Genomic DNA, 57671 nt, shown 5'->3' with positions numbered 1-57671 from the left:
GACGACCGCGGCGAACGGGTCGCTCGGCCCCGTGAACCCGGTGCCGATCGAGTGCCAGCCGTAGCCGACGTTCTGCCAGAGCCGGGCGACGTCGGTGCTCAGCGGCAGGAGCCCGCCGCCGGTCAGCGCCGGCGAGCCGAGCAACGGGTACAGGGTCACGACGCTCAGGACCGCCGCGGCGAGGACGACCCAGATGCCGCCGTCGCCGAGGAACGACGCCCGGGCGATCGGTGCGTCCTCGACCCGGGCGAGCTCGACGTCGCGCGACGTGGTCCGCCGTTCGTGCACCCGGCGCCAGCTGACGCGGAGCGGCTCGACCGCCGCCCACCCGAGCTTCTTGCCGCGTGCGAGGACCCGGCGCGAGCGTCCGGTCCCGCCGCCGAAGGCGACCGAGAACGCCGCGGCGAGCTCGGCCCCGACCGCGGCCGGGTGCTTGGCGACGAGGTGCCCGATCGCGCGGCCGATCGCGAACGGCACGAGCGTGAGCCAGTGGATCCAGAGGACCCCGGCGGACGCGTAGGTCATCCGGCGGTGCAGCTGCGCCTGCCGGTGCATCCGGACGCGCCGCCCCTCGGAGACCCGCTTGCGCCCGAACTCCTCGATGGGCCCGGCACTCGTCACGCGGGCCTCGGGCACGACGGCGACACGGTGTCCGGCGAGGCGCACGCGCACGCAGAAGTCGAGCGCGGCGTCCACGTTCGGCAGGGCGGGGTCGAAGCCGCCGAGTTCGTTCCACACCGAGCGTCGGACGAGCATCCCGCCGGCGGCGACCGCCATCACGTCGGTGTTCCGGTCGTGCTGGCCCTGGTCGAGCTCGTCCTGCACGAGGACGATCGACCGACCGAAGCGGGTCATGCTCTCGCCGAACGCCCGGAGCCGCGACGGGTCGTCGACGTCGACGAGCTTCGGCCCCGCGACGACCACGCTCGGCGCGATCTCGACCGCGGACAGGAGGTCGGCGAGGGCGGTGGGCGCCGGCGCGTTGTCGTGGCCGAGCAGCCAGAGCCACTCGTCGACGGGTTCGTCCGCGACCGCGGGCGGGGCCTCGCGTTCGCCGCGGGCGACCGCCTCGCCGAAGGGGCGACCGGCGGGCAGGCGCAGGAGTTCGGCGGAGCCGCCGAACGAGAGGTCGGTGGTCGAACCGTCGGTCGACCCGAGGTCGACGACGACGAGGTTCTCGGGGTGACGGGTCTGGGCGGCGAGCGCGTCCAGGGTCCGGTCGAGGTGGTCCGCCCCGTTGGCGGCGACGAGGATCGCGGTGACTCTGGGCTGCATGACGGGCGTCACTCTACGGTCTGGAGGCGCGGCTCGGCCTGCGGACGGCGGCGCGCCGTGAACCTGTGGGAGCCATCAACGACCGGTGCGCGTCGGACGCGCACCGTGCCTCCTGGACCGGCCAGGTGCGCGCTCAGGCGCGCTTTCGCAGCTTGCGGCGCTCGCGCTCGGACAGGCCGCCCCAGATGCCGAAGCGCTCGTCGTTCTCGAGCGCGTACTCGAGGCACTGCGCCCGGACCTCGCACGAGGTGCAGATCTTCTTGGCCTCGCGCGTCGAGCCGCCCTTCTCGGGGAAGAACGCCTCGGGGTCGGTCTGCGCGCAGAGCGAGTCCACCTGCCAGGCGAGCGGGTTCTCCTCGTCGTCGGTCTCCGGACGCCGGACACCCGGGACGCCGAGCGACACGGGGTCGACGTGCCAGTCCTCCGGTACTCCGGCGTGGAAGTCGGAACCGTTCACCCTGATCACCCCTGACGTCTCGATAACGGGACCACAACGATCGCTGTCGTTGCCTGTAATTACAGCGGTGTCATTCGCGAGAGTCAAGTCGCGGATCATAGAAGGCACTGACGGTTCCGGCGTGTCATGTCCCCCGTACGGGCGTGTCGCGGCCGGTCTGTCGGGGTTTCGGGGGACAACTGACGCCCCCTCAGCCGGCCGCGACGGCCCGTCAGCCGATGCGGCGCCGGGCTTCCCAGGCGCTCGTGACCATCTCGTCGAGCGTGTGGCGCATCGCCCAGTCGAGGTCACGCGCAGCCGCTTCGCCCGTCGCGACGATCCGCGCGGGGTCACCGGCGCGTCGCGGCGCGATCTCGGGCTCGAACGCGATGCCGGTGCCCTTCGCCATGGCGTCCATGATCTGCCGGACGCTGACCCCGTCGCCGCTGCCGAGGTTGTACGCGCGCTCGAGGGTCTGGCCCGCCTCGAGCTTCTGCGCGGCGACCGCGTGCGAGTGCGCGAGGTCGGCGACGTGGATGTAGTCCCGCACGCAGGTGCCGTCGGGCGTGGCGTAGTCGTCGCCGTTGATCCGCGGCGTGCGACCGGCGAGCAGGGCGTCGAAGACGAGCGGGAAGAGGTTGTGCGGGCTGGCGTCGTACAGGTCCGGCTCCCCCGACCCGACGACGTTGAAGTAGCGCAGCGACGTGGTGGTGAAGCCCGCGGCGACCTCCATGTCGCGCAGCAGCCACTCACCGATGAGCTTCGACTCGCCGTAGGGCGACTCCGGCGCCTTCGGGGTGTCCTCGACCACGGTGTCGACGTCCGGCGTGCCGTAGACGGCGGCGCTCGACGAGAACACCGCCTTGGTGACGCCGTTCTCCGCCATCGCCCGGAGGAGCGTCGCCATGCCGGTGACGTTCTGCTCGTAGGTGTGCAGCGGTCGCTCGACCGACACACCCGCGTACTTGAACCCCGCGACGTGCACCACACCGGTGACGGCGTGCTCGCGCAGCGTCCGGGCCACCAGCTCGCCGTCGAGGATCGTGCCCTCGACGAACGGCACGTCCTCGGGCACGAACGCCCGGAAGCCGCTCGAGAGGTCGTCGAACGCGACGGTGTCGATGCCCGCCGCACGCAGTGCTCGGACGACGTGGGACCCGATGTACCCGGCGCCGCCGGTGACCAGCCAACTCATGCTGGCCACGCTAGCGGAACCGGCGCGGCGTCAGACCGCCACGCGCTGCGGGTTCACGCACCCGTCGCGATGAAGACCGTCGACGCCAGACCGCTGCCGTTGTCGGCCTCGACCGTGGCGTCGCCCTCGTCGGGGGTGATGTAGCAGGACTCCCCCTGGCGCAGCAGCGTCGCGGACTGCGCTCCGACGAGCGTCACCGCGCCCGCCGTGCAGATCGCGATCGAGGGGCCGTGCAGCGGCGCGACCCCGCCGGAGGCCAGGCCGACCGGGCGTCCGTCCCCCGTGACGCGGAGCAGCGCGAACCCGACGCCGTCCGGCGCGAAGCGCTCGACGCCGGCGGCGACCGACTCGGGGGTCAGGACGGGTGCCGGGTACGCGGTGAAGTCGAGGACGTGCAGCAGCTCCGGGACGTCGACGTGCTTCGGCGTGAGCCCGCCGCGCAGGACGTTGTCGGAGGGGGCCATGAGCTCGATGCCGAGCCCGTCGAGGTAGGCGTGGATGTTGCCGGCCGGCAGGTACATCGCCTCACCCGCGGCGAGCGTCACGCGGTGCATGAGCAGGGAGACCACGATGCCGGGGTCGCCCGGGTAGCTCGTGCCGAGGTCACGCACGGTCGCGGTGTTCGGGGTGACGGCGTCGTCGGGGAGCGCAGCGGCGAGGTCGCTCACGGCCTGCACGACGGCCTGCGCCGAGGAGTCGCCGGTCTCGAGCCACCGCACCGTGTCCTCGAGCCCGTGCTGCAGGTGCACGACCAGGGGGCCGAGCCGACCGGACCCGGCGTCGAGCGTCTCGACGTCGGCGAGCGTCTCGGCCACCGGGCGGAAGCCGCTCAGCGCCTCGAAGCGTTCGCTGAGCGCCACGACGAGCTCGGGCTTCGGGAACGGGTCCTTGTAGTTGCGGGCCGGGTCGTCGATCGGGACACCCGCCGCCTCCTCGCGCTCGAATCCCTCGCGCGCCTGCTCGGGTGTCGGGTGGGCCTGCAGCGAGAGCGGAGCGGCGGCCGCGAGGACCTTCAGCAGGAACGGGAGCCCCGTGCGGTCCGGTCCGAGGGCGTCCCGGGGCTCCGCGGTGATCCAGTCGAGGAGCGTGTCCGCGCCGCCGACCATCGCCGGGTTCACGACGACGCTCGGGCTGCCCGGGTGCGCGCCGAGCCAGAGTTCGGCCTGCGGTGCGCCGGTGACGGTCCGGCCGAGGAGCTCGGGGATGGCCGTGACGGATCCCCAGGCGTAGTCGCGGGGCGTGTTCGTGATGCCGAGGAACATGCGCACGAGCCTATCGGCGGTCGACGTGCGCTCCCCGGGTACCCTGGCGTCGTGACGAACACCTGGCCGTTGGCGCGCGGATCCGTGCCCGAGCGCGAGGCGTTCGCATTCGGCGCGACGATCCTGTTCGTGCTCTTCGCCGGCGACGCCGTGCCGAACACGCTCACGTGGGTCGGCGCCGGACTGCTCTGGGCGGCCGCCGGGGTCTGGGCCACGACGATCATCGTCCGGGCCCGCCCGCCGCTCACCCGGACACCGCGTGCGCTCTGGCTCTTCCTCGCCTGGTGCCTGGTGTCCGTCGTGTGGTCGCACTGGCGGTTCGCGACGGTCTCGAGCCTCACGGTCCAGGTGATCTGCGCGGGCGCGGCCTTCGCGATCGCCTCGACCCTCACGTGGCGGCGGATCACCGACGCGCTGAGCCTCGCGCTGCGCTGGGTCCTGATGGGGTCGCTGCTCTTCGAGGCCTTCGTCGCGGTCGTCCTCCGGCACCCGATCGCACCGGCGTGGACGGACTACGGCGACCGGAAGATCCCGGACGCCTTCTACTTCTCACGCGCCGAGCTCTTCACCGGCGGGCGCATCCAGGGTCTCCCCGGCAACGCGAACCTGCTCGCGATGGTCGCGCTCCTCGCCGTGATCGCCGTCGCGGTCCAGTACGCCGAGGGGCGGCTCCGGCGCAACCGCGCGATCGGCTGGACCGTCGTGGCCCTCGTCGTCCTCGCGCTCACCCGCTCCTCGACCGTGCTGGCCGCCGGGCTCGTCGTCCTCGTCGCGCTCGCCGTCGCGCTCTGGATCCGCCGGGTCCCGACCGAACGACGGACCCCGCGCTACCTCGCCGTCGCCGTCGGGGCCGTGGTCGTCGCCGTGCTCGGGTTCCTCGCCCGCGGCCAGGTGTCCGAGCTGCTCGGCAAGGGTTCGGACGCCACCGGCCGCGGCGTGATCTGGGAGCGGGTCATCGGGCTCATCCAGGAGCACACCGTCGTCGGCTGGGGGTGGATCGGCTACTGGTGGCCGGGCATCCCGACCCTCGCGGACCTCGCGCACCGCAAGGGCGTGACCTACCTGCAGGCGCACGACGCCTACCTCGACGTGTGGATGCAGACCGGTGTCATCGGGCTGGCGATCTTCGTGGTCTACGTGGTCACGACCCTCAGCCGGTCGTGGGCCTCGGCCACCCGGATCGGCTACGACGCGTCGCTCTCCCCCCGCCCGTTCGACCCGGTGTCGCTCCTGCCGCTGCTCGTCGTCGTGGCGCTGCTCGTGCAGTCGGTCGCCGAGTCGAGACTGCTCTACCAGGGCAACTGGGTCCTGTTCGCCCTCATCGCGATCAAGACCCGGATCGTGCTCGTCGGCGAGGAGCCCGTGTCCGCCGGTGACGGTCCCCGCACGCCCCCGGCCCGCCGCGAGTTCCGGACGCCCGCGCGCCGCTGACCCGAGCCCGCCCCGGCCCCCGACACCGGTCCCGTCGTCACGGCCGCTCGACCAGGCGGTCGCACGGCACCGCGGCCCGCCACGGCGCGGTCCGGAGCACGACGGACGGCAGCGTCGGGTCGGCGCGACAGGCCTCGGCGGCTGCGGGGACCTGCGCGGACCAGACCGGGCCGGCGCTCCGCCGGGTCGTCCCCGGAGCGGCGTTCCAGACGGCGGCGACGACCACCGCGGCGACCACGCACCACGCGAGCACGACCGCGACCAGCCGGCCCGCGGCCGCCGACCGGCCGACTGTCGGACCGGACCGACCCGCACCGGGCCGACCCGCGCCTCCTGGCAGCCCCACCGGCCCGATGACCACGGACGCCGCCACCACCGCTCCCGACACGAGCAGCAGCCCGGACGCTGCCGCGTACCGCTGCGGCCCCGCCGCCAGCGCGGCCGGCCCGAGGGCCACCCAGTCCTGCACCGCCGACCCGTTCGCCACGAGCGCTGCCCACCACACCACGAGGGAGCCTCCGGCGAGGGCGACCACGACCCACCGCGCACGCCCCCGGCCGAGCACGACGGCCGTCACGAGCACGACCACCAGCAGCACGGTCGGCAGGACGACCACTCCCCACCCGTGCGCGTGCACCGTCTCCGCGACGACACCGGCCCGACGGTCCCACGCGCCCCCGAGCGGCTGGAGCAGGTACCCGGCGAGCACGTCGGAGGCGCCCGGGTCGCCCGGCCGGGACGCTCGCGGATCCGTGAGCGCCGTCGCGACCTGCACCGCGCTGCCCAGCACCGCCGCCAGGGTGACCGGCAGCGGGCGGAGGTCCACCCGTCCGGTCGCCGTGCGTCGCAGCGGGAGCCAGGCGACCAGCAGGAGCGGGAGGAACAGCGTCGCCTGGACCTCGCTGAGCACGCCGAGGGCCGTGACCACGGCGAGCGCCACCGCTCCCCACCACGTCCGGGCACGGTGCGTGTACAGCCACGGCACCAGGACGAGCACGTACCAGTGCAGGTTCGCCGCGGTGCCGCTGATCTCGACGGGGGCGAGCGGCAGGACGACGGGGACCGCGGCGAGCAGGACCCGGAGCGGCCACGGCCGGACGACGTCGCCGGAGAGCAGGAACACGAGCGCGCAGACGACCCCGACGACCAGGCAGGACAGGCCCGACACCGCGACCGCGTACCGCTCGACGGGCAGGAGCCAGGCGAGGTCGACGACGATGCGCGGGACGAGGTGGCGGTACCCGGCGTACGGCTCCAGGACGGCGCCGGGGCCGAGTGCGAGCCGCTCGCGGAGGAACACCCCGCCGTCCTCGGCCCACACCGTCCCGCGGGTCACCGGGCCGAGCCGCCACCAGGCCACGGCCGTGGCGGACCCACCGACGACCGCAGCGACCGTCGGTGCGCCGTACAGCCGCCACCCGCGCGCCATGGTGCGGCGATCGTACCGCCGACATCGCGGATCGTGGATATCCGCGCGGGGGTGCAGCCGTCGTGTCGCGGGCGTCCTCGGCACGCCGATCGAGGTCGCCGCCGGCTCGGTGCAGGGCGCGACGCCGGGGCGTCCACCTGCCGACGAGGCCGGATGGGCCAAGATGGTGAGGTGACGGACGGCCGGGTGACCAGACGCGTGCTCGCGCGACGGTACCTGTCGGCGTGGATCGGGTTCTCCGCGGGCGGCCGGTTCAGCCAGGCACTCGCGACCGTGATCGTGCTCTTCGCGTTCGCGCAGCCGACGGTGACCGCGCTCGTCGGTCGTGCCGGTGTGTGGGCCGTGCTCGTCACGCTGTTCGTCCTCGCCGGGCTGAGCCTGCTCGGGCAGCGCTACCGGATCGAGTGGCACGGGGTGCTCCCCCTCTCGCTCCTGGCGTTCGTCGGGTACTGCGCGTTGAGCGTCCTCTGGAGCGAGTACTCGTGGGTGGCGCTCCGGGGGCTGGTCGGCACCGTCTGCTTCATCGGGCTCGGGCTCTACCTCGCGCTCGGCCGCGACCTGGTGCAGGTCATCCGGGCGTCCGGCGACGCCTTCCGGATCCTGCTGGTGGTCGCGCTCGGCCTCGAGGTCCTGTCCGGCCTCGTCCTCGACACCCCGATCCCGGCGTTCGGCATCCAGGGCAACATCGCGTACGGCGGCCCGATCCAGGGCATCGGCGGGACCCGCAACTTCATGGGCTTCATCGCCGCGATGGCGCTGGTGACGTTCGTGGTGGAGTTCCTCACCCGCTCGGTGACGATGTGGCGTGCGATCGGCTCGACCACCCTCGCCGTCATCGCCCTGATGCTCGTGCAGTCCCCCATCACCGGGCTCGCGATGATCGCCCTGGCCGTGACCGCCCTCGCGCTGTGGTCGCTCCGGCACGCCCGACCGACGACCCGACCGGTGGTGAACGGCGTGCTCGGCGGGGCGGTCCTGCTCATGATCGGCCTCGGCATCGTCGCCCGGCACCGGGTCCTCGCCGAGATCGGTGCGGCCGGGGGCACGGCGACCCGGGTGGACCTCTGGGCGCAGATCCGCGTGTTCGTGAGCCAGTTCCCGATCCAGGGCTGGGGCTGGGTCGGCACGTGGCCGCACGAGGCCGTGGTGCCCTACGTGACGTTCATCGACCCGGCCGGGCAGCGGTTCACGTCCGGCCTCAACGCGTTCGTCGACGCGTGGCTGCAGATCGGGCTCGCGGGCACGATCATCCTCGCGGTGACGGCGCTGCTCGCGTTCGCGCGGGCCTGGGTCACGGCGACGACGTTCCCGGGGGTCGCCTACGTGTGGCCGGCGGCGGTGCTGGTGCTGCTGGGCGTCACGAGCGCGGCGGAGAGCTACCTGCTGCACGGGGCCGGGCTGATGGTGTTCGTCGCCGTGCTCGTGATCGCCGCGCGGCGGCGGTCGTGGCGGCGGCACCTGCCGCGCGGCTGAGCGACTGTGTCGGAGTGCACAGGTGCGCTCCGCGATCCCCGATCCGTTGCATCGTGCACCTAGACTGCCGGAGACCGTCAGGGGGCGGTCCACGAACCTGGGGAAGAACCACATGCGCCTGCACCGACGCCTCGCACTCGCCCTGACCACCGCGCTCGTCGCCACCGCCGTCGCCGTCGTCGCACCGGTCTCGACCGCGCAGGCCGCGGCCCCGACGACCGGCCGGTACACGCCGATCGACACGACCCGCGTCTGGTCCGGCGCCCTGACGACGTCGCCGAAGGTGGTGAAGATCGCCGGGAACGCGGGGGTCCCCGCGAACGCCACGGCCGTCGTCGTCAACGTCGAGGTCGCCAAGCCCACCGCGGCCGGCTACGTCCGCGTCACCCCGGCGGGCAAGGACGCCACCGTCGCGACGCAGGACTTCGCCGCCGGGCAGACGATCGCGAACCTCGTCACCGTGCGGCTCGTGAACGGCTCGATCCAGGCGAAGCTCTCGAAGGGCACGGCGAGCGGGTACTTCGACGTCGCCGGGTACTACGCCGACGGCTCCGGTGCCACCTACACCCCGCTCGACGCCGCGCGGGTGTTCGGCGCCACGGTGGGCACCACGCCGACGCAGGTGCCCCTCGCCGGCCGCGCCGGGATCCCCGCCGACGCGACCGCCGTCGCCGTGAACGTGCAGGTCAGCAACCCGACGGTCGCCGGGTACGTCCGCGTCACCACGGCCGGGCAGGACCCCTCGGTCGTGACACAGCTCTACTCGGCTGGTCAGGCGCTGTCGAACCTCGCGATCGTGAAGCTCTCCGACGACGGTGCCGCCCAGGTGAAGCTCTCGAAGGGCTCGGGCACGGTCTACATGGACGTCGCCGGCTACTACTCGAACTCGTCCACCGGTTCGGTGTTCGTCCCGATCGACACAACCCGTGCGTTCGCCGGCTCGGTGTCCGCCACCGCGGGGACCATCCGACTGTCCGGCGTCGCGGGCGTCCCCGGGACCGCCACGGCCGTCGTCGCGAACGCCGAGACGACGAAGCCCACGGCGGCCGCGTACCTCCGCGTCACGCCCGCGGGCCAGGACCCCCAGGTCGCGACGCAGGTGTTCGACGCCGGCACCTCGGTCGCGAACCTCGTCGTCGCGAAGGTCACCGGGTCGAGCGTCGACCGCCGGGTGCAGGCGAAGGTGTCGAAGGGGTCCGCACAGCTGCACCTCGACGTCGCGGGGTACTTCCTCGACGGGTCGAGCGGCTCGGGCTTCGGGGCCGACGTCTCGTGGCCGCAGGGCGGGTCCTCGTCGAACTACCCGTCGAACCAGGCGTTCGGCGTCGTCGGCGTGAACGGCTCGCTGCCGAACCAGACCAACGAGTCCCTCGCCCCGCAGCTGGCGTGGGCCGCGGGGTCGGCCGGGGGCACGTCGCAGCCGAAGGCGCAGCTCTACGCCCTCGCCGCGAACCCCGGCAAGGCCGCCTCGGTCTGGCCGTCGTCCAACCGGGACCCGTCGGGCACGACCGTGTCGAACCCGTACGGCACGTGCACGGCGAAGGCGTACAACAGTGCCTGCTCGTACATGTACGGCTACACCCGCGCCTACGAGGCCGCGAACACCCGCGGCGTCCCGAACCCCTCGTCGTACCGCTGGTGGATCGACGTCGAGACGGGCCTCTCGTGGCTCGGGGCCTCCGACGCGAAGGACTACCAGACGCAGAACCGCGCCGACATCGAGGGCATGGTCGCCGCGCTCAAGGCCGCGGGCGTCTCGACGATCGGCATCTACTCGACGGGGTACCAGTTCGGGCAGATCGTGGGGACCGTCCCGTCGACCTCGACGCTCCGCGGGCTGCCGAGCTGGATCGCGGTGGGCAACGACGGCGTCGCGGCGGCGCAGAAGGCGTGCTCGGCCGGCGGCCTCACCGCGGGCAGCCAGGTGCGGATGGCCCAGTACGTCGTGGGGAACCAGGACTACAACGTGAGCTGCGTCTGAGACGCATCCCCTTCACGGACGGGAGGCGCGGTGCCAGCTGGCACCGCGCCTCCAGTCCGTTGGTCGGTTCTTCCCAGATCATGTGCGATCCCTTGCAGGAACGGGCGTACCAGGTCGGAACTTTCCGGCAGGTACGCGCGAAAGCACCAGGTGCGAGGCGCGGGGGCGCGGGTCAGGGGGTGCGTCAGCGACGTGCGCCGCGTCGGCGACCGAAGCGCCGCTGCAGGCCCCACTGGGTGGTGCGGAGCATGGCCTCGAGCACGATCGACCGACTCATCTTCGAGACGCCGTGCACACGGTCGCGGAACCGGATCGGGACCTCGACGATGCGCCCGCCGAGGTCGTCCACCCGCAACGTCATGTCGACCTGGAAGCAGTACCCCTTCGAGTCGATCGAGTCGAGGTCCATCCGGGCGATCGCGTCGGCGCGGTAGACCCGGAAGCCCGCGGTGACGTCCCGCACGCCGATGCCGAGCACGAACCGGGCGTAGGTGTTCGCGCCGCGGCTGAGGACCTCGCGGTGGAGCGGCCAGTCGACCACCGATCCCCCGGGGACCCACCGCGACCCGATCGCGAGCAGGACGTCGTCCGCGTCGTCGACCGCGGCCACGAGTGCCGGGAGCCGGTCGGCCGGGTGCGAGCCGTCCGCGTCCATCTCGACGAGCAGCGGGTACCCGCGCTCGAGCCCCCACCGGAAGCCGGCGACGTAGGCCGTCCCGAGGCCGAGCTTGCCGGAGCGTTCGAGCAGGTGCACCCGGTCGTCCGTGGCGGCGAGCTGCCGCACGAGGTCAGCCGTGCCGTCGGGGCTGGCGTCGTCGACGACGAGCAGGTGTGCGTCCGGCAGCGCGCCCAGGACGGCTGCGGCGATCGTGCGGACGTTCTCGGCCTCGTTGTAGGTCGGGACGATGACGAGCGCCGTGGCGCCCGCGGTCACCGGTTCTGCAGCCGACGCTTGATCTTGCCCGCGACGCTCCGCGGGCCCTCGGTCCGGAAGTAGTGCACGGCGCGACCGAGGTCGTGACGGACGCCGTAGAGCTTCTTGCGGTCCGGGACGCGCACGCGCATGGCGTGCGGCTGGATCGTCGACGAGGTGTCGCGGACGCTCTTGTCGGCCGCGCGGATCGGGTTCCGGCAGAACTCGACGAGCGGGGCGAGGACGTTCTCCCACGTGAACTGCTCGCGCACGCGGTCGACGTTGCCGATGAACTCGGCACGGGCCTTCTTGTCGAAGAGCGCCGTCTCGAGCGCTGCGGCCAGGCCGTCGATGTCCTGCTCGTGCACGGCGATGCCGAGCTTCTCCTCGGCGACGAGGTCACCGAAGGAGTCACCGGCGGTCGTGACGATCGGCAGGCGTGCCCACAGGTAGTCGAGGATGCGCGTGCGGAACGAGAACGTGGTCTCGAGGTGCTCGTAGTGCGTCGAGACGCCGGCGTCGGCCTCGAGCAGGTAGGCGCCGCGTTCCTCGTACGGGATCCACGCGTCGTTGAAGAACACGTTCTTGCCGGTCAGCCCGAGCGCGTCGGCCTCGGCGCGCACCTTGGCGACGATGTCCATCTCGGGCACGTCCGGGTTGGGGTGCTGCACGCCCATGAAGAAGAGCTTGACGCTCGGCTTCTTCGCGGCGAGCCGGCCGATGGCGCGGACGAGCGTGATCGGGTCGAACCAGTCGTAGATGCCGCCGCCCCAGACGACGAGCTTGTCGTTCTTCCCGATGCCGGGGACGACGCCCTTGACCCGCTGCTGGTCGTGCACCGGCGGCGTCGACGACAGGCCGAACGGCACGACGCCGATCAGCGAGCGGAGGTCGGGGTCGCGCGAGTACGTCCGGGCGTTCACACGACCCGAGCCGGCGAGCTGGCCGAGCCAGAACATGCGCTGCCGCTCGGAGGCGCAGATGAAGTAGTCGCCGAGTTCGAGCTGGTGGTTCAGGGTGTCCGACGCGTCGAGGATCTGCCGGTTCCACTGGTCGACGTCGTCGCTGCGGCCCTGTTCGAGCTGCTCGAGGTGCAGCGGGTCGTAGACGTCGACGACGAGGATCTTGCTCGTCGACTCGAGCACCGGGAACAGGCGGAGCGCGTGGCCCTGCACGATGATGACGTCGGCCCAGGCCTCGTGTTCGACCATCTGGCGCGGGTGGCGGTGCGGCACCGTGACGACCTCGTACGAGGGGTCGATCTGCGACGAGCGCGTGAGGCTGATGACCCGGACGTCGTGCTCGCCGGCGAGCTGCTTCGCCATCTGGGTCGCACGGATCGCCGGACCGGCCATCTTCTCGCCGATGGAGTCGCCCGTGATGATGAGGATCCGACGCCGGGTGCCGACCTCGAGCACGCCGAGGGAGTGCACGATCTTGTCGTAGCCGGCCAGGTAGTTCTCGATCGGGTACGCGGGCTCGTCGCGGTTGCCGAAGAGGCGCAGGAGCTCGCGGTCGCTGCGCACGCGGGTCGCCTGGATCTGCCGACGCGACTCGGTCATCGACGGCAGCTGCTCGACGAACTGGTCGACGCCGTAGATGCCCGCCATCGCCGTCTTCGGCACGGGGATCGTCGGGACGCTGTCGTCGCCGGGGTTGCGGAGGTCGAGCTCGGTCGAGTCGAGTTCGCCACGACCGACGGCGCGACGGACGACGAGCGCGAGCGACCCGGGCAGGGCCGCTGCGAGCTGCTCGTCACCGAGGTTCTTGTAGAGCGTGAAGAGGGCGTTCCGCTCGAGCAGGTAGGTCTCGCGGAAGTCGCCGAACTTGTTCATCGACGCGTGGTGCTTGTGGAACGCGACGGACTTCGGCTGGTACCGGAAGCGCCAGCCGAGCAGGTTGAGCCGCCAGCCGAGGTCGACGTCCTCGTAGAACATGAAGTAGCGGTCGTCGAAGCCGTCGAGCTGCTCGAAGAGCTCCGCACGGATGAACATCGCCGCGCCGGTGCCGAACAGCACGTCGGTCTCGGACTCCCAGCGCCCGGTGTCCGGCGAGCCCGCGAACGGCTTGTAGCCCATGCCGTACCAGGTCATCGCGGCCTCGGTGAAGTCGACGTTGACGCCTTCCCAGTCGAGGACCTTCGACGCCACGGCGCCGATGTCCGCGCCGGAGGCGAACGTCGCCATGGCCTCGCGCACCCAGCCGGTGTCGGGTCGGGCGTCGTTGTTGAGGAACGCCACGATCTCGCCGGAGGACTTCTCGACGCCGAGGTTGCAGCCGCCCGTGAAGCCGAGGTTCGCACCGGCGTCGACGAGCGTGAAGTCGAGCTCCGACGCCTTCAGCCGACCGAGGTGCTCGGGGCCGGAACCGTTCTCGACGACGATGACCTCGAGCCGGTCCTGCGGCCAGTCCTGCTTGCGGAGCTCCGCGATGCTCGTCAGGGTGTCGTCCGTGCCCTTGTAGTTCACGAGGATGACGGACACGACTCCCGGCTTGCGCTCTGTCACGCGGTTCCTCCAGCAGCTGCCGCGCACCTGGCGCGGGTCGACGGGTCGGCCGCGGGGTGCCGACGGCCGATGACACCCTACAAGGCGCGCGCCCGCGCTCCCCTGAGATCAGCGCCGATTCGTGCAGAATGGCTCGGTGACCGCGACCAGCATCCCGACCGCTCCCACGTCTTCCCCCCTCGCCGCGGACTACGCCGCGATCGCCGCGGGCGACCACGCCGAGGGGCCGCGCGGGACCGTCCGGTTCGCGGTGTCGACGGACGACCCGGCCGAGGGCAAGGGCGACCTCTACGTCGCGCTCGGGCTGGCCCGGGCACTGCGGGACGCCGGGTGGGGCGTCGCGATGTGGCCGATCACCCGCTGGGCCGACCCGGTCCCGGACGACACCGCCGTCGTGGTCGTGATGATCGAGTCCTTCGTGCCGGGCCGGGTGCCGCCGTCCACCGCCCTCGTGGCGTGGGTGCGCAACTGGACGGCGAAGTGGGCGGCCCTGCCGTACCTCGACGAGTTCGAGGCGATCTGGACGTCGTCGAGCACCGCGCGCGACGCCGTCGCCGCGCACTACGACGGCCCGGTCGAGGTCGTGCCGATCGGCGTCGACCTCGAGCTCTTCACGACCGACCCGGGTACCCCGCGGAGCGACCGGGCGGTGGCGACCGTGAACTTCTGGGGCGTCCGCCGCCACGTGCAGGACGTCCTCGACGACGTCCGTCCGGCCGAGCCCATCGTCTGGTTCGCCGCGAACGCCGAGCACGTCGACCCGTCCCCCGGCGTCGAGCTGCGGCCGATGGTCCCCTACTTCGCGCTCCCCGAGGTCTACCGGTCGGCGGCCTTCGTCGTCGACGACGTCATCGCGCCCGCCGCCGAGTACGGCACGTTGAACTCCCGCCTCTACGAGTCGCTCGCGTCCGGGGCGCTCCCCGTGACGGACTGCGCGCTCGGACTCGACGAGCTCGGCCTCGGCGAGGTCCCCGTGTTCGAGGACGCCGCGTCCCTCGAGCGGGCGCTCGCGATGCCCGCCGACGAGCGGACGGCGCTGGTCGAACGGCTGCGCGCCGTCGTGGTCGAGCGACACTCCTTCGCGGCGCGTGCGGAGCAGGTGCGCCCGGTCCTCGAGGCGGCGATCGAGCACGCGCGGTCCCGGACCGGCAGCCGGTCCCCGTTCCTCCGCTGGGCGACGAACGAGCGCGAGGTCCTGCGGGTCGCCGAGCTCGAGCGCGACGTGCACCTGCAGGGCGTCCGCGACATCAACGAACGGCTCGTCGTGGCCGAGCAGGCGGTGGCGTCGTTCGACGCCGCGCGTCGGCGTGCGGAGGAGGAGCGCGACACGATCGCCCTGCGGTACGACGAGCTCACCCGGTCGGCCGAGTACCGCCTGCTGCACCGCTTCGGCGGTCTGGCGCGCGCCGTGCGTCGCGGTACCGGACGCGGCTGAGCCGACCACGGACGAGACGGGAGGCGCCCCACCGGCTGGTGGGGCGCCTCCCGTCTCGCATCGTGGTCCGTCAGACCGTCAGCGCACTACTTCACCGTGATCGTCCGGCACAGCGTGGTGTTCGCTCCCGCACCGGTGTTCATCGCGTAGACGCAGACCTGCGTGCTGCCCGCCCTGTAGCCGGACACGGTCGTCGAGAACGAGTGGTTCGCGCCGTACCCGCCGTATGTGGTGGCGAGCGACGCCTTCGCTTCGTTCGCGGTGAGCGACTTCGCGCCGGCGCCGTTCACGTACACGTGCACCTGGATCGGGGACGCGGTGTCCGGGTCGATCGTCCAGCCGCGCACCTTGACCTGGCCGGCCGCGGGCGAGGACACCTCGTCGAGCAGCAGGACCGGGTTGCCGGAGGTCATCGCGACCGTGCTGCAGGCGCTGGCGTCCTTCCCGCCCCCGACGTTCGTCCCGACGACGCACACGGTGTGCTTGCCCGGGCCGATGCCGGTGAGCGTGGCCTGGAAGCCGTGCTTCGAGTAGTACCCGGGGTACGCCTTCGCCGCCGTGGCGCTGGCCTGGTCGGCCGTGCCGGTGGTGACCTTCTTGCCGTCGACCGTGTACGTCACGCCGATCGGCTGCACCGTGTCGGGGTCGACCGCGTAGCCGCTGACCTGCAGCGAGCCGAGCGTCGGCGACGAACCGGACTCGATCTTCACCTTCGGCGGGCCGGTCGGCGTCTGGAACGTCGTGCAGACGTTGCTGTTGCCGCCGGGTCCCACGTTGATCGCGATGATGCAGAGCTGGTGCTTCCCGGCCGGGACGCTGCTGCGGGTGAACAGGATCGCGTGGTCGTCACCGTAGCCGGGCAGTGCCTTGTCGAGGCCCGCCTTGGTCTGGTCGGCCGTGAACGAGGTCAGGGCCTTGCCGTCCAGGTACAGGTGGACGCGCAGCGGCGCGATCGTGTCCGGGTCGGCCGTCCAGCCGCGGATCTTGAGCTTGCCGGGAGCGGTCGACGATGCCTCGTCGATGACGATCCACGGCGAACCGCTCGCCTTCGTCACGGTCTTCGCCCCGAGCTGCGTCCACTTGCCCGTGGAGGTGTCCTTCGCCCACGTACTGATCGTGTGCTTCCCGGCACCGATGCCGCTGATCGTCGCCGAGTAACCGTGCGCGTTGCCCCAGCCCGGGTAGATCTTCCCGACGTCGGTGCGCGAGGCGCTGGCGGTCCAGGCCTTCTTCGCCACGCCGTCCACGCGGAGCTGCACGGGGATCGAGGACTTCGTGTCCGGGTCGATCGCCCAGCCGCGGACGCTCAGCTTGTCCGCCGCGAGGGTGGCTTGGTCGAGCTTGCCGAACGGTGCCCCGGTCCGGACGGTCACCTGCTGGCAGCCGAGCAGTGCGTTGGCGCCGGCGCCCTGGTTGATGCCGAACACGCAGACGTTGTGGCTGCCGCCGGAGATCCCGGTCAGGGTCGTCGAGAACCCGTGGCTGGTGTTGCCGGCGCCGAGCTGGCTGCCCAGGTCGGAACGCGCCCCGTCGGCCGTGATGGTCTTCTTGCCGACGCCGTCCACGTAGAACGCCACCCGGATCGGGCTCGTCGCGACGTCGGGGTCGTACGCCCAGCCGCCCACCGTGACCTGGCGGAACCCGGCGGTCGCGGAGTCGACGTGCCCGGCGGGCGAGCTGCCACCGGTGGGCGAGCCGAACCAGTCGGTGTACATGCGCCAGAAGTTCCGGTTGCCGTACGCCGAGCAGCCGTCGCCGTTGCCGTAGAGATCGGACATCGCGGCGGCGTTCGGGGTGTACGGCGTGTAGATGTACAGCCCGGCGGTCGCCTGGTTCTTGATGTAGACCGTCTTCCGACCGCACGCGGCGTTCGGGTTGTAGAGGATCGAGTTGTTGCGGCCGGCTTGGTACGCCCACGATGTCGGCGAGGCCTGGTAGCGCTTGAACTGCAGCGCTGCTCCATACACCTGCTGCCCGAAGCCGTAGTACTTCGGGTCGCAGGGAGCCGTATCCGGGCAGCTGAAGCCAGTTGCGGACCGGTAAGCCGCGGCGCTGGGCTTTGCGCGTGAGACGAGGCTCTGCTCCTTCTCCAGAAGGACGAGCAGGACCTTTTGGCTGATGCCGCACGCGGCGCCGACCTGCGCGATGATCGTCGCCGCGGACTTCACGCCACCGTTGATCGCGGAGCACTTTCCGGCCGAAGCAGCAATTCCGCCCATGTTCTGCGAGAAGTTCTTGAGGCACGCCGGACCACCGGACACAGCCCGACAATTGGCGCCCGCGCTGTTGAGGAACGCCTGCACGGACGACGAGCTCATCGCCGACCCGTTGTAGAAGTTCACGTCGCTGATGATGTTGCCCGGGTCGAACGACGCGGCGGTCGCGGCCGAGGCGGACTCCGTCGTCGTCTGCTCGGACAGCACCGTGCCGAAGGTCAGGCCGCTCACGGCGACCGCGAGGGCGGCCACCAGGGCGAGGGACGACCGCAGCGGGCGTCGTCGCCCGTCGGTTCGGATGGATCGCATCACGGCACCTCCGCCGTCATCGGGTCGGACGTGGTCGACTGCGTGCCGACCCGGTAGTCGAGGGTGATGGACCAGGTGCCGCTGGACACCTGGGCCGCCGGGAAGGACACCTGCGCGCAGTTCACGGAGGACGCGCTCGCCTCCGCCGTGCTGGTCAGGGTCCGGGTGACACCGCTCTTCGTCGCGGTGAACGTGCACGTGCCCGACGTGTTCGTCGTGCCGGAGACGAGTCCACCGGCCTGGAGCGTCCGGCTGCCCGTGTCCCACCCGGCGTACGTGACGACGGCGGTGGCCGGGAAGTCCGACGGGTCGTCATCGGGCTCGGTCGTCTGGCCGGAGCCCGGGAACGCCGAGGGGCTGTCGTCCGCGTCGTCGGAGCTGCTCGGCGACGGGGTCGACGAAGGGCCGGACGTCGGGGTCGCCGACGCGGTCGGAGTCGGTGAGGCGGACCGCGTGGGCGACGCGGTGGGGTCGTCGTCACTCGTGGCGGAGCAACCCGCCGCGAGGAGACTGAGAACACCGACCACCGCGAACGCAGCGATCGGCCGTGACGCGAAGTGCATGCTGACGGGCCGTCCTGTGGATGTTGACAAGGGTCCGGGTTGCGTCAACGGTAACCCCAAAGTGAAGGTTGAGGGTTCAATCCGCGCACATTCACCCCCGCACGGGGGCGGACGACAGGTGTCGCCCGGTCCGCAGCGCGCACCGGCGTCCTGGGTGATGCGGTGAGTATGCTGTTCCGGTCCTGCCCCCACGAACGAAGAGACACATGGTCGATCAAGCCCGCATGGCCGCGCTCGCGAAGGAGCCCCTGGTCGTGGTCGGCGCTCCGACGAGTGCCATCCGAGGAACCTGGCGAGAACTGCGCGACGTCTTCCGGCAGCGCGAGATGCTCGGCATGCTCGTGCGCCGCGACCTCAAGGCGCGGTACAAGGACTCGGCGCTCGGGTTCGTGTGGACGCTGGTGCGCCCGCTGACCCAGCTCCTCATCTACTACTTCGTCATCGGCAAGGTGCTCGGCGCCGCGCACGGCATCGACAACTTCGCGATCTACGTCTTCACCGGACTCGGCGCGTACACGCTCTTCAGCGAGATCGTCGCGGGGTCGACCGGCTCGATCGTCGGCAACAGCGGCCTCATCAAGAAGGTCTACGTCCCGCGCGAGGTCTTCCCGCTCGCGAGCGTCGGGGCCGCCCTGGTCAACTACGCCATCCAGTTCGTCATCCTGATCGTGGCGACGCTGGTGCTCGGTGCGTTCCCGTTGCACGAGGGCCTGGTGTACCTGGTGCCGTCCCTCGCCGTGATCGTCGTCTACGGCGCGGCCATCGGGCTCGTCCTCTCCGCGCTCAACGTGTACCTGCGGGACGTGCAGTTCGTCATCGACGTCGGCCTGATGGTGCTGCTGTGGGGATCGCCCATCGTGTACTCGTACTCGATGGTCCTCAAGGAGCTGCACGTCCAGTGGATCCTGACCGTCTACACGAACAACCCCCTCACGCTGTCCGTCCTCGGCATGCAGAACGCCATCTGGCTGCACGACCCGGCGAAGGTCGTCTACCCCGACCACCTCATGCTCCGACTCGGCATCGCGTTCGTCATCGGCCTGATCTGCCTCATCGGCGCGCAGCGCGTGTTCTCGCGCCTGCAGGGCAACTTCGCGCAGGAGCTCTAGACCCATGGCCATCAGCACCCCCGTCGCACCCACCGCCCAGCAGCGCGGCGACGAGCGCCCCGACGTCATCGTCATCGACCACGTCCGGAAGCGCTTCACCGTCCGCAAGGACAACACCATCCGCGAGCGGATCGTCACGCTCGGCCGCGCCGGTCGCAAGCACCGCCAGGACTTCTGGGCGCTCGACGACGTCACCGTGTCGATCCAGGCCGGGACCACCGTCGGGCTCATCGGCCAGAACGGCTCCGGCAAGTCGACGCTGCTCAAGGCCATCGGCGGGATCATCCAGCCGACGTCCGGCACCGTCTCCCGCCGCGGGCGGCTGGCCGCGCTGCTCGAGCTCGGCGCCGGCTTCCACCCGGACCTGTCCGGCCGCGAGAACGTCTACCTCAACGCGGCGCTGCTCGGTCTGAGCCGCAAGGAGACCGAGGCGCGGTTCGACGACATCCTCGCGTTCTCCGGCATCGGCGACTTCATCGACACCCAGGTGAAGTTCTACAGCTCCGGCATGTACGTGCGACTAGCGTTCGCCGTGGCCGTGCACACCGACCCCGACGTGCTGCTCGTCGACGAGGTCCTCGCCGTCGGCGACGAGGCGTTCCAGCGCAAGTGCCTCGACCGCATCCGCTCGTTCCAGGAGCAGGGCAAGACGATCATCATCGTCACGCACTCGCTCAGCCAGGTGCAGGAGATGTGCGACCGGGTCGTGCTGCTCAACAAGGGCAAGGTCCTGCACGACGGGGACGCCGTCCAGGCGGTCAGCAAGTTCCGCGACGTGCTCGAGGAGCGCCGGTCCGGCGAGCTCAGCGCCGACGTCGCCGTGGGCCGCGGCACCGTCCTCGGGGCGACCGTCCACGCCGACGGCAAGGAGCACCGAGCACCCGTCACGCCCGGTGACGACCTCGTCGTGGACATGGAGTTCGAGCACCTCGACGGCGTCGCCGACTGGGAGGCCGCCGTCCAGATCAACAACACCGCCGGGCAGGTCGTCTACGGCACCACCACCGGCATCATGGGCGTCACGCTCCAGCCGCTGCACGGGCGCCGGAAGCTCCGTCTCCGGATCACGGACACGAACTTCGGCACCGGCAAGTACTTCATCAACGTGTCGATGATGGACTCCGCCGGGCGGCACCTGCACGACCTGCCGGAGTGCGACTCGTTCGAGGTCCCGTCGTTCGGCGACGCCGTCGGCAGCGTCTACGCGAAGCCCTCCATCGAGGAGCTCGGCTGACGCCCACCGACGGCGCCTCCCGCACCGCGGTCGTCGTCGTCAACTGGAACCGTGCGGACCTCACGACCCGGGCCGCCCGCGCCGTGCTCGACGACGGCGCGGCCGACCAGGTCATCGTGGTCGACAACGGGTCGTCGGACGACTCCGTCGCCGTGCTGCGCCGCGAGCTGCCCGAGGCGACGGTGCTGGTCCGCGACACCAACGGCGGGTTCGCGGCGGGCGCGAACACGGGCATCCGGCACGCGGACGCCGACGTCGTCGTCCTCCTCAACAACGACGCCGAGCCCGCTCCCGGCTTCGTCGCGGCCCTCCGCGACCACCTCGGCGCCGCCCCTGCGGCCGTGGCGGCCGTGACGGGCCGCATCGTGCTCGCCGGGCGCTGGTCGCGCCTCCAGGCCGGTGCCCCGGCCCCCGCCGGACGGGCGCTGCGCGACCACGCCGGCCACCTGTGGGTGCCCGACGCGGACGGCGAGGTCCGCCTCAACTCGACCGGCGTGCGGGTCGACCGCGACGGCAACGGCATGGACCGCGACTGGTTCGGCGCGGCCGACCAGGCGGCGGACCGCGACGTGTTCGGGTTCTCGGGCGGCGCCTCCGCGCTCCGGAAGGCCGCGCTCGACGACGTCGGACTCCTCGACGAGTCGCTGTTCATGTACTACGAGGACACCGAGCTCGCCTGGCGGCTCCGTCGCCGCGGCTGGCGCGTCGAGTACGCGGCCGACGCGGTCGTCGAGCACGACCACTCGGCGTCGTCCGGCGTGCAGAGCGACCTGTTCGTCTTCCGCAACGCCCGCAACCGGCTGGTCGTCGCCCTGTGGCACGCGCCGTGGCCGACGGTCCTGCGGGCTGCGGTCCGGACGACCGCGCGCGGCCTGGTCGGACTGCGTTCCGGTCGCACCCGACGGGAGGCGCGGCTCGTCCTGGCAGCGCTGGCCGACGTGACGGCGCACCTCCCCGCGCACCTCGCGCGGCGGCTCCGTGAGACGCGGGTCGCGTCCGTCCCGCGGAGCGCCGTGGACCCGGACGCATGAGCGGAGCGGGCTATCCTGGGGACTCCCCCGTCGACGGTCCCGGCCGCGGCGTCCCCGGCCGGAAGGAACCTCGCGTGCCGCAGCTCACCGTCCTCATCGACGGGACCGCGGTACCGCGCAACCTCGGCGGTGTCGGACGCTACGTCGAGGGGGTCGCGTCGCACCTCACCGACCCGTCGCTCGACGTGCACCTCGTCGTCCGGCCCACGCACGCCGCGCACTTCCGCGACGTCGCACCGCACGTGACGCTGCACACGGCACCGGCGTGGACCGACTCCGTGCCGCTGCGCTTCCTCTGGGAGCAGACCGGGCTGCCGGCGCTCGGTCGGCGGATCGGCGCGGCGGTGCTGCACTCCCCGCACTACACGTTCCCGTTCTCGTGGCGCCGCGGCTCCGTGGTGACGCTGCACGACGCCACGTTCTTCTCGAACCCCGAGTGGCACTCCCGCCTGAAGCGGACGTTCTTCACCTGGTGGAGCCGCCGATCGCTCCGGACCCGTCCGGTCGTCATCGTGCCGAGCGCCGCCACCGCGACCGAGGCCGCACGCGTGGTGTCCGGCATCCGTGCGGACGTCCGGGTCGCCCCGCTCGGGGTCGACCGGACCGTGTTCCACGAGCCGTCCACCGCCGAGGTCGAGGACGCCCGCATCGCCGCGACGCTCCCCGACGACGCGTCCTGGATCGCGTTCCTCGGCACGATCGAGCCGCGCAAGAACGTCACCGCACTGCTCGACGCCTACGCCGCGGTCCGCGACGCTCGTGCGGTCACGGGGTCGGACACGCCCTGGCTGGTGCTCTCCGGTGCACGCGGCTGGGACGAGGCCGCGATCGCACGGCTCGACGAGCTCCACGACGCCGACCACGTCATCGAGGCCGGGTACCTCCCGCTCGAGGACCTGTCCGGCTTCCTCGGCGGCGCGGAGTTCGTCGTGTACCCGTCCCTCGGCGAGGGCTTCGGCCTGCCGGTGGTCGAGGCGATGGCGACCGGCGCGTGCGTGCTCACCACCAGGCGCCTGTCGCTGCCCGAGGTGGGGGGCGACGCCGCCGTGTACACCGAGCCCGACACGTCGGCGCTGGGGGCGGCGATGGCCTCGCTGCTCGACGACCCCGCGCTCGTCGCGTCACACCGGGCGGCCGCACTCCGCCGGGCCTCCTCGTTCACGTGGGTGGCCACGGCCGCCGTGCACGTCGACGCGTACGCGGCCGTCGCTCGTGGCGGCTCCGGGGGTGTCCGATGACCCGGGTCGCGGTGCTCACCGTCACGTACAACACCGGTGAGACGATCCGGCCGTTCCTCGCGAGCATCGAGGCGGCGTCCAGTGACCCCGTGGCCGTGGTGATCGCGGACAACGGCTCGGCCGACCTCGACGCACTGCGGGCGATCGGCGAGTCGTACGGCGCCGTCGTGGTGTCCTCCGGGGGCAACCGTGGCTACGGCGGCGGGATCGACGCGGCCCTCAGCGCGCTCGACGACGTGCTCCCCGACGTCCGGCCGGAGTTCCTGCTCGTCACGAACCCCGACGTCGTCCTCGCACCCGGTTCCGTCGACGAGCTCGTGGCCGCCGCCGACCGGTTGCCGTCCGGCGGGTCGTTCGGCCCGCGGATCCTCGACGAGCAGGGCGACACCTACCCCTCGGCGCGCCAGCTCCCGTCGCTCCGGACCGGCCTCGGCCACGCGGCGTTCTCGCGCTTCTGGCCGGCGAACCCCTGGAGCCAGCGGTACTGGTCCACCACCCAGGTCGTCGAGCGCGAGGCCGGCTGGCTGTCCGGCGCGTGCTTCCTCATCCGGACGTCGCTGTTCCGCGAGCTCGGGGGCTTCGACGAGTCGTACTTCATGTACTTCGAGGACGTCGACCTCGGGCAGCGCGTGGGGCTCGCCGGGCGGGCGAACGTGTACGTGCCGACCGCCGTGGTGACGCACACCGGGGCGCACTCGACCTCGTCGAACCGGCGCCGCATGGAGATCGAGCACCACCGGAGCGCCTACCGGTTCCTGTCGCGGAAGTACCGGGCGTGGTGGCTGTGGCCGCTGCGGGCGGTGCTGCGTGTGGGGCTCGCCGTCCGGGCGCGCTGGGTGACGCGCAAGTAGCGCGGCGCGGGGCGCGGCGCGGCAGCGCGCGGCGCGCGGCGCGGCGCGGCAGCGCGCGGCGCGCGGCGCGGCGCGGCAGCGCGCGGCGCGTCGCACAACCAAAACCACTTCGCGCCGCGCCTTCCCGCGGTTCGGCGCGGCTTTGGTTGCGCGGCGGCGCAGCCGCGCCCGCGTCGAACCACGAATCCGACGTCGAACCGGGCGCGCGGCCTGGTTCGACGTCGCGAACGTGGTTCGACGCCGCCGCCGCAGCGGCGGCCGCGGCGCGCTCAGCGCCGCAGGCGCGCGCGCTCAGCGCCGCAGGCGCGCGCGCTCAGCGCCGCAGGCGCGCGCGCTCGGCGCGCGCGGCGTCGAGCAGCACGCGGGCACGGGCATCGAAGGAGTGCTCAGCGGCGATGCGCGCGGCCACCTCGGCACGCGAGGCCTCGGCGGGCCACGGGTACGCCGGGTCGAGCAGCGCCGCGAGGTCCTCCCGCGACCCCGCCACCGCCAGCGTCGGCACGTCGAGCACCTCGCCGAGCCCGACGACGGGGTCGGTCACCACGACTCCCCCGGCGGCCAGGACGTCGAACACCCGGTTCGACACGAACCCCCCGGCGGCCATGTCCGGCCAGTGGTCGTTCAGCACGACGCGGGCGGACGCGTAGGCACGCGCGACCTCGGCGCGGGACAACGACGGCGCCCCGAGGGACGACTCCGGCACGACGTCCTCCCACCCGGGCCCGTGCACGCGCAGGTCGGCACCGAGTGCGACCGCGTCAGCGACGACGGGGCGAGCGGCGCCGCGTGTGGAGCCGACGAAGACGACGCGACCGGCGTCGGGACCCGACGACACGCCCGGGCGGAACACCGCCGGATCGGTCGCCTGCAGCAGCGTCCGGACCGGCACGCCCGACCGCGCACTCGCCGCGGCGGCCCATGCCGGACCCGCCGCGAACGCCCGGTCGAACGACCGCAGTTCGGTGTCCGCGACGTCGTCCGGGTGGCTGATCACCCAGAGCAGGTTCGCGGACGCCGGGTTCGGCGGCACCCGGTCGAGCCCGCGCACGACGAGCGTGACGTCGTCCGCGCCGTCGTCGTCCCGCACGTGGGCGTCGCGGCGGTCGACGCGGACCCGTTGTCCGAGTCGCTCGAGCGCAGCGGCCAGCTCGGCGGCGAAGTGGACGTCACCCCAGCCATCGCCCTCCGATCCGGCGGGCGCGGCGATCTTCAGCGACCACGCGAGCTGCTCGGTGGCCGACACCGTCGGGGCCGCGGGCGTCACCGGCCGAGCGCCCCACGGCGGCACCGGTGGCCCGGCAACGACCGAGCCGGTCCCGTCGACGGCGCGGTCACGCCACGCCGAGACGGCGTCGACGGTCGCCGCGTCGACGGTGCGCCCCGCCTCGTCCGAGCGCTCGAGCGCCCAGACGAGCGCGACGTCACGATCGGTGCGGTCCGCGACCGCGCGGCTCCAGGCCGACAGCGTGGTGCGTTCGTCCGGGAGGCACGGTGCCGGTACCAGCGCACGCCCGGGCATCGCCAGTGCGGGTTGGTCCGCGGCGAAGACGGTCGCAGCGGCTCCGGTGTCGCGTGCGGTGAGGATCGTCGACCGGAGTCCGTCGTCCCCGGGGACGACCGACGCGGAGTCGTCGCTCCAGGGCAGCGCCCCCGGCCGGAGGAGCCGGGCCCCGTGGCGTGCGGAACCGTCGGCGAGCCAGACCCGGGCCTGCGCCACACCGCGCGCACCGGCCTCGGCGAGCACCTGGAGGTCCTGGTCGGTGACACCCACCGTCGAGTCCACCACGACGAGCACGCCGCGCACCCCACCGGCGACCCCGGCGTTCACGGCCGATCCGATGCCGTCGACGGCGTCCGGCCGCACCCACGGCACACCCCGGGGCGACGGCAGGACCGGGGAGGCGTCCGCGACGTAGGCCACGGCACGGACGTCCACCTCGGGACCGAAGGCGGTCCGGGCAGCGGTGACCATCGCGGGCAACCGGTCCTGCCGGTCGGACCGGCTGACGAGGAGCACGGTGACGCCGGTCTGCCGGACCTGCGCCGGGCCGTCGAACCCGGCCACCCGCACGGGCGACGCCGCCGTCGCGGACGGGTGTCGCGCCTCCTGGACCGCATCGGGCCCGGAGGGCGTCGCGTCGCGACGGCGGCGTCGACCGAACCAACCAGAGCCGGGCGCCACGGGGGTGACTAGGCGGAGAGGAGCCGCTGGAGGTAGACGCCGTAGCCGCCCTTGACGAGCGGGGCGGCGAGGTCGGCGAGCTGTGCGTCGTCGATCCAGCCGTTGCGCCAGGCGATCTCCTCGATGCAGCCGATCTTGAAGCCCTGACGGTCCTCGATCACCTTGACGTACTCGGACGCCTGCATCATCGACTCGAACGTGCCGGTGTCGAGCCAGGCCGTGCCGCGGTCGAGGACCTGCACGCCGAGCTCGCCTGCGTCGAGGTAGCGTTCGTTCACGGTCGAGATCTCGAGCTCCCCGCGGGCGCTCGGCTCGATCGTCTTCGCGATCTCGATGACCTTGTTGTCGTAGAAGTACAGGCCGGGGACGGCGTAGTTCGACTTCGGCTCGGTCGGCTTCTCCTCGATGGAGACCGCGGTGAAGCTGTCGTCGAACTCGACGACGCCGTACGCCTTCGGGTCGGCCACGTGGTACGCGAAGATGGTCGCGCCCTCGACCTCGGTGTTCTTGCGGAGGTTCGTGCCGAGGCCCGTGCCGTGGAAGATGTTGTCGCCGAGGACCAGCGCGACGCTGTCGTCGCCGATGAAGTCCTCGCCGATGACGAAGGCCTGCGCGAGGCCGTCCGGGCTCGGCTGCACGGCGTACTGGATGTCCATGCCGAGGGCCGAGCCGTCGCCGAGGAGCGCGCGGAACTGGTCGTTGTACTCCGGCGTCGTGATGACCAGCACCTCGCGGATGCCGGCCATCATCAGCGTCGACAGCGGGTAGTAGACCATCGGCTTGTCGTAGATCGGCATGAGCTGCTTGCTGATGCCCTTGGTGATCGGCCAGAGACGGGTGCCGGAACCCCCGGCGAGGATGATGCCCTTCACGGGTGCGTCCTTTGCTTCGTTACTTCGTCGTACGGAGGGACTCGGTGTAGGCCAAGCACTCCTCGTAGGTGGGGAGCAGCCCTGCGGCGGCAGCCTGCTCGAGGGTCGGTGCGCTGGTGTCCTTCTCGGAGAGGACCGGCTCGCCGAGCCCGTCCGGCAGCGTGAGTCCCACGGTCGGGTCGAGGATCGTGATCCCCTTCTCGCGCTCGGGGTTGTAGTGCGCGCTGACCAGGTAGTTCACCGTCGACTGGTCCTCGAGCGCGACGATCGCGTGGCCGAGCCCCTCGGACAGGTACACCGCCTTGCGGTCGACGTCGTCGATGCGGACCGAGTCCCACTGCCCGAACGTCGGGGAGCCCACGCGGATGTCGACGATGTAGTCGATGAACGCCCCGCGGACGGCCGTGACGTACTTCGCCTGGCTCGGCGCGACGAGGGCGTAGTGGATGCCCCGTGCGACGCCGGCCGCCGAGATCGACATGTTCACCTGCCGCAGGTCGAGCGGGTGGCCGACCGTCTCCTCGAGGACGTCGGCCCGGTACGCCTCGAGGAATGCTCCTCGTGCGTCGCCGTGCTGGACGGGCGTGAACTCCCACGCGCCGGGGATCTTCAGTTCGCGGATCTGCACCGGGGAAGCCTAGCAAGGCGCGAGTTCGCATAGGCTGTCATGGTTCTGCGCACTGCCGACTCCCGAAACGAGACCAAGCGAGCCCGTGAAGCTATTCGTCCAGATCCCCTGCCTCAACGAGGAGAACACCCTCGCCAGCGTCATCGACTCGATCCCGAAGCAGATCGACGGCATCGACGAGATCGAGATCCTGGTCATCAACGACGGCAGCACCGACCGCACGGTCGAGGTCGCCAAGGAGCACGGTGTCCGGCACTTCGTGCACCACACCACGAACATGGGCCTCGCCCGGTCGTTCCGGGACGGCGTCGACTACGCGCTGCTCCACGGTGCCGACATCGTCGTGAACACCGACGGTGACAACCAGTACCCGCAGGCGCACATCGCCGAGCTGGTCCAGCCGATCCTCCGCAAGGAAGCCGAGATCGTGATCGGCGACCGCCAGACCCGGACGATCGAGCACTTCTCCGGGTTCAAGAAGCTCATGCAGCGCTTCGGCTCGTGGGTCGCCTCGCGCGCGGCGGGCCTCGACCTGCCGGACGCCGCGAGCGGGTTCCGCGCGTACTCGAAGTACTCGCTCATCCGCCTCAACATCGTGACGCGCTTCAGCTACTGCATGGAGACGATCGTGCAGGCCGGGTACAAGCGCCTGGCGATCGCGTCGATCCCGATCACGACGAACCCGAAGACGCGCGAGTCCCGCCTGTTCAAGAACATCTGGCAGCACATGTTCCAGTCCGGGTCGGCGATCGCCCGCGTGTACCTCATGTACCGCCCGATGGCGCTCTTCCTCTGGGTCGCGGCGATCCTCGGCGCGCTCGGGGCGTGGCCGCTCGTCCGGTACCTGGTGCTCCTCGCGATGCACACCGGCGGCAACCACCTGCAGTCGATCATCCTCGGGGTGGTCCTGCTCATCACCGCGGTGCTCAGCATCGTGATCGGCGTCGTCGCCGACCTCACGCGGCTCAACCGCACGCTGGCCGAGGAACAGCTCGACCTGCAGAAACTCCAGCGCTATGGCGACTGAGGTCACCGCCGCACTGCCGGTGACCCAGGGGGAACGACGCGCCGTCATCGCACTGACGGCTGCGTTCGCGCTGCTGCTCACGCTGTGGGCCTTCCTGACGCCGATGTTCGCGGCCCCGGACGAGGCAGCGCACTTCGACGCCGCCGAACAGCTCGCGCTCGGCAAGGGGTGGCCGGCGCCGGGCGACATGGACCTGCTCAAGACGACGTACGTCGAGCAGGGGCAGTCCACGAACGTCGCCGCGGCGGACCGCGAGACCGTCGCACAGCTCACGGCGGAGAACCCGGGCAACCACGACTTCGTCAACCAGATGTCGCAGCACCCTCCGACGTACTACGGCGTCGGTGCGGTCGTGCTCAAGGCGATCGGGTTCTTCCACCTGCGCTGGGACATCGGCGTCATGGCCCTGCGCCTGATGGACGTCGTGGTGCTGCTCCCGCTGCCGTTCCTGACGTGGGCGACCGTCCGGCGGGTCACCCGCTCCCCGCGCACCGCGATCGTGGGCGTCCTCGCCCTGTTCGCCGTGCCGCAGCTGGCGCAGATCGGCTCGTCCGTCACGAACGACGCGCCCGTCATCGTGCTCGGTGCCGTGATCTCGTGGCTGGCCGCCCGAGCCCTTACCGGCGACCATCGGTGGCGCATCGCCGTGTGGCTCGGGGTGGCCGTCGCCGCGGTCTGCTCGGTGAAGGGCACCGGGCTGCCGACGGTGCCGTTCGTCGCGATCGCCCTGCTCGTCGCCGGCCACGGGACCCTGTCGTGGGGCGCCCGCATCGGCCGGACCGCCGTCGCCGGCGCGATCGTCGCCGCGGCCGGCTCGTGGTGGTGGATCCGCAACCTGGTCCTCTTCGGCACGCTCCAGCCCGACGGCGTGAGCGCCGTCCGCCAGGACAAGCCGTGGGGCCGCGAGACGAGCGCCAACTTCGGCGAGTTCATGAACGTCGAGTGGGACCGCCTCACCTCGTCGTTCTGGGGGCAGTTCGGTGCGCTCCGCTACCCGATGACGCAGATCCTCACGGACTCCCTGACCGTCATCGCCCTCGCCGTGATCGTCGGGTGGGCGTTCCGTCGCACGGCGCAGCGCAGCACGGCGATCGTGCTGCTCGTCCTGCCGGCGCTGACGCTCGTGATCCAGCTGCAGAACAACTTCTCCTCCTACGACGACACGCAGCTCATCGCCGGCGCACAGGGCCGCTACCTGTTCATCGGGCTCGTCCCGCTCATCGCCGTCAGCGCGATCGCGTGGCGGAACCTCGTGACGAGCGCACCGGAACGCGGCCGTGTCGCTTCCTTCGCGCTCTGGGGCTTCCCCGTGATCGGGCTCTACGGCCTGACGGTCGCCTACCGCGGCTTCTACGAGAACACCCACCTGCAGGTCACGGTCGCCGGTCTCGGTCGACTCGTGAACCTGACGCCCGCCGGCCGGTACGGCTTCGTCGTGGTGCTGCTCCTCGCCGCCGTCGCGGTGGTCTGGGCGCTCGTCGAGGCCCGCCGGAACCTGCTGCTCCGGGACGCCCCGCTACACTCGTCCATCGATCCAACGTCACCGACTCCGAAAAGGAACCTGACCTCGTGAAGATCCTCGTCACCGGCGGAGCCGGCTTCATCGGCTCGAACTTCGTCCGTCGCACCCTGCAGGACGCGTACCCCGGACTCGAGGGCGCCGAGGTCGTCGTCTACGACGCCCTGACCTACTCGGGCAACCTCGAGAACCTCGCCCCCGTCGCGGACTCGCCGCGCTACACCTTCGTGCAGGGCGACATCCGCGACGCGGCGAAGCTCGACGAGGTCATCCCCGGCATCGACGCCATCGTGCACTTCGCCGCCGAGTCCCACGTCGACCGCTCGGTCCGCGACTCCGGCATCTTCGTCGAGACGAACGTCGTCGGCACCCAGCGGCTGCTCGACGCCGCGCTCCGGCACGGCACCGAGCGCTTCGTGCACGTCTCCACCGACGAGGTCTACGGCTCCATCAGCGAGGGCTCGTGGGACGAGGAGCGTCCGCTCGAGCCGAACTCGCCGTACTCGGCGTCGAAGGCCGGCAGCGACCTGCTCGCCCGCAGCTACCACCGCACGCACGGGCTGAACCTCTCGATCACGCGCTGCTCGAACAACTACGGGCCGTACCACTTCCCCGAGAAGGTCATCCCGCTGTTCGTCACGAACCTCATCGACGACAAGCACGTCCCGCTCTACGGCGAGGGCAACAACATCCGCGACTGGCTGCACGTCGACGACCACACCCGTGGCATCGCGCTGGTGCTCACCAAGGGCCGCGCGGGCGAGATCTACAACATCGGCGGCGGCACCGAGCTCACCAACAAGGAGCTCACCCAGCTGCTGCTCGACGCGACCGGCAAGGACTGGTCGTACGTCGACCGCGTCGCCGACCGCCTCGGCCACGACCTCCGCTACTCGGTCGACATCTCGAAGATCCAGGCGGAGCTCGGCTACGAGCCGCAGGTGCCGTTCGAGCAGGGTCTCGCCGACGTCGTCCAGTGGTACCGCGACAACCGCGCGTGGTGGGAGCCCCTCAAGGAGCGCGCGGCGCTCGCCTGAGCCCGGACGCCACGATGACCCGCACCCTGATCACCGGCGCCGCCGGCATGCTCGGTCGCGACCTGCAGCTCGCGCTGCAGGGTCGTGACGTCACCGCGCTCGGTCGCGCCGACCTCGACATCACGGACCCCGACGCGGTCGACGCCGCCGTCGCCGGCCACGACGTCGTGATCAACTCGGCCGCGTACACCAAGGTCGACGACGCCGAGACGCACGAGTCCGACGCCGCAGCGGTCAACGCGACGGGCCCGAGGCTCCTCGCCGAGGCGGCCGTCCGGCACGGCGCGAAGCTCGTGACGATCTCGACGGACTACGTCTTCGACGGCAACGGCACCGCGCCCTACGCCGAGGACGCCCCGACGGACCCGCTGAACGCCTACGGCCGGACGAAGGCCGAGGGCGAGGCACACGTCCGCCGGATCGCGCCGGACTCGTCGTACATCGTGCGGACCGCGTGGATCTACGGCGCGCACGGGCCGAACTTCGCGGCGACGATGCTCCGGCTCGCGCAGACGCACGACACGGTGTCCGTCGTGACCGACCAGGTCGGGCAGCCGACGTGGACGGGTGACCTCGCGGCGCGCATCGTCGAGCTCGTCGACGCGGACGCCCCGGCTGGCATCTACCACGGCACGAACTCGGGCCAGGGGTCCTGGTACGACTTCACCAAGGCGATCTTCGCCGAGAACGGGCTCGACCCGGACCGCGTCCTCCCGACCGACAGCGCCGCCTTCGTGCGTCCCGCACCGCGTCCGGCGTACAGCGTGCTCGGGCACGACGGCTGGTCTCGCGCGGGCCTGGCGCCGATGCGCGACTGGCGCGAGGCGTTGCACGCGGCGACGGCCGCCGGGATCTTCGCAGCGTGACGGCCTCGTCGACCCCGGCGACGCTCGTCGTCGGCTCCGGAGGCTTCCTCGGGCGCGCGGTCCGTCGTGCGGCGGCCGAGGCGGCGCCGGGGACCGACGTCCGCGCGGCCTCGGTGCCCTGGGGCGACCAGGACGCCGCGGTCGAGGCGCTCGTGACGGCGATCCGGGGCGTCCGCACGCCGGACTCCCCCTGGCGCGTCGTCTGGTGCGCCGGGACGGGGGTCGTCGCGACCGGTGCGGAGGTGTTCGAGGCCGAGCAGCAGCTCATCGGGCGGGTGCTGGAGACCCTCGCGGGCGACGAAGCCGCTCCGGGCACGCTCTTCTTCGCGTCCTCGGCGGGTGCCGTCTACGCGGGTTCCTCGCCGGCCCCGTTCGACGAGGACTCCGAGCCGGCTCCGCTCGCGCCGTACGGCCGGTCGAAGCTCGCGTCGGAAGCGCGGTTCCGCACCTGGGCCGAGTCGACCGGTGCGCGGCTGCTCGTCGGACGGTTCTCGAACCTGTACGGGCCCGGGGCGAACCTCGGCAAGGCGCAGGGGCTCGTGTCGCAGCTGGCGCTCGCGCACCTCGAGGGTCGTCCGTCGTCGATCTACGTCCCGACGGAGACGACGCGGGACTACCTCTACATCGACGACGCGGCGGCGATGGTGTTGGACGCGCTGGACACGACCGAACGGTCGACCGCCGCTGGCACCGCCGTCACCAAGATCTTCGCCTCCGGCCGCAGCGCCACCATCACCGAGGTCGTCGCCGCGGTCGAGGACGCCTTCGGGGAACCCCTCGACGTCCGCCACGGTGCCGACCCCTCGGCGACCTACCAGGGCCTCGACCTCCGGTTCGCCTCCCGGGTGCTGCCGACCGTGGACGCCCGCGACTTCACCGACTTCGGCCAGGGCGTCCGCAACACCGTCGACGCCCTGCGTGCCGCCCGGATCTGAACGTCCCCGAAGCCGCGTCCGTTTCCGAGGATCGCACGACAACTCGTAGGATTCCGTCAGTGAGCACTGCAACCGAGGACCCCCGCGGACCCGCACACCGCGCCCGGGACACCACCCGCTGGGACATCCAGGGGCTCCGGGCGTTCGCAGTCCTCGCCGTCGTCGTCTACCACCTCTGGCCGAACCGGCTGCACGGCGGGTTCGTCGGCGTCGACGTCTTCTTCGTCATCTCGGGCTACCTCATCACCGGCCACCTGCTGCGCGAGCAGCTCTCCACCGGGCGGATCCGACTCGGGCAGTTCTGGTCTCGGCGGGCGAAGCGGCTGCTGCCCGGCGCGTTCCTGACGATCCTCGCGACGGGCGCCGCGGTGCTCCTCGTCGTCCCGAGCGCCCTCTGGTCGCAGTACGGCCGCGAGCTGATCGCCTCGACGGTCTACGCGCAGAACTGGGAGCTGGCGGCCAGTTCGGTCGACTACCTCGACGCCGACAACCAGGCCTCGCCGTTCCAGCACTTCTGGTCGCTCTCCGTCGAGGAGCAGTTCTACATCGCGCTGCCCCTCCTGCTGCTCCTGCTCACGCTCGTCGTGCGGAAGCGGGTCTCCCCCGTCACCACGGCTCGGATCCTGCTCGGCACGGTCGTCGTGGTCTCGCTCGTCTGGTGCATCGTGCAGACGAACACGAACCCCGGCGTCGCCTACTTCTCGACGGCCACCCGCGCGTGGGAGTTCGCGCTCGGCGGGCTCGCGGCGACCGTCGCGCTCCCCGCACCGCGCACGGTCGTGGCCCGGTCCGTCCGCTCGGGTGCCGCGATCGTCGGGGCGCTCGCGCTCCTCGCCTCGCTCGTCGTGATCACCCCGACGACGCCGTTCCCCGGCATCGCCGCCGCGCTCCCGGTCGTCGGCGCGACCCTCATGGTGACGTTCGGTGCCGGCACCCTGTTCGAGCTCCTCGGCGCGGTCCGCCCCATCGCGTTCGTCGGGCGCATCTCGTACTCGCTGTACCTGTGGCACTGGCCGCTCGTCGTCATCGTGCCGATCTGGCTCGACCACCCGCTCGGCTGGAAGAGCAAGCTCGCGGTCCTGGTGGTGTCGCTCGTCCTCGCGGCGGTCACGACGGTGTGGTTCGAGGAGCCGCTCCGGTTCTCCGGCTGGGTGCGCACCCTGCGCCCGCGTCGCGTCGCCGTCCTCGGCGTCGTCTGCACCGTGGTCGTCGCGGCACTCGGCGTCTCGACGCTGACCGCCGTGCACGTCCAGGAGGTCCAGGCCGCGACCTTCACGAAGCGCCTGCAGGACGGCGAGGTCTCGTGCTTCGGGGCTGCGGCGCAGATCAGCGCAGCGAAGCCGTGCGTGGACCCGAAGCTCGCCGACGTCCGTGTCCCGGCGCCGTCCGCCGCCAAGGAGGACGACCCGAACCCGTCACCCGACGAGCCGGACCCGAACATCAAGAAGTGCTGGAGCGGCCGCTTCGAGACCTGCGTGCTCGGCAAGACCACCGGCTACTCGAAGCACCTGCTCGTCATCGGCGACTCGCACAGCAACACCCTGCTCGGCGTCTACCGCGACCTGGCCGCGAAGAACGGCTGGCGGATCGACCTCGCCGGCATCGGCGGCTGCTACCTGACGACCGCGCACCAGCAGTCCCTGAGCCCGGCCTCGGGTCGCGGTTGCGACCGCTGGAAGCAGCAGGCGATCGCGTTCGTCGAGCAGCACCGGGACGCCGACGCCCTGATCGTCGCGCACTCGACGACCCAGATGCCGGTGGACGCCCCCGAGGGCCAGCAGCGCGACGACGCCACCCGCGCCGGTCTCCTCGACGCCTGGCAGCAGGCTGCGGGCGACGACCTCCCCGTGATCGCGGTCCGCGACAACCCGGTCCCCCGACGCGACGTCGTCGCGTGCGTGAGCCGGATGACCGGCCCGACCGACTCCTCCTGCGACAACCCGCGGTCCGTGGCCCTCGCCCAGACCGACTCGTCGGCTGAGGCGATGGCGGCGTTCACCGCCGCCGGAGGCACGGGCAGCGTGCTCGACCTGACGAAGTACTACTGCACGGACACCACCTGCCCGGCCGTGATCGGCGGTGTGCTCGTCTACCGCGACACGAGCCACATCACGGGTACCTGGGCGAAGTCGCTGGAGCCGTACATCGACCAGCAGCTCAAGCAGAAGCTCGCGTCGTTCTCACGGTGACCTGATGCGGTCCAGGAGGCGCGGTGCGGGCCCGCACCGTCCCTCCAGACACGGCCGTCACCCCGCTGGCGCGGTGCGCCGGTACCGGCTGGTGGGGCCCCCCTCCTGGATCGCAGGGACGTGCGTCAGCGGCGCGCGGCCGCCAGCAGTTCGCGGTACCGGTCGCCGACGGCGTCCACGGTGTGCGCGGCCGCGGTCTCGGCCGCGGCACGGCCGAGCCGCTCGGCGAGCTCGGGATCGGCGAGCAGGCGGTCCACGGCAGCCGCGAGCGCCGCGGCGTCGCCGGGCTCGACGAGCAGGCCGTTCACGCCGTCCTCGATGACGTCGACGATGCCGGGGACGGCCGACGCGACGATCGCGCACCCGGCGGACATCGCCTCGAGCAGGGCGACGGGCAGCCCGTCGCGGTCGCCGTTCGCGGCGGGGACGGACGGGTAGAGCGCGATGCGGGCCTTGGCGTACTCGGACGCGAGGTCCTCCTTGCCACGGGCGCCGAGGAACGTGACGGCGGACCCGGCCCGGGCCTCGAGCTGCGCGCGGAGCGGACCGTCGCCGACGACGGCGACCTCGGCCGGCTGCTCGGCCATCCGGTCGAGGGCATCGAGCAGGACGATCGCGCCCTTCTTCTCGACGAGCCGGCCGACGAAGAGCACCCGGCCGGGGACCCGGGTCTCGCGCGCGACTGCGCGGGTGATCGGCTCGAGGTCGACGCCCATCGGCACGACGTGCACCTGGTCGTCGCGGGCGCCGAGCTTGCCGAGTTCGCGCGCCATGTCCGTGCTCATGCAGGTGACCGACGCGGCGCTGCGGATCACGGAGCGCTTGACCCGCTGGAGGACCGGGTTGCGCAGGGCGTACAGGTCGCCGCCCAGCGTGGTCACCACGCGGGGCAGGTCGCCGAGCACGAGCTGGCCGACGGCACCCTGCGGGATGATCCAGTGCAGCAGGGCGACGTCGGGCTGCGAGCGCCGGCGTTCCCGGCGGAGGGCGGCGGCCATCGAGCCGAAGAAGAACGGGACCTGGAGCCAGCGGGACTTCTTCGCCTTGAGGTTGTCGACGATCGCGCCGTCCGCCAGGTCGCGCCACCGGGCCGGGAAGTACCCGTACCGACGGACCTCGACGTCACCGATCCGCTGGTGCGCGCGGGCGCCCTTCGTCATCGGGGCGACGACGACGACGCGGTACTCGTCCGAGAGGGCGGTCGCGAGGTCGAGGACGAAGCCGGGCGTGCCGTCGCCGGCCTCGGCCGGGAAGGTCGACGCGGCGACGAGGAGGGTCGGACGGGGATCCGGATCGGGTCGCATCCAGCGCGCTCCCTTAGAGTTGTCGGTCGATGGACGCACAACAGCCTACGGGGTCGGCCGCAGGGTCACCGGACCCGCTCGACACCTCCTCCGACGTCGCCACGGGCGCGGTGCCGACGACCGGTCGGCGCGCTCGCGTGCTGACCGTCGTGAAGTGGGCTGCAGCGGTCGTGGCCGTCGTGTTCCTGGTGTGGAGCATCGCGAAGCAGTGGGACGACATCGCCCGTGACTTCGTGCGGCTCGACGCCCTCACGGTGGTCGTCGGCATCGTCTTCACCATCGTCGCCCTCGTCGCGAACATGCTGTCCTGGCGCGCGATGATGGCCGCCAGCGGGTACCGGGTGCGCCTGGCCGCGGCGTCCTCGATCTTCTTCGTCGGGCAGCTCGGCAAGTACATCCCCGGCGGTGTGTGGTCGATCGCCGCCCAGGCCGAGCTCGGGCGTGCGCACGGCCTGCAGCGTACCGGCAGCGCGGTCGCGGCGCTGGCCTCGATGCTCGTCAGCATGGTCACGGCCGCGGTCGTCGGGATCGTCGCCGTCCTGCTCGCCTCGTCGACCGGGTTCGCGACCTTCTGGTGGCTCATCCCGGTGATCGTCGTCGGCCTTGTGTGCCTCACCCCGCCCGTGCTCGGTCGGCTCATCGCGATCGCCTTCCGGGTGCTCCGCCGCCCGCCGCAGGACACCACCCTGACCTGGTCCGGCACGGTCATGTCGCTCGTCTGGTCGCTCGTCATGTGGATCGCGTACGGCGTGCAGGCCACGGTCGTGCTCCGGGTCTTCGGCGCCGACTCCCCGACCCTGTTCCCGGTGGCCGTGGGTGCGTACGCCGTCGCCTGGCTCGTCGGCTTCATCGTGGTCATCGCCCCCGCCGGCATCGGCCCCCGCGAGGGCATCCTCGTGCTCCTGCTCGGCAGCGTCGCCGGGGGTTCCGCCCCGCTCGCGCTCGCCGTCATCAGCCGGGTGTTCATGACGATCGGCGACGTCGTGCTCGCCGGTGTCGGGGCCGCCCTCGCCGCCCGGCACCGCCGCGTGACCGCCGCCGCCACACCCCGCTCCGGCGCCCCGGTCCCTCCCCGCGCGGACTGATATGGTCGGCTTCCGGCCGCGCAGTGCGCACCACAGCACCACGAGGAGGCGCACCGCATGACAACACTCCACGTCGTCGTGGACCAGATCGTCGCCCCCGTCCCCGGCGGCATCGGTCGGTACGCCGAAGAACTGACACGGCACCTCATCGCGGGTGCCCCGGAGGGTGCCGACGTCGCCGGGATCGTCTCGGCGGTCGGCAAGGACGAGCTCGCGCACATCCGCACGCTGCTCCCCGGCCTCGGCGACCTCGACCGCCTGGCGCTCCCTCGCCGTGAGCTCTCACTCGCGTGGCAGGGCGGCTTCGTCGGCGGCGTCGGACGCGGCATGGTGCACTCGCCGAGCGTGCTCGCGCCCCTCGTCAAGCACGACCGGTTCAGCGATCCGGGTCGGCAGACGGTGGTCACCGTGCACGACACCGTGCCGTGGACCCACCCCGAGACCCTCACGCCCCGCGGCGTCCACTTCCACCGGGCGATGGTGAAGCGCGCGTGGAAGCACGCCGACGCCGTCGTCGTGCCGACCCACGCGGTCGCGGCGACGCTGAACGGCATCCATCGCTTCGACGAACGGCTCCGGGTCATCGGCGGCGCGCCGAGCGGGCGACTGCGGACCCCCGTCGACGCCGACCTCCGTGCCGAGCGGCTCGGCCTGCCGGAGCGCTACGTGCTCGCGGTCGGCACGCTCGAGCCCCGGAAGGGCCTGCAGTACCTGATCGAGGCGATGGCACACCCGGACGCCCCCGCCGACGTCCCCCTCGTGATCGCCGGCCCGGACGGCTGGGGCGACGTCGACGTGTACGGCACCGCGGAGCGCGCTGGACTGTCCCGCGACCGCGTGAAGGTGCTCGGACGGATCGACGACCAGGACCTCGCCGTGGCGTACGACCGGGCGACGGTGTTCGTGTTCCCGAGCCTCGCCGAGGGGTTCGGGCTCCCCGTGATCGAGGCGATGAGCTTCGGCACGCCGGTCGTGCACTCGGACGACGACGCCGTGCGCGAGGTCGCCTCGGACGCCGGTGTGACGGTCGCCCGCGATCCCCGCGACTCCTACCCCGAACGACTGGCGCAGGCGGTCTACCAGGTCGTCAACGACCCGCTGCTCGCCGGGCAGCTGGCCGTCGCGGGTCCGGACCGGGCGCGCATGTACGACTGGAAGGACTCGGCCGCCGAGACCTGGCAGCTGCACGCCGACCTCTAGCGGTCGGTCCCTGCGGCCGGGGTGCCGCCGACTAGAGCGAGTCGCGCAGGCGCTGCGCCTTCTCCTCGACGAGCTGCTCGAGCCCCTCGGCGTACTCGCCGAGGCGCGCCGCGATCGCGGGGTCGGCCGAGCCGATGATGCGCGCGGCGAGGAGCCCGGCGTTCGCCGCTCCGTTGATCGCCATCGTCGCCACCGGGATGCCGGCGGGCATCTGCACGATCGACAGCAGCGAGTCGAGTCCGTCGAGGCGCGCGAGCTGCACGGGCACGCCGATCACCGGCAGCGTCGTCATCGAGGCCACCATGCCCGGCAGGTGCGCCGCCCCACCGGCGCCGGCGATGACCACGCGGATGCCCCGGGCAGCGGCGCCGCGGGCGAACCGCGTCATCTTGTCGGGGGTGCGGTGGGCGGACACGACGTCGGCCTCGAACGGGATGCCGAGCTCGGTCAGCATGTCCGCCGCGGCGCGCATCGTCGGCCAGTCGGAGTCCGACCCCATGATGATCGAGACGAGCGGCTGGACGGGGGCTGCGGTGTCGGTCACGCGACGAGCCTAGTCGAGCAGGGCGGACCGCCAGGCGTCCCCGTCGTCGCCGATCGTCCGTTCGTCGCGGACCCAGCGGGCGGCCACGGCGTCGGCGGACCCGGAGGCGACGGCGCTCCGGACCGCGTCGCGCCAGGCACCGACGTCGTCCGGCACGGACACGACGCCGTGCCCGCGCGCATCCCGGTAGGACGGCCGGTCGGAGACGACCGCGGGGAGCCCGAGCGCGGTGTACTCGAGCGCCTTGAGGTCGCTCTTCGCCCGGTTGAACTCCTCGTCCCGCAGCGGAGCGACGCCTGCGCGCCAGCGCTGCCGGTGGTCGACGAGCCAGCGGGCGAACGCCGGGTAGTGGCCGTCCGGCACCTCGACGCGGCGGTACCAGCCGGGATCGTCGGCGTCCTCGGTCACGCCGATCACCTCGAGGCGGATCGGCCTGCCGTCGGGTGCGGTCAGGTCGGTGAAGACGTCCCGGAGCAGCTCGAGGTCGGCGCCGTGCGTGAGCGTCCCCATGTAGAGCACCCGGTGCTCGTCGGCGGGGCGAACGTCGTCGGCGGCCGGCTCGCCCGGGGTCCAGATCGTCGGGTCCAGGGCGTTCCGGACCACCACGACCCGGTGCGCGAGCGGCCGCACGAGCGCTGCGAGCTCCTCGGTGCTGACGACCACGAGGTCGGCGCCGCGCACGAGGGCGTCGATCGAGGCCAGCCGGTCCGGGTCGTACTCGGCCCGGGCCAGACGGTCGCGGCCGGAGTCCGTGAAGAAGTCGTCGTCGACCTCGGCGGCGGTCCGGGTCCCCCGCTCGGCGGCAGCGGCCAGGAAGGGTGCCACCAGGTCACGCGGCAGGGCGTCCCGCTGCACGAGGACGGCCCGGTAGTCGGTCGTGTCGGTCCCGTCGACGAACGCGGCGGGGTCGACCTGCCGGACCTCGGCCGCACCGGTGCGCGCGAGGTGCTCGGTGCGCCGGACGACCCGCACGTGCGCCGAGGCGGGGTGCGCCCCACCGCCCCCGGCCACGACGTAGCCGAGGACCGGCAGGCGCACGGGTTCCGTTGCCGGGGCTGACCGCGCCCCGGTCAGGGAGCGACGGAGTCGACGGGCGGCACGGCGGACGAGATCACGCGGCATGCGCCCATCCTCCCGCGATCCGGTGGCGTCAGCGGACCGTGACGGTCGTGCACCCCATCGAGGTGTCCCCACCCCGGCCGATCCCGACCGCCGTCAGGCACACGCTCCGCTTCCCGCTCGACACCGCCACGGTCGCCCGGAACCCGTGGTTCCGCCCGGCCCGGTGCACCCGGTCGACGTCCGGCCGCGAGGCGTCCGCCGTGGCGGTCCCCACCACCTTCCCGCCGACCGTGACGCGCACGGTGACCGGCTTCGTGAGGTCGTCGCGGTCGAACGTCCACCCCGACACCGTCACGCGCCGCTTCGCGGCCGGCGCGACCGAGTCCCGGTGCGCGGTCGGCGCGACGGACGGAGCGGTCCGAGCCGGAGCAGCCGTGGCGACCGGCGTCCCGAGCCGCGCGTTCGCCACGAGGGACTTCGCGAACGCGGACCACCACTTCCCCGCCGCCGGCCCGCCGTTGCACGTGCCGTCGCTCGCACCGGGGGTCTTCACCCAGAGCAGCGCGTCGAGGGCCGAACCGTCCGACACCACCCGCGGTGAGGTGCCGAGCCCGGAGCCGGGACCGTTGCACCAGGTGCCGCGCCAGCCCTGGCCGTTCCGGGAGGTGTCGATCACGTAGTGGGACCCGCCCGTGGCCGCGGAGACCTTCTCGGCGTAGGCCTGCTCCTGCGCGGTCGGGTAGTAGTTCGCGACGTTCGTGAAGAAGCCCCGCGCGCGCTGGACCCCGGCGCTGTTCAGCCGGGACGCCATCACCGCCGGCGGGACCCAGTTCGAGTTCCCCGCGTCGAGGTAGGCCGGCACGCCCGCCGCCGTGAAGGCAGCGACCTCGCGGGCGAGGATGCGGTACCGCTGGGCGTCGAGGGTCTCGCTGCACGCGCTGTTGCTGAGCATCGCGAGGGAGTCCGGCTCGACGATCACGGCCGCCCGGTGCCCGGCGACCCGGGCGACGATCTGGTCGACCCACGCGTCGTACGTCGCCTCGTCGAAGCCGCCGGCGGAGTACCCGCCGCAGTCACGCTGCGGGATGGCGTAGGTCACGAAGACCGCGGTCGTGCCGGTGCGCTCGGCACCCGCGATCGCGGCGTCGATCGTCCGCGTCAGGGTCGCCCCCTGCGTCCAGTCCCCGAGCCAGATCGCGACCGGGTACTGCGCGATGGTCTTCGCTGCGGCCGCGCCGCTCGGGTCGCTCGTCGCGAGGGCGGTCGCCTGCTTCGCCGCCTCGCTCGTGTCGGAACGGTAGGGACCGGAGGCGTAGAGGGACGACGCAGCGGCCGCACGGATCGTGGCGGCGCTCGTCGCCGCGACGGCGGTGGTCGGCGTGAGCGCTCCCGCGGCGAGCGCCACGAAGGCGCTCACCGCTCCCGTGGTGGCGAGCACACTGGCGCGGCGCATGACGTACTCCCTGTGGACGGTGGACCCTGTCCCGTCCATGGGAGCACGCCGACGCGCGGGGGTACACACGCCAGATCGGGTGCCACCCGAGCGGGTGTCCGCCCTTCTGCGGACCGTCCGAGCGCACCGTCCGCGCGGACCGCGGCCTCAGTCGTCGAAGTGGGCCGCTGCGGACCGGGCGCGGTACGTGACGTCGTCGAGGTCGTCGCCGATGACGGTCACGTGCCCGATCTTGCGACCCGGCCGGGGAGCCTTGCCGTAGAAGTGGTACTTGGCCTCGGGGAACGCCTCGAGCGCGCCCGGGTACCGCGCCGCGAGGTCGCCGTCCGCCGGACCGCCGAGCACGTTGATCATGACCGCGGCCGGGGCGAACGACCCGGTGGCACCGAGCGGCAGGTCGAGCACGGCACGCAGGTGCTGCTCGAACTGGCTCGTCGTGGCGCCGTCGATCGTCCAGTGACCGGTGTTGTGCGGGCGCATGGCGAGCTCGTTGATGAGGATGCGCTCGTCGTCGGTCTGGAACAGCTCCACCGCGAGCACACCCGTGACACCGAGCTCCGTCGCGATCCGCACGGCGATGTCCTCGGCCATGTCGGCGATGCGTCCGGCGCTGTCGGGGGCGGGGGCGAAGACCTCGGCGCAGACGCCGTCGCGCTGCACGGTCTCGACGAGCGGCCAGGCGACGACCTCGCCGGAGGGGCGTCGGGCGACGGACTGGGCGAGCTCTCGGGTGAACGGCACGAGTTCCTCGACGAGGAGCGCCTGCTGGCCGCCTGCCTCGGCGACGGCGATGAACCAGTCGGCGACGTCGGCCGGGTCGGTGACCACCCGGACGCCCTTGCCGTCGTACCCGCCACGGGCGGTCTTCACGACGGCACGTCCACCGTGGTCGTCGAGGAACGCCTGCAGCTCGTCGGGGTCGTGCACGGCGGCCCAGTCCGGCACCGGCAGCCCGAGCTCGGACAGGCGCGTGCGCATGGTGATCTTGTCCTGCGCGACGGCGAGCGGCTCCGGGCCGGGGTGCACGGCGACGCCGGCGTCGACGAGGGCACGGAGGACGTCCTGCGGCACGTGCTCGTGGTCGAAGGTGACGACGTCGACGTCCCGCGCGAAGGCGAGCACGGTCGCGGCGTCGTGGTAGTCCCCCTCGGCGGTGGCCGCGATGGCCGCCGACATGCCCGGGCCCTCGGCCAGCACCCGGATGTCGAGACCGAGCTCGACCGCGGCCGGCACCATCATCCGTGCCAGCTGTCCCCCACCGATGACCCCGACGCGCAACGCCATGCTGTGTGTTCCTTCCGTCGTTCACACCGTCCGGCGAGAACGCGCTGTCTAGAATCGCTGTTCGGGTCGCCGTCCTGTGCGACCTGCGGGTCGGCCCTCGTGAGCACGACCAGCGACAACTCTACGGACCCGGGAGAGACCGTGCGGCGACTGGTGGCCCAACTGGCACGCTTCGGCGTCGTCGGCGCGGTGGGGTTCGTCGTCGACACCGGCATCTTCAACGTGCTGCGGGCGACGGTGCTCAGCCCGGACGAGGTCCACTCCGGGCCGTTCTGGGCGAAGGTCGTCTCGACGATCGTGGCCATCTTCGTCAACTGGATGGGCAACCGCTACTGGACCTTCCGCGAGCAGCGGCGGGCGGTGGCCACGCGTGAGGGCATCGAGTTCGTCGTCGTGTCGCTCGGCGGCATGGTCATCTCGCTCGGCTGCCTGGGCATCTCGCACTACGTGCTCGGGCTGACCTCGGCGTTGGCGGACAACATCTCGGGCAACGTGATCGGACTCGTGCTCGGCACGGTGTTCCGCTTCTGGCTCTACAAGGTGTGGGTGTACCACCCCGAGCGCGGACACGACCGGGCCGTACCCGCCGCCGAGACGACTGGTTCCACCGCCGGTTCCGAGGTCGTGGGCCAGTAGGCTCGACGCGCCACCGACACGGGTGGCGTCGCCGACCCCGGGAGTCCGCCCGATGCAGTCCGAACCGCACCCCGTCGTCTCGCGGAGCGAGGGGCTGTGGGTCGCCGTCCTGACGGCGGTGTTCGGGCTCTGGCTGGTGCTCTGGGCGATCGTCGTGCCGGCGTTCCAGGCACCGGACGAACCCGCGCACCTCGACGCCGCCGTGCACGTCGCCACCGGGTCCGGTTGGCCGGCACCGGGGACGTTGCACGTGTCGAACGCCGTGCAGGCCGCGCAACGGGAACAGGTCGCCGGGGACTCCTCGACGTGGTCGACCGTGAGCGAGCTGCTCGCGGCGCACCCCGGCGACTCCACCACGGTCGACCAGATGACGCAGCACCCGCCGACGGCCTACGTGGTGGACGCCGTCGTGCTCCGCGTGCTGCACTACGGCTCGCTCCGCTGGGACCACGCCCTCGTCGCGCTCCGGCTCGTGGACGCGCTGCTCGTGACGCCGCTCGCGCTCCTCGCGTGGGCTTCGGTCCGGCGGGTCACCCGGTCGCCGCGGGCGGGCCTGATGGGCGCACTCGCGCTGTTCGCGACGCCGCAGCTGGCGTCGATCGGGGCCTCCGTGACGAACGACGCCCTGACCTTCCTGCTCGGCGGCGTCGTGGTGTGGCTCGCGACGCGGCTCCTCACCGGGGACCTGCGGCGCCGGACGCTCGTCGGGCTCGGGGTCGCGCTCGGGCTGCTCGTCTGGACGAAGGGCACGGGGCTGCCGGCGGTGCCGTTCGTCGCGGTCGTGGCCCTCGTTGCCGGTGCGGGTGTCGTCCCGTTCCGCCGTCGCGTCCTCCGCGCCGCCGTCGCCCTCGGCGTGGCCGCGGTGATCGGCGCCTGGTGGTGGCTGCGCAACCTCTGGCTGTTCCGCACCCTGCAGCCGGACGGCTACGCCGCGATCCGACCCGACCGCCCGTTCCCCGACGACCAGGGGCCATCGGTGTGGCACTTCCTCGACGTCAGCTGGGGCACCCTCGCGCGGACCTTCTGGGGCTCCCCGGGGCAGCGCGCGCAGGTGAGCATCGGCGACCTCCTCACGGCGGTCCTGACGCTCGTCGCGCTCGTCGTGCTCGTCGGCTGGGCGTTCCGCCGTGGCCGGACCCGGCGCACCGCCTGGACACTCGCGGTGTTCCCCGCGCTCCTGCTGCTCCTGCAGACCGCGAGCAGCGCGAAGGCCTACCTCGACACGACCGAGGTCGCGGGTACGCAGGGCCGCTACCTGTTCCCGGCGCTGCTCTGCCTCGTCGTGCTGAGCGCCGTGGCGTGGCGGCGGCTGCCCCTGCCCGGGCGCGGGACGGCCGTGCTGCCCCGGGTGCTGGCCGTGGTGCTCCCGGCCATCGGGCTCTGGGGCCTCGCGGTCGCCGCCGGGTGGTTCTGGAACGCCGCGACCGGACCGCTCTCGGCCGCGAGCATCGCCCGCTACGAGTCGTGGGGTCCGGTGCCGTTCGCCGTGGTCGCCGTCGTCGCGGTGCTCGTCGCGGTCGGGCTGACCGGCGGCGTGCTGCGGGTGTGGGTCACCCCGACCCGCAGCACGCCGACCGAGGTCAGCTCCCCGACACCTTGACGACGTCGACCCGGCAGGCCTGGACCGGCGCGGACCGGATGTCCTGGCACGTCTGCTGGACGGTGAAGCTGTCCTCGAGCGTGCCGATCGCCGAGTAGTCCCGGTCCTTCGGGATGAGGGCGTTCGTGTAGTTCAGGAAGTACTGCACGCCCGACTTCTTGAGCAGTGCGACGAACGACGGGTCCTGGTAGTCGTACTCCTGACCCGGTTCGCCGTACATCTGCGTGCCGGTGCGGAACGCGACGAGCGTGGCGTCCCGGGTGTTCGTCCCGAGGATCGTGCTGCCGGCGGGCAGCGTGTGGTTGGCCAGCAGCAGGTCCGAGAGCGGTTCGTCCGGGGTGATGACCCCGCCGAACACCTGCCCGACGGGGATGCCCGACGGGCGCGTGCCCATCGTCGAGAAGGGCGCCTTCACGCCGTTGACGTTCTGGCTGTACGCAGCGACCACCAGGACGGCACACGCGGCCACGGCGACGACCTGCCGCACACGACGTCCCCGACGAGCCGCCCGCCAGAACGCGGGCAGGAGTGCCCCGGCGATCAGGACCGACCCGATGAAGAGCGGGAGGTAGTAGCGCGCGTTGCCGCCCTGCGTGTCCACCGTCGCGATCCCCGCGTAGCCGAGCAGGTACACCCCGGAGAAGATGCCGACGATGCTCGCGAAGACGAACCGGCGGTAGTGCACGACGCCCGCCACGACCGCGCCGACGAAGACGACGCCGATCGCGAGCGCGAACGGTGCGAACGACCCGATGCGGTTGAAGTAGTACGGCAACGCCTCGAGCCGCTGCTCGACGTAGTACCGCACCTTGCCGACGAGGGTCGTGGTGTGGCTCTCGGTCGGAGCGGCCTCGGCACCCGGCTGCGGCACCGCTGGAAGCGTGCGCTCGGCCTCGAGGATCCCGGCGTCGTAGATCGACGGCGTCCGGTCCTCGTTCGGCGACACCGCGCGGGCGTTCGGCGGCGTCGCGATGCGGTACTCGTCGCCGTCGGTGCTCGACGTGTCGCTGAACTTGCCGGAGACGTTCACGGTCAGCGACGAGCCGACCTCGATGCCGCCGAACTTCACCGACAGGGCGATGACCCACGGCGCGGAGACGAGGACCACGGCGACGAGGGCGACGACGGGCAGCAGGACGGACCGGCGCTCGCGGGCCTCGGGGCGGTCCTGGAACCAGCGGACGACCGCCCACACCGGCACCACCACGAGGAAGACCGGGACGAGGAACGCCTTCGTGAAGTACCCGAACGCGCACACGGCGCCGAGCAGCACCGCGGTGAGCACGATCCGTCGCACCGAGCCGTGCCAGGCGCGGTCGGCAGCGAGCAGGGCCCAGAGGAACCCGAGGCACCACACGAGCACGAGGGTGTCCGGGGTCTGCAGGCTGACGTTCGCCATCAGGAGCGGGGCCGTCGCGGCGATCGACCACGCGGCGGTCCAGCCGTTGCCGGTCGTCCGGAGCAGCAGCCACGCCCCCATCGCCATCACGGCGACGCAGGACAGCGTGTTCACGATCGCGAAGGCCGTGGTCTGCCCGACGCCGACGGCGATGAACGGCGCCATCAGCCAGGACACCATCGGCGACCAGTAGCCGTTCACGGCGTCCGCCCAGTGCCACTCGGCGTACTGCTTCGCGATCGACATGTACGAGATGCCGTCGATGTTCGTCATCTCGAGCCGCGTGCGGAACGCGATCACGGCGACGAGCAGTGAGGCGACGAGGAGCAGTGCACCGTTCGCGAGCAGGGACACCCGCGACGGGCGCCGTCCCTCGTGGAAGGCCCCGAAGCGGCGTCGGTGCTCCACGGGAGCGTCGACGACCGGGTCCTCGGTCGTCACGGCGTCGTCGATCGTCATGCTGCTCCCCCGCGCGGTGTTCAGCGGCCCATGCCGCGGTAGGTGAAGCCGGCAGCCGTCCAGGCGTCGCGGTCGAGGCAGTTGCGCCCGTCGATCACGACGGGCGTCGCCACGAGCGAGGCGGCCACGGCCGGGTCGAGCTCGCGGAACTCGGTCCACTCGGTGAGGACGAGCACGAGGTCGGCGTCACGCAGGGCATCGGTCGCGCTCTCGGTGTAGTCGAGCTCGGGGTGCACGCGGCGCGCCGTGACGACGGCTTCCGGGTCGTACGCGGCGACCGAGGCACCGAGGCCCAGCAGCCGGGCGGCGATGTCGAGTGCCGGCGAGTCACGGACGTCGTCGGAGTTCGGCTTGAAGGCCAGGCCGAGCACAGCCACGCGCTTGCCCGCGACGGCCCCGCCGAGGAGCTCCTGCGCGAGCTCGACGACGTGCGCGCGGCGACGGAGGTTCGTGGCGTCGACGTCGGCCAGGAAGGCCAGGGACTCTCCGACGCCGAGCTCGTCCGCCCGCGCCTGGAACGCCCGGATGTCCTTCGGCAGGCAGCCGCCACCGAAGCCGAGGCCGGCGTTGAGGAACTTGCGGCCGATGCGGGCGTCGTGGCCGATCGCGTCGGCGAGCGCCGTGACGTCGGCACCGGCGACCTCGGCGATCTCCGCCATCGAGTTGATGAACGAGATCTTCGTCGCGAGGAACGCGTTGGCGCTGATCTTCACGAGCTCGGCCGTGGGCAGGTTGACCACGAGCCGGGGCGTGCCGCTCGCGAGGGCCTCGGCGTAGACCTCGTCGAGGGCCTCGACCGCGGCCTGTCCGGCGTCGCCGTCGGGCACGCCGTAGACGAAGCGGTCCGGGCTGATCGTGTCCTGCACCGCGAAGCCCTCGCGGAGGAACTCGGGGTTCCAGACGAGCGTCGCACCGGGGACCGCCTCGGACACCTCGGCGGCGAGGCGCGCGGCCGTGCCGACGGGGACCGTCGACTTGCCGACGACGAACTCGCCGGCGGCGAGGTGCGGCGTGAGCGCGGCGACGGCGGCGTCGACGTAGGTGAGGTCCGCGGCGCCGGTCGGCCCCTGCGGCGTGCCGACGGCGAGGAAGTGCACGCGCGCACCGGCGACCTCGGCCATGTCGGTGGTGAAGCGGATGCGGCCGGAGGCCAGCGCCTCGCTCAGGATCTCGGGGAGACCGGGCTCGAAGAAGGGAGCCTCACCCGCGGCGAGCCGCTCGATCTTGACCGGGTCGACGTCGACTGCGACGACTTCGTGCCCGAGCTTGGCCATGGAGGCGGCGTGCACGGCACCGAGGTAACCGCAGCCGATGACAGAGATACGCACGGGAAGACGGTACCGGAACCTCGGCGCAGTTCTCGTCCGCACCGCCCGCTGTCGAGACATCGTCAGGGTCTGACGTCGCCCCATCGCGGTCGATCCGCCCCGCCGACGATCTCGTCCCAGTCGGGTTCGCGGTGCCGTCGCCGGGCCTCGTGCGCCTCGACGAGGTCGTGCAGGACCGCCACGACGAGGTCCGCGTGCGGCACGTCGCCGAGCACCAGGGCCGGCTCGTCACCGGGGAACACGAGGACGTCGCCGGACCGGAAGACCCCCTGCAGGCCGCGGCGACGCACCGTCACGTCGTAGCCCCGCGAGTGCAGGAGCTCCCGCCGGGTGCGCGTGCCGAGTCCGTGCACCACGACGAGGCGCCTGGTGGTCACCACGTAGCGCTCCGACATCCAGCGGAACAGCGGCATCGCACCGCCGAGGAACACGAGGATCACCACGAGACCGGCGACGACGGCGTTCAGCCAGGCGAGCTGTGCCCGGAACACCCCGAAGCCGAACCCGCCGGCGAGCATGACGAGCACCACGAACACCGCGGGGCGCACGAGCCGGCGAGCGTGCGGGCGCAGCCGCGCGACCACGCGTTCGGGCGGCGGCTCGTCGGTCATGCCGTCATGCATACCGCAGGTGGGTGACGTCCCCCACGGCGACGCCCCTGGAGACGCCCGCTCGATCCCGGATCGTGATCCGGCCGTCGTCGTCGATGCCGGTCGCGTCCCCCTCCGAGGTGGTGCCGTCCGGCAGCTCGAGGCGCACCCGCTGCCCGATCGTGCCGCAGGCCGACCGGACGTGGGACCGGACCCCGTCCGCGGCCGCACCGCCGGCGACCAGGGCGACCACGGCCTCCTGGACCGCGCGGAGGAACGCGGACAGCACACGGTCGGCGAGGTCCGGTGCCGAGCCCGTCGCGCCGGCGACCGCGAGCGAGGTCGCCGTCGGCGTCGGCAGCCGGTCGGCGGGGATGGTCAGGTTCACGCCGGCGCCGACGACGACGCTGCCGTCGGCGGCGACCTGGCAGAGGATGCCGCAGACCTTGCGGCCGTCGATCTGGACGTCGTTGGGCCACTTCACCGCGACACGCTCCGGACCGTGCAGCACGGCGACGATCGCGTCGCGCATCGCGGCGCCGGCGACGAGCGGCAGCCATCCGCGGTCGCGGTCGTCGAGGTCCGCGCGGACGAGCACGCTCGCCGCGAGCGTCTGGCCGGCGGGCGCCGACCAGGTCCGGTCGAGGCGGCCGCGACCCGCGGTCTGGTCGAGCGTCGCCACGACGCTGCCGTGCGGCTGCGTCGTCGCGAGGGCGAGCAGGTCGGCGTTCGTCGACCCGGTCGTCACCGGCTCGGTGAGCACCGCGCCCTCGGCCTCGACGACGGTTCGGCTCAGCGGGAACGTCGACGACGCAGGTGTGGACATGCAGCAAATCTACGGGCAGGAACCGTGGGGGTCCTCCAACCGACCCCGCCGTCGCCGCCGGTAGGGTGAGCGGGTGACCCCAGGAGACACCCCCGATCTCTCGACGACGGCCGGCCGGCTCGCCGACCTCCGCGAGCGGTACCACGAAGCAGTGACCGCCGCGGGCGAGGCCGCCATCGCGAAGCAGCACGCCAAGGGCAAGACCACGGCGCGCGAACGCATCGAGCAGCTGCTCGACGAGAACTCCTTCGTGGAGCTCGACGAGTTCGTCCGCCACCGCACCCACGCCTTCGGCATGGAGTCGAAGCGGCCCTACGGCGACGCGGTCGTCACCGGCTTCGGCACCATCCACGGCCGCAACGTCGCCGTGTACGCGCAGGACTTCACCGTCTTCGGCGGCTCCCTCGGCGAGGTCGCCGGCGAGAAGATCATCAAGGTGATGGAGCACGCGCTGAAGACCGGCGTGCCGATCATCGGCATCCTCGACTCCGGCGGCGCCCGCATCCAGGAAGGCGTCGTCGCCCTCGGCAAGTACGGCGAGATCTTCCGCCTCAACACCCAGGCCTCCGGCGTCATCCCGCAGATCTCGATCGTGATGGGCCCGGCAGCGGGCGGTGCGGTGTACTCCCCCGCCCTCACCGACTTCGTGATCATGGTCGACAAGACCAGCCACATGTTCGTCACCGGCCCCGACGTCATCAAGACCGTCACCGGCGAGGACGTCGGCTTCGAGGAGCTCGGCGGCGCGCAGACGCACAACGCGATCTCCGGCGTCGCGCACTACCTCGCCGAGGACGAGTCCGACGCGCTCGACTACGCCCGCTCGCTCATCGGCTTCCTGCCGGACAACAACCTGTCCGACGCGCCGGCCTACGACGTCGCGCCCGAACTCGAGACGACCGACGCCGACCGCGAGCTCGACGTCGTCATCCCGGACTCCACGAACCAGCCGTACGACGTGACGACGATCATCGAGCACATCGTCGACGACGGCGAGTTCCTCGAGGTCCAGCCGCTCTTCGCGCCGAACATCCTCATCGGCTTCGGTCGGGTCGAGGGCCGCACGGTCGGCATCATCGCGAACCAGCCGCAGGCGATGGCCGGCACGCTGAACATCGACGCCGGCGAGAAGGCCGCGCGCTTCGTCCGGTTCTGCGACGCGTTCGGCATCCCGATCCTCACCCTCGTCGACGTGCCCGGCTACCTGCCCGGCACCGACCAGGAGTGGACCGGTGTCATCCGCCGCGGCGCCAAGCTCCTGTACGCCTACGCCGAGGCCACCGTGCCGCTCGTCACCGTCATCACCCGCAAGGCGTACGGCGGCGCGTACATCGTCATGGGCTCGAAGCAGCTCGGTGCCGACATCAACCTCGCGTGGCCGACCGCCGAGATCGCCGTGATGGGTGGCCAGGGCGCCGTCAACATCCTGTACCGCGCCGAGATCAAGCGCGCCGAGGAGTCCGGCGAGGACGTCGCGGCCGTCCGCGCGAAGCTCGCGAACGAGTACACGTACAACGTCGCGTCCCCGTACCTCGCCGCCGAGCGCGGCGAGCTCGACGGGATCATCCAGCCGCACGCGACGCGCGTCTCGGTCGTCAAGGCGCTGCGGGCCCTCCGTGGCAAGCGCGCGACGCTGCCGCCCAAGAAGCACGGGAACATCCCGCTGTGACGGGCGCACGCTGATGGGCCGCCATGCAGCCGTGGTCCCCGCGGTCCCCGTCGACCAGGCGGTCGCGGCGGCCGCCGACGTCCGTGTCGTCTCCGGCGAGCCCACGCCGGAGGAGCTCGCCGCCGTCATCGCCGTCCTCCAGCGTCAGGCGGACGAGGCAGCGTCGCTCGGCCGTCCCGAGGTCACCGTGTCGCCGCGCTCGGGGTGGGACGTGTCCGCCCGGGGACTCCGTCGGCCGCTCGAGCACGGTGCCGGCGCCTGGAGCCGATCGCTCCGCTGAGCCGCTCCGAGGGCTTGCGCGTGCCGCACGGTGCGGGCGACCATGTACCCCTGGGTACCGGGCGGTCTCGGCGCCCCGACCGCGGGATTCCCGGTCGGTCTCCCCGCAGACGGGGGACAGCAGGGGCCGAGGGCGGCGGAAATGGCCGATTTTGTCCCCCATAATGACGACTGACAGAGCGTTCGGCTGCGGGCATAGTAGTTCGTGTTCGGTGTCCTTCAACGAAGAACATCGCAGGTCGGTGGCCGACTAGGGTACGAAGCCACCTACCAGCTACGAGTCAGGGCGATATTCGGGTTGTCGCTCAGACTCGGGTCGTGAACGGGCCGGTCGGTATCCGACCGGCCCGTTCCCCGTTTCCGGGCGCTGTCGTCGTTTCCGGGCGCTGTCGTCCACGCGGGCGCCGACGACGTTCGGTGTCGGTCCGCCTCAGACGGTCTCGTGCCGCGGGATCTCGAGCCACACGACGACGGACTCGTCCTCGTCGCCGTCCTCGTCGTCCATCCCCGCCCCGAGCGCCGCCGACTCGCTCGCCGCGAGGTCGAGCCGCAGCCCCACGACGGTCACGGCGGACTCGGACCCCTCGGGGACGGTCCGGATGATCACGTTGTCGGCCTCCCGCGCCTGGCGCAGGGCCTCGGCGATGCGAGCGTGCACGCGGCGCAGGTCGTCGATCTCGAGGTCGTCGAGACCGCCGTCGTCGTGCAGCTGCACCGTGGCGCCACGACGACGGAGGCGCATGACCTCGTCGCGGACGTCCTCCGAGAGCAGCGACCGGCCCCGGATCTCGTCGCGGATGGCCTGTTCGAGGTGCAGGCACTCGGCACGCTCCGCGTCGTCCAGGTCACCGCCGGTCTCGATGATCCGCTGGAGCATCGGCAGCGCCATGCGCGTCGTCTGGCTGAGCCGGAACTGCCGCTCGAAGACGTGGGCGTCCTGCGCCGCCTGCCAGTCGGCGGTCTCCTGCTCGGCGCGGACGAAGTCGCGGGTGACACGGGTGGCCCGACTCATCGCGGCCGTGAGGCCGGTGGCGATCACCACCCACACCACACTGCCGAGCACGCCGAGCGAGCCGAGCGCCCCGAGTCCGGCCCACGCGACGGCGTGCACGGTGAGGAACCCGACACCGACCCAGGCGAACGCGACGCGCGCGCGCACGACGAGGACGACCATCAGCGTGCCGACCGCGGCGATCCACCACGTGCCGTTCCCCGGGCCGGCGGTCAGGTCGACCGTGGGCGAGGCGACGACGGGCAGCACCACGGCCGTCGCGAGCGCGAAGCACGTCGCCCAGACCGGCAGCGGCCGACCGGGCACGAACACCGCCACACCGGTCGCCGCAGCGTAGAGGACCATGCACGCGACGACCGGCCCGATCTGGGCGGCTCCGGGGAGCGTCGTCGCCGCGAGGACGAGGTGGTACACGGAGAAGAGCGTCGCGAGCCCGATCGCGACCCCGGCCGGGAGTGAGGCCTTCACCGGTGCTCCCCCGCTGCCGGCGCCCAGTCGAGGAGCACACGGGTGCCCGCCCCCGGCGCGGTGACGATCTCGGCGGTGCCCCCGGCGGCGACCACCCGCTCCACGATCGAACGGCGGACGCCGAGTCGTTCGGCGGGGATCCCCGCGATGTCGAAGCCGGCACCGTCGTCCCCGACCTCGACGTGGACGCCGGCGCCGCGCTGCTCGACGACGATCCACCGGTCGACCTCGGCCGGACCGGCGTGCTGCACGCTGTTCACCGCTGCCTGGACGGCCGCCGAGGCGACGGCGTCCGCGACGATCGCGGGCACCCGGATCGACCCGACGTGCCCACGGTCGACCCGCACCGGCGCCGCGAGCGCACCGACGGCGTCGGAGATGCGGGTCCGCAGGTCGACGAGGGAGACCGGGGGTGCGTCCCCTGGGCTGTCCGCCGCCGCTGCCTCGAGGTGGTCGATGGCGTTCCGGGCCATCCGCGCGGCGAGCATCTCGGCGTCGCGGGTGTCGGCCCGGGCGGCGGAGAGGAGCGTCGTGAGCACGCTGTCGTGGACGATCGCGTCGACCTGGACCCGCTCGACCTCGGTGGCGTGCTCGCGGATCGCGTGCGAGTACCGCCGGACGGCCGTGGCCTGGGCTGCGTCGACGGCTGCTGCTGCACGGCGGAGCACGATCACGATGATGAGGGCGGCCCCGCTGAGGATCGCCGTGTAGAAGCCGTTGAGCAACGCCCCGACACCCGCGTCGCCGCCCAGCGGGGTGAACCGGATGGCCACGTACACGGCCGGCACGAGCGCGGTGTAGACGGACGCCCGCCACGGGGCGAAGCCCATCGCGGCCGCGGTCGACCCCACGGTGCAGAGCCACCAGGGCCACGGTGCCTGGTCGGACGGGATCGGCTCCTGCACGGTCAACGGCCAGGTGACGAGTGCCACGAGGAACACCAGGGCGCACACGATCTGCGCGATCTGCGCCAGGCGCCTCGCGAAGACGGACGCCGCGACGAAGAGGAACGACGCGGCGAGCGCCAACGCGACGACCGGACCCCACACCGGGTCGAGGTACGGCAGCTGCGACAGCACCGCGGGCACGGTCGTCGCGCCGAAGCCGAGTGCGGCCACGGCGAGGAGGATCGCGAACGCGCGCTCGACGGACGCCTGGGTGATGGACGCGCGGACGCTCCGCGCGGGATCGGCCCCGAACGGCGCGGGTTCGATCCGCCCGACCGCGGTCCGGGCGGCCGCAGCCCCGGCCCCGGCCCCGGCCCCGGCCCCGGCCCCGGCCCCGGGTGCAGCGTCAGCCGCCGTCATGCTGCTCAGCGGCCGTCGCCGTCGGGGTCGATGCCCGAGTCGAGCCCCGGCAGGATGCCGTCCTCGACCGCACGACGGAGGAGGTCGACCTTCGTCGGTGCCGGCCGACCGACCTCGACGTACTTCACACGGATGCGGTCGAGGTACTCGCGGGCGGTGGAGTACCCGATGCCGAGCTGCTGCGCGGCGAGCTTGAGCGGCAGGCCCGAGGCGTAGAGGTGCAGGATCTCGCGCTCGCGGCGTCCGAGCTGCGCCTTCGCGAAGTCCCGGTCGGCGTCGATCGCGCTGGCCCACTCGAGGTTGTTGAGCACGTCCCCGCGGGCGACGGTGGCGACGGCGGCCATCACGGTCTTCGTCGCCGAGGACTTCGGGATGACGCCGGCCGCCCCTGCGGCCAGTGCCTCGCGGACGTTCGCGACGCGGTCGGCGATCGAGTGCACGAGCACGGCGGAACCGGTGCCCTGCACACCCTTCACGTTCGCGGTCACGGTCGAGCCGTCGCCGAGGGACAGGTCGAGGACGACGACGTCGACCTCACGCCCGCCGAGGTTCTCGATGTACTCGGGCACGCTCGCGGCGGTCAGCACCACCTCGAACCCCTCGTTCTGGCAGGCTGCCTGGATCCCGAGCCGCACGGACTCGTGGTCGTCGACGATCGCGACACGGACGGGCTTGGTCGCCAGTCCGGTCGTTCCGGTTGTGGTCGTGTCTGTTGCCACGGTGGCCTCTCTGGTCGATGCGCTCCCCGGCCCCTGAAACCGGTTCGCCATCAACGACCAAGGATACCCAGGTCGGACTCAGGCAGCGGCGCGACGCGGTCGTGACACGGCCGGTCGTCGTGCGCTCGGACACGCGTCGCGCAAATCGGCCAGGTCGGCGCGGCGCCCGCGCGACCGCCGTCGAGCGCGCGGCCGCCGCCCTGGAGGCGACCCGCGATCGACGTCAGGCGACGGGCACCAGGCGCGCCACGGCCTCGAGGTGGTGGGTGTGCGGGAAGAGGTCGAAGGCGCGCAGTGCCTCCAGGCGGTACCCGAGGTCCGCGAACGTCGCGACGTCGCGCGCCAACGCGACCGGGTCGCAGGCGACGTAGACGACCTGCGCCGGCTGGAGGGCCGCGATCTGCACGACGACCTCGCGCCCGGCACCCGAGCGCGGCGGGTCGAGCACGATCGTCCCGGCGCGGTGCCGCTGCCGCTCGCCGGCGGACAGGGTCGAGACGGTGCGCTGCAGCCAGCGGTCGACGCGGCCGGTCTCGGCGCGGGCGCCGATCCACTCGGACAGGTTCTCCTGCGCGTGCTCGGTGGCGCGCTCCGAGCTCTCGACGCTGGTGAGCTTGGCGCGCGGCCCGACGAGGTCGCCGAGCGCGGCGCCGAGCAGGCCGACACCGCCGTAGAGGTCGAGGTGCTGCCCCTCGGGGTCGAGCCGGTCGCGGTCGACGAGGTCCTGCACGGCCGCGGTCAGCACGGCCGGAGCCGCACGGTGGACCTGCCAGAAGCCGTTGTCGTCGACCGAGAACGAACGCTCCCCCACGACCTCGGTCACGACGGTCGGCTTCTGCTCGTCGATCACGAGTCGCGCGCCCTCGGAGCCGCTCGGCGCGAGGACGTCGACGACGGACGCGCCGGGCATCGCGCCGCGGCCGAGCGGTGCGCTCTCCTGCACGACCCGGCTCGCGAGCGGGAGGGACGCGACGGGCACGACGGTGTGCGACCGGGCCGCGAAGGGGCCGGCGGTGCCGTCCTCGTCGACGTGCAGGCGGACGCGGGTGCGCCAGCCGGTGCCGTTCGACTCGTCGTCGCCGGGGGCTGCCTCGACCACGACGTCGTGGCCGAGCACGGCAGCGAGGTCCGTGCGGGCGAAGCGCGCGAAGGAGTCGACGAGGACGTCGTGCTTCAGCGTGCGCTGGTGGCCGAGGGCGATGTGCCCGAACTCGGCACCGCCGGCGCGGACGGCCGGGTCGCGGTCGAGGGCGGCCTCGGGCCAGACGTGGTCGACGCGGTGCTCGCTCGGCGTCTCGACCGACACGGTGTCGGCACGCCAGAACGACTTCTTCCGGTCCTCGGTCACGCGGGCGGTCACCCGTTCGCCGGGGATCGCGTCCGACACGAAGACCACCCGCCCCTCGTGCCGTGCCACCGAGATACCGCCGTGGGCGATCCCGGTGACGTCGAGGTCGAGCAGCGTTCCGACGGATTCACCCATGGTTCGATGTTCCCATGCGTCTGTACCTCGCGAGTACCTCCCCCGCCCGCCGCGCCCTCCTCGCCCAGACCGGGATCGAGCCGGTGCTCGTCGCGCCGGGGGTCGACGAGGACGCCGCGGTCGCCGCGGCCGCCACGTCGCTCGGCCGCGACCTGACCGGACCGGAGCTGGTGGCGATGCTCGCGGTCGCCAAGGCCTCGGCCGTCGCGGACGCCCCCGTCGACGGCTCCCCGGTCGACGGCTTCGTGTTCGGCGGGGACTCCGCGTTCGAGGTCGACGGCGTGCTGTACGGCAAGCCCCACGACCCGGAGGTCGCGCGGGAGCGGTGGCGGCAGATGCTCGCCGCCGGCGGCGGCACGCTCTGGAGCGGGCACTGCGTCGTGGACCGGCGCCAGGCCGCGGACGCACCCGACGCCCTGGACGCACCCGATCCGGGGCCTGGAGGCGCGGGTCGGGCCGGCACCGTGCCTCCCGTCCGTACCGTGGACGCGTCGGGCGGCGGGCCGCTCGGCGCTGCTGCCTTCGTCGCAGGCGTCGCGCCCGGCGGGTCGGCGATGGTCGCCGACGGCGACCAGGTGGTGGCGGTCGACAGCGCCGTGCTCACCTTCGCCGACGACATGTCGCCCGCGGAGATCGACGCGTACGTCGCCACCGGCGAACCGCTCGAGGTCGCCGGGGCGTTCACCATCGACGGTCGGGCCGCCGCGTACATCACCCGGATCGACGGCGCACCGTCCGCCGTGGTCGGGCTCTCGCTCCCGGTGCTGCGCGCGATGCTGCTGCGGGGGTTCGGCATCGCGTGGCACGACCTCTGGGCACTG

The 57671-nt window shown here is 72.4% G+C and carries 47 protein-coding genes (2 of these 47 only partly in view); 22 read left to right on the top strand and 25 right to left on the bottom strand.

The genetic code is table 11. The features are described 5' to 3' along the window. The 4 genes from BM028_RS11100 to manA form a co-directional block, all read right to left on the bottom strand. A protein-coding gene (locus tag BM028_RS11100; protein WP_092386520.1) for a glycosyltransferase family 2 protein crosses the window boundary here: on the bottom strand, nt 1-1275 show its start. 1563 nt of this gene lie to the left of the window's left edge; 1275 of the gene's 2838 nt are visible here — the first part of the coding sequence; the start codon lies at nt 1273-1275; its stop codon lies beyond the left edge, outside the window. A 133-nt stretch (nt 1276-1408) separates the two neighbouring features. Beyond that, on the bottom strand, nt 1409-1741 hold the full coding sequence (locus BM028_RS11095) for a WhiB family transcriptional regulator (protein ID WP_083295294.1): 333 nt from the start codon (nt 1739-1741) through the stop codon (nt 1409-1411). Nucleotides 1742-1943: 202 nt separating this feature from the next. Further along, nucleotides 1944-2906 carry a UDP-glucose 4-epimerase GalE gene (galE, locus tag BM028_RS11090; RefSeq protein WP_070418491.1) on the bottom strand — a complete coding sequence of 321 codons (963 nt, stop codon included), beginning with the start codon at nt 2904-2906 and terminating at the stop codon, nt 1944-1946. Nucleotides 2907-2959: 53 nt separating this feature from the next. Beyond that, nucleotides 2960-4168, bottom strand: a complete 1209-nt coding sequence (gene manA / locus BM028_RS11085) for a mannose-6-phosphate isomerase, class I (protein ID WP_092386675.1) — start codon at nt 4166-4168, stop codon at nt 2960-2962. A gap of 51 nt (nt 4169-4219) precedes the next feature. Between manA and BM028_RS11080 the strand changes: the two genes are divergently transcribed. After that, nucleotides 4220-5599, top strand: a complete 1380-nt coding sequence (locus tag BM028_RS11080) for an O-antigen ligase family protein (protein ID WP_139219808.1) — start codon at nt 4220-4222, stop codon at nt 5597-5599. Nucleotides 5600-5636: 37 nt separating this feature from the next. Here the strand turns inward: BM028_RS11080 and BM028_RS11075 are convergent, their stop codons facing one another. Next, nucleotides 5637-7028 carry a hypothetical protein gene (locus tag BM028_RS11075; protein WP_092386517.1) on the bottom strand — a complete coding sequence of 464 codons (1392 nt, stop codon included), beginning with the start codon at nt 7026-7028 and terminating at the stop codon, nt 5637-5639. A 186-nt stretch (nt 7029-7214) separates the two neighbouring features. Here BM028_RS11075 and BM028_RS11070 point away from each other — a divergent pair, with 186 nt between their 5' ends. Both BM028_RS11070 and BM028_RS11065 read left to right on the top strand, forming a co-directional pair. Further along, complete coding sequence (locus BM028_RS11070) at nt 7215-8501, top strand: O-antigen ligase family protein (RefSeq protein ID WP_139202026.1); 1287 nt, start codon at nt 7215-7217, stop codon at nt 8499-8501. A gap of 112 nt (nt 8502-8613) precedes the next feature. Continuing rightward, entirely contained in the window at nt 8614-10482 is a 1869-nt protein-coding gene (locus BM028_RS11065; RefSeq protein ID WP_092386513.1) for a glycoside hydrolase family 25 domain-containing protein, read from the top strand. A gap of 184 nt (nt 10483-10666) precedes the next feature. On the opposite strand, the gene BM028_RS11060 is transcribed toward BM028_RS11065, so the two are convergent. Then, nucleotides 10667-11416, bottom strand: a complete 750-nt coding sequence (locus BM028_RS11060) for a polyprenol monophosphomannose synthase (RefSeq protein ID WP_092386511.1) — start codon at nt 11414-11416, stop codon at nt 10667-10669. Beyond that, nucleotides 11413-13902: a glycosyltransferase gene (locus BM028_RS11055; protein WP_071303791.1), complete on the bottom strand. Its 2490-nt coding sequence runs from the start codon at nt 13900-13902 to the stop codon at nt 11413-11415. Before BM028_RS11055 ends, BM028_RS11060 begins: the two co-directional genes overlap by 4 nt. A gap of 136 nt (nt 13903-14038) precedes the next feature. Here BM028_RS11055 and BM028_RS11050 point away from each other — a divergent pair, with 136 nt between their 5' ends. Continuing rightward, the gene (locus BM028_RS11050; protein ID WP_092386509.1) at nt 14039-15337 is read left to right on the top strand and encodes a glycosyltransferase family protein; all 1299 of its coding nucleotides are present in this window, start codon (nt 14039-14041) and stop codon (nt 15335-15337) included. Between the two features lie 86 nt (nt 15338-15423). Here the strand turns inward: BM028_RS11050 and BM028_RS11045 are convergent, their stop codons facing one another. Next, a complete protein-coding gene (locus BM028_RS11045) occupies nt 15424-17862 on the bottom strand; it encodes a hypothetical protein (RefSeq protein ID WP_092386507.1) in 2439 nt (812 codons plus the stop codon). Further along, nucleotides 17862-18425, bottom strand: a complete 564-nt coding sequence (locus BM028_RS11040; protein ID WP_092386505.1) for a hypothetical protein — start codon at nt 18423-18425, stop codon at nt 17862-17864. Before BM028_RS11040 ends, BM028_RS11045 begins: the two co-directional genes overlap by 1 nt. Nucleotides 18426-18631: 206 nt before the next feature. On the opposite strand from BM028_RS11040, the gene BM028_RS11035 reads away from it, so the two are divergent. The 5 genes from BM028_RS11035 to BM028_RS11015 all read left to right on the top strand — a co-directional run bounded on the left by BM028_RS11035 (nt 18632) and on the right by BM028_RS11015 (nt 23888). Continuing rightward, on the top strand, nt 18632-19534 hold the full coding sequence (locus tag BM028_RS11035) for an ABC transporter permease (protein ID WP_092386503.1): 903 nt from the start codon (nt 18632-18634) through the stop codon (nt 19532-19534). Nucleotides 19535-19538: 4 nt separating this feature from the next. Then, on the top strand, nt 19539-20768 hold the full coding sequence (locus tag BM028_RS11030; RefSeq protein ID WP_071295760.1) for an ABC transporter ATP-binding protein: 1230 nt from the start codon (nt 19539-19541) through the stop codon (nt 20766-20768). Then, nucleotides 20687-21799, top strand: coding sequence for a glycosyltransferase family 2 protein (locus BM028_RS11025; protein WP_092386501.1), 1113 nt, complete (start codon nt 20687-20689; stop codon nt 21797-21799). The genes BM028_RS11030 and BM028_RS11025 overlap by 82 nt, the downstream gene beginning before the upstream one ends. A gap of 74 nt (nt 21800-21873) precedes the next feature. Beyond that, on the top strand, nt 21874-23037 hold the full coding sequence (locus BM028_RS11020) for a glycosyltransferase family 4 protein (RefSeq protein WP_217647249.1): 1164 nt from the start codon (nt 21874-21876) through the stop codon (nt 23035-23037). After that, entirely contained in the window at nt 23034-23888 is an 855-nt protein-coding gene (locus BM028_RS11015) for a glycosyltransferase family 2 protein (protein WP_092386497.1), read from the top strand. The genes BM028_RS11020 and BM028_RS11015 overlap by 4 nt, the downstream gene beginning before the upstream one ends. Before the next feature lie 313 nt (nt 23889-24201). On the opposite strand, the gene BM028_RS11010 is transcribed toward BM028_RS11015, so the two are convergent. From BM028_RS11010 to BM028_RS11000, 3 genes are all read right to left on the bottom strand, one after another. After that, nucleotides 24202-25953: a glycosyltransferase family protein gene (locus BM028_RS11010; RefSeq protein ID WP_139219807.1), complete on the bottom strand. Its 1752-nt coding sequence runs from the start codon at nt 25951-25953 to the stop codon at nt 24202-24204. Between the two features lie 125 nt (nt 25954-26078). Continuing rightward, entirely contained in the window at nt 26079-26942 is an 864-nt protein-coding gene (rfbA, locus tag BM028_RS11005; protein WP_071295765.1) for a glucose-1-phosphate thymidylyltransferase RfbA, read from the bottom strand. A 19-nt stretch (nt 26943-26961) separates the two neighbouring features. Further along, a complete protein-coding gene (locus tag BM028_RS11000) occupies nt 26962-27570 on the bottom strand; it encodes a dTDP-4-dehydrorhamnose 3,5-epimerase family protein (RefSeq protein ID WP_070418475.1) in 609 nt (202 codons plus the stop codon). Between the two features lie 85 nt (nt 27571-27655). On the opposite strand from BM028_RS11000, the gene BM028_RS10995 reads away from it, so the two are divergent. Genes BM028_RS10995 through BM028_RS10970 form a run of 6 tightly spaced genes read left to right on the top strand, consistent with a single transcriptional unit; the run spans nt 27656 to nt 35143 of the window. Further along, on the top strand, nt 27656-28597 hold the full coding sequence (locus tag BM028_RS10995) for a glycosyltransferase family 2 protein (protein ID WP_070418474.1): 942 nt from the start codon (nt 27656-27658) through the stop codon (nt 28595-28597). Beyond that, nucleotides 28587-30170 (top strand): DUF2142 domain-containing protein, encoded by a 1584-nt coding sequence (locus BM028_RS10990; RefSeq protein WP_092386493.1) that lies wholly within the window; start codon nt 28587-28589, stop codon nt 30168-30170. Before BM028_RS10995 ends, BM028_RS10990 begins: the two co-directional genes overlap by 11 nt. Further along, nucleotides 30167-31153 carry a dTDP-glucose 4,6-dehydratase gene (gene rfbB / locus BM028_RS10985; protein WP_070418472.1) on the top strand — a complete coding sequence of 329 codons (987 nt, stop codon included), beginning with the start codon at nt 30167-30169 and terminating at the stop codon, nt 31151-31153. The genes BM028_RS10990 and rfbB overlap by 4 nt, the downstream gene beginning before the upstream one ends. Nucleotides 31154-31167: 14 nt before the next feature. Then, nucleotides 31168-32019, top strand: coding sequence for a dTDP-4-dehydrorhamnose reductase (gene rfbD / locus BM028_RS10980; RefSeq protein WP_092386491.1), 852 nt, complete (start codon nt 31168-31170; stop codon nt 32017-32019). Next, nucleotides 32016-32954, top strand: a complete 939-nt coding sequence (locus BM028_RS10975; protein WP_175496052.1) for an NAD-dependent epimerase/dehydratase family protein — start codon at nt 32016-32018, stop codon at nt 32952-32954. The genes rfbD and BM028_RS10975 overlap by 4 nt, the downstream gene beginning before the upstream one ends. 59 nt (nt 32955-33013) lie before the next feature. After that, the gene (locus BM028_RS10970; protein ID WP_175496051.1) at nt 33014-35143 is read left to right on the top strand and encodes an acyltransferase family protein; all 2130 of its coding nucleotides are present in this window, start codon (nt 33014-33016) and stop codon (nt 35141-35143) included. 125 nt (nt 35144-35268) lie between these two features. On the opposite strand, the gene BM028_RS10965 is transcribed toward BM028_RS10970, so the two are convergent. Continuing rightward, nucleotides 35269-36447 carry a glycosyltransferase family 4 protein gene (locus tag BM028_RS10965; protein WP_070418468.1) on the bottom strand — a complete coding sequence of 393 codons (1179 nt, stop codon included), beginning with the start codon at nt 36445-36447 and terminating at the stop codon, nt 35269-35271. A gap of 29 nt (nt 36448-36476) precedes the next feature. Between BM028_RS10965 and BM028_RS10960 the strand changes: the two genes are divergently transcribed. Both BM028_RS10960 and BM028_RS10955 read left to right on the top strand, forming a co-directional pair. Continuing rightward, nucleotides 36477-37532, top strand: a complete 1056-nt coding sequence (locus BM028_RS10960; protein ID WP_083295289.1) for a lysylphosphatidylglycerol synthase transmembrane domain-containing protein — start codon at nt 36477-36479, stop codon at nt 37530-37532. A 57-nt stretch (nt 37533-37589) separates the two neighbouring features. Next, the gene (locus tag BM028_RS10955) at nt 37590-38732 is read left to right on the top strand and encodes a glycosyltransferase family 4 protein (protein WP_071303777.1); all 1143 of its coding nucleotides are present in this window, start codon (nt 37590-37592) and stop codon (nt 38730-38732) included. Nucleotides 38733-38763: 31 nt separating this feature from the next. Here the strand turns inward: BM028_RS10955 and purE are convergent, their stop codons facing one another. The 4 genes from purE to BM028_RS10935 form a co-directional block, all read right to left on the bottom strand. Then, a complete protein-coding gene (purE, locus tag BM028_RS10950) occupies nt 38764-39276 on the bottom strand; it encodes a 5-(carboxyamino)imidazole ribonucleotide mutase (protein ID WP_071295772.1) in 513 nt (170 codons plus the stop codon). A 9-nt stretch (nt 39277-39285) separates the two neighbouring features. Beyond that, entirely contained in the window at nt 39286-40398 is a 1113-nt protein-coding gene (locus BM028_RS10945; RefSeq protein WP_139219805.1) for a glycosyltransferase family protein, read from the bottom strand. 28 nt (nt 40399-40426) lie between these two features. Next, a complete protein-coding gene (locus BM028_RS10940) occupies nt 40427-41791 on the bottom strand; it encodes a glycoside hydrolase family 6 protein (protein ID WP_175496050.1) in 1365 nt (454 codons plus the stop codon). A 147-nt stretch (nt 41792-41938) separates the two neighbouring features. Next, a complete protein-coding gene (locus tag BM028_RS10935) occupies nt 41939-43075 on the bottom strand; it encodes a 5-(carboxyamino)imidazole ribonucleotide synthase (RefSeq protein WP_092386483.1) in 1137 nt (378 codons plus the stop codon). A gap of 153 nt (nt 43076-43228) precedes the next feature. On the opposite strand from BM028_RS10935, the gene BM028_RS10930 reads away from it, so the two are divergent. Beyond that, the gene (locus BM028_RS10930) at nt 43229-43711 is read left to right on the top strand and encodes a GtrA family protein (protein ID WP_254789528.1); all 483 of its coding nucleotides are present in this window, start codon (nt 43229-43231) and stop codon (nt 43709-43711) included. 52 nt (nt 43712-43763) lie between these two features. After that, nucleotides 43764-45311: a DUF2142 domain-containing protein gene (locus BM028_RS10925; protein WP_092386481.1), complete on the top strand. Its 1548-nt coding sequence runs from the start codon at nt 43764-43766 to the stop codon at nt 45309-45311. Here the strand turns inward: BM028_RS10925 and BM028_RS10920 are convergent. The 4 genes from BM028_RS10920 to BM028_RS10905 form a co-directional block, all read right to left on the bottom strand. Further along, nucleotides 45292-47169 (bottom strand): glycosyltransferase family protein, encoded by a 1878-nt coding sequence (locus BM028_RS10920; protein ID WP_092386479.1) that lies wholly within the window; start codon nt 47167-47169, stop codon nt 45292-45294. The two genes, BM028_RS10925 and BM028_RS10920, sit on opposite strands and share 20 nt — an antisense overlap. Nucleotides 47170-47189: 20 nt before the next feature. Then, nucleotides 47190-48497 carry a UDP-glucose dehydrogenase family protein gene (locus tag BM028_RS10915; RefSeq protein WP_070418458.1) on the bottom strand — a complete coding sequence of 436 codons (1308 nt, stop codon included), beginning with the start codon at nt 48495-48497 and terminating at the stop codon, nt 47190-47192. 62 nt (nt 48498-48559) lie between these two features. Beyond that, entirely contained in the window at nt 48560-49108 is a 549-nt protein-coding gene (locus BM028_RS10910) for a PH domain-containing protein (RefSeq protein ID WP_092386477.1), read from the bottom strand. Nucleotides 49109-49112: 4 nt separating this feature from the next. After that, the gene (locus tag BM028_RS10905; protein ID WP_092386475.1) at nt 49113-49913 is read right to left on the bottom strand and encodes a biotin--[acetyl-CoA-carboxylase] ligase; all 801 of its coding nucleotides are present in this window, start codon (nt 49911-49913) and stop codon (nt 49113-49115) included. 73 nt (nt 49914-49986) lie between these two features. On the opposite strand from BM028_RS10905, the gene BM028_RS10900 reads away from it, so the two are divergent. Next, on the top strand, nt 49987-51582 hold the full coding sequence (locus tag BM028_RS10900) for an acyl-CoA carboxylase subunit beta (RefSeq protein WP_070418456.1): 1596 nt from the start codon (nt 49987-49989) through the stop codon (nt 51580-51582). 13 nt (nt 51583-51595) lie between these two features. Beyond that, on the top strand, nt 51596-51862 hold the full coding sequence (locus BM028_RS10895; RefSeq protein WP_083403379.1) for an acyl-CoA carboxylase subunit epsilon: 267 nt from the start codon (nt 51596-51598) through the stop codon (nt 51860-51862). A gap of 429 nt (nt 51863-52291) precedes the next feature. Here the strand turns inward: BM028_RS10895 and BM028_RS10890 are convergent, their stop codons facing one another. From BM028_RS10890 to BM028_RS10875, 4 genes are all read right to left on the bottom strand, one after another. Continuing rightward, complete coding sequence (locus tag BM028_RS10890; RefSeq protein WP_070418455.1) at nt 52292-53341, bottom strand: hypothetical protein; 1050 nt, start codon at nt 53339-53341, stop codon at nt 52292-52294. Beyond that, nucleotides 53338-54648, bottom strand: coding sequence for a sensor histidine kinase (locus tag BM028_RS18530; protein WP_092386473.1), 1311 nt, complete (start codon nt 54646-54648; stop codon nt 53338-53340). Before BM028_RS18530 ends, BM028_RS10890 begins: the two co-directional genes overlap by 4 nt. Nucleotides 54649-54653: 5 nt before the next feature. Beyond that, nucleotides 54654-55418 carry a response regulator transcription factor gene (locus BM028_RS10880; RefSeq protein WP_374115184.1) on the bottom strand — a complete coding sequence of 255 codons (765 nt, stop codon included), beginning with the start codon at nt 55416-55418 and terminating at the stop codon, nt 54654-54656. A gap of 172 nt (nt 55419-55590) precedes the next feature. Then, nucleotides 55591-56850, bottom strand: a complete 1260-nt coding sequence (locus BM028_RS10875) for a class I SAM-dependent RNA methyltransferase (RefSeq protein WP_070418453.1) — start codon at nt 56848-56850, stop codon at nt 55591-55593. Between the two features lie 14 nt (nt 56851-56864). Between BM028_RS10875 and BM028_RS10870 the strand changes: the two genes are divergently transcribed. Beyond that, nucleotides 56865-57671, top strand: the 5' portion of a protein-coding gene (locus BM028_RS10870; RefSeq protein WP_092386471.1) for a Maf family protein. Its footprint extends 3 nt past the window's final position; 807 of the gene's 810 nt are visible here — the first part of the coding sequence; its start codon is at nt 56865-56867; the stop codon falls past the right edge of the window.

It is taken from the genome of Curtobacterium sp. YR515 (assembly GCF_900113095.1).
GTDB lineage: Bacteria > Actinomycetota > Actinomycetes > Actinomycetales > Microbacteriaceae > Curtobacterium.
The sequence above is the reverse complement of the archived record's forward strand: the minus strand, read 5'-3'. Positions and strand labels throughout refer to the sequence as shown.

Coding starts and splice junctions, on each gene's coding strand:
- BM028_RS10955 (WP_071303777.1), top strand. CDS start 37,590: ATGACAACACTCCACGTCGTCGTGGACCAGATCGTCGCCCCCGTCCCC.
- BM028_RS10925 (WP_092386481.1), top strand. CDS start 43,764: ATGCAGTCCGAACCGCACCCCGTCGTCTCGCGGAGCGAGGGGCTGTGG.
- BM028_RS10965 (WP_070418468.1), bottom strand. CDS start 36,447: ATGCGACCCGATCCGGATCCCCGTCCGACCCTCCTCGTCGCCGCGTCG.
- BM028_RS11035 (WP_092386503.1), top strand. CDS start 18,632: ATGGTCGATCAAGCCCGCATGGCCGCGCTCGCGAAGGAGCCCCTGGTC.
- BM028_RS11045 (WP_092386507.1), bottom strand. CDS start 17,862: ATGCGATCCATCCGAACCGACGGGCGACGACGCCCGCTGCGGTCGTCC.
- galE (WP_070418491.1), bottom strand. CDS start 2,906: ATGAGTTGGCTGGTCACCGGCGGCGCCGGGTACATCGGGTCCCACGTC.
- BM028_RS10945 (WP_139219805.1), bottom strand. CDS start 40,398: ATGCCGCGTGATCTCGTCCGCCGTGCCGCCCGTCGACTCCGTCGCTCC.
- BM028_RS10895 (WP_083403379.1), top strand. CDS start 51,596: ATGGGCCGCCATGCAGCCGTGGTCCCCGCGGTCCCCGTCGACCAGGCG.
- BM028_RS10920 (WP_092386479.1), bottom strand. CDS start 47,169: ATGACGATCGACGACGCCGTGACGACCGAGGACCCGGTCGTCGACGCT.
- BM028_RS10875 (WP_070418453.1), bottom strand. CDS start 56,850: ATGGGTGAATCCGTCGGAACGCTGCTCGACCTCGACGTCACCGGGATC.
- BM028_RS11015 (WP_092386497.1), top strand. CDS start 23,034: ATGACCCGGGTCGCGGTGCTCACCGTCACGTACAACACCGGTGAGACG.
- BM028_RS10880 (WP_374115184.1), bottom strand. CDS start 55,418: ATGGCGAACCGGTTTCAGGGGCCGGGGAGCGCATCGACCAGAGAGGCC.
- BM028_RS10935 (WP_092386483.1), bottom strand. CDS start 43,075: ATGGCGTTGCGCGTCGGGGTCATCGGTGGGGGACAGCTGGCACGGATG.
- manA (WP_092386675.1), bottom strand. CDS start 4,168: ATGTTCCTCGGCATCACGAACACGCCCCGCGACTACGCCTGGGGATCC.
- BM028_RS10940 (WP_175496050.1), bottom strand. CDS start 41,791: ATGCGCCGCGCCAGTGTGCTCGCCACCACGGGAGCGGTGAGCGCCTTC.
- BM028_RS10910 (WP_092386477.1), bottom strand. CDS start 49,108: ATGACCGACGAGCCGCCGCCCGAACGCGTGGTCGCGCGGCTGCGCCCG.
- BM028_RS11030 (WP_071295760.1), top strand. CDS start 19,539: ATGGCCATCAGCACCCCCGTCGCACCCACCGCCCAGCAGCGCGGCGAC.
- BM028_RS11065 (WP_092386513.1), top strand. CDS start 8,614: ATGCGCCTGCACCGACGCCTCGCACTCGCCCTGACCACCGCGCTCGTC.
- BM028_RS11040 (WP_092386505.1), bottom strand. CDS start 18,425: ATGCACTTCGCGTCACGGCCGATCGCTGCGTTCGCGGTGGTCGGTGTT.
- rfbD (WP_092386491.1), top strand. CDS start 31,168: ATGACCCGCACCCTGATCACCGGCGCCGCCGGCATGCTCGGTCGCGAC.
- BM028_RS10990 (WP_092386493.1), top strand. CDS start 28,587: ATGGCGACTGAGGTCACCGCCGCACTGCCGGTGACCCAGGGGGAACGA.
- BM028_RS11075 (WP_092386517.1), bottom strand. CDS start 7,028: ATGGCGCGCGGGTGGCGGCTGTACGGCGCACCGACGGTCGCTGCGGTC.
- BM028_RS18530 (WP_092386473.1), bottom strand. CDS start 54,648: ATGACGGCGGCTGACGCTGCACCCGGGGCCGGGGCCGGGGCCGGGGCC.
- BM028_RS10960 (WP_083295289.1), top strand. CDS start 36,477: ATGGACGCACAACAGCCTACGGGGTCGGCCGCAGGGTCACCGGACCCG.
- BM028_RS10905 (WP_092386475.1), bottom strand. CDS start 49,913: ATGTCCACACCTGCGTCGTCGACGTTCCCGCTGAGCCGAACCGTCGTC.